General features: G+C 72.0%; 45 protein-coding genes. 12 read left to right on the top strand and 33 right to left on the bottom strand.

Annotation, left to right across the window (positions count from 1 at the left end):
- From VF592_RS08385 to VF592_RS08310, 16 genes are all read right to left on the bottom strand, one after another.
- Positions 1 to 359: non-contractile tail sheath protein (locus VF592_RS08385; RefSeq protein WP_422663735.1), on the bottom strand; the 359-nt coding region annotated here is incomplete at its 3' end.
- Between the two features lie 275 nt (positions 360 to 634).
- Positions 635 to 1,213, bottom strand: coding sequence for a tail tape measure protein (locus VF592_RS08380; RefSeq protein WP_331005165.1), 579 nt, complete (start codon positions 1,211 to 1,213; stop codon positions 635 to 637).
- Positions 1,206 to 1,355, bottom strand: a complete 150-nt coding sequence (locus VF592_RS08375) for a phage tail assembly chaperone (RefSeq protein WP_331005164.1) — start codon at positions 1,353 to 1,355, stop codon at positions 1,206 to 1,208. The genes VF592_RS08380 and VF592_RS08375 overlap by 8 nt, the downstream gene beginning before the upstream one ends.
- A 188-nt stretch (positions 1,356 to 1,543) precedes the next feature.
- Positions 1,544 to 1,855 (bottom strand): gene transfer agent family protein, encoded by a 312-nt coding sequence (locus VF592_RS08370; RefSeq protein WP_331005163.1) that lies wholly within the window; start codon positions 1,853 to 1,855, stop codon positions 1,544 to 1,546.
- Positions 1,852 to 2,259 carry a phage major tail protein, TP901-1 family gene (locus VF592_RS08365; protein WP_331005162.1) on the bottom strand — a complete coding sequence of 136 codons (408 nt, stop codon included), beginning with the start codon at positions 2,257 to 2,259 and terminating at the stop codon, positions 1,852 to 1,854. Before VF592_RS08365 ends, VF592_RS08370 begins: the two co-directional genes overlap by 4 nt.
- A complete protein-coding gene (gene gp17 / locus VF592_RS08360) occupies positions 2,259 to 2,657 on the bottom strand; it encodes a tail completion protein gp17 (protein ID WP_331005161.1) in 399 nt (132 codons plus the stop codon). The genes VF592_RS08365 and gp17 overlap by 1 nt, the downstream gene beginning before the upstream one ends.
- A complete protein-coding gene (locus tag VF592_RS08355; RefSeq protein ID WP_331005160.1) occupies positions 2,654 to 2,845 on the bottom strand; it encodes a hypothetical protein in 192 nt (63 codons plus the stop codon). The genes gp17 and VF592_RS08355 overlap by 4 nt, the downstream gene beginning before the upstream one ends.
- Positions 2,842 to 3,387: a head-tail connector protein gene (locus tag VF592_RS08350; RefSeq protein ID WP_331005159.1), complete on the bottom strand. Its 546-nt coding sequence runs from the start codon at positions 3,385 to 3,387 to the stop codon at positions 2,842 to 2,844. Before VF592_RS08350 ends, VF592_RS08355 begins: the two co-directional genes overlap by 4 nt.
- 113 nt (positions 3,388 to 3,500) lie before the next feature.
- Entirely contained in the window at positions 3,501 to 4,511 is a 1,011-nt protein-coding gene (locus VF592_RS08345) for a phage major capsid protein (protein WP_331005158.1), read from the bottom strand.
- Between the two features lie 141 nt (positions 4,512 to 4,652).
- Entirely contained in the window at positions 4,653 to 5,018 is a 366-nt protein-coding gene (locus tag VF592_RS08340) for an HK97 family phage prohead protease (protein ID WP_331005157.1), read from the bottom strand.
- Positions 5,019 to 5,089: 71 nt separating this feature from the next.
- On the bottom strand, positions 5,090 to 5,395 hold the full coding sequence (locus VF592_RS08335; protein WP_331005156.1) for a DUF6127 family protein: 306 nt from the start codon (positions 5,393 to 5,395) through the stop codon (positions 5,090 to 5,092).
- A complete protein-coding gene (locus VF592_RS08330) occupies positions 5,392 to 6,486 on the bottom strand; it encodes a phage portal protein (protein WP_331005155.1) in 1,095 nt (364 codons plus the stop codon). Before VF592_RS08330 ends, VF592_RS08335 begins: the two co-directional genes overlap by 4 nt.
- Positions 6,487 to 6,509: 23 nt before the next feature.
- On the bottom strand, positions 6,510 to 7,802 hold the full coding sequence (locus VF592_RS08325; protein WP_414714179.1) for a DNA-packaging protein: 1,293 nt from the start codon (positions 7,800 to 7,802) through the stop codon (positions 6,510 to 6,512).
- An 80-nt stretch (positions 7,803 to 7,882) separates the two neighbouring features.
- Entirely contained in the window at positions 7,883 to 8,401 is a 519-nt protein-coding gene (locus tag VF592_RS08320) for a hypothetical protein (RefSeq protein WP_331005153.1), read from the bottom strand.
- A 223-nt stretch (positions 8,402 to 8,624) separates the two neighbouring features.
- Positions 8,625 to 10,283 carry a sulfatase-like hydrolase/transferase gene (locus VF592_RS08315; protein WP_331005152.1) on the bottom strand — a complete coding sequence of 553 codons (1,659 nt, stop codon included), beginning with the start codon at positions 10,281 to 10,283 and terminating at the stop codon, positions 8,625 to 8,627.
- Between the two features lie 61 nt (positions 10,284 to 10,344).
- On the bottom strand, positions 10,345 to 11,346 hold the full coding sequence (locus tag VF592_RS08310; protein ID WP_331005151.1) for a glycosyltransferase: 1,002 nt from the start codon (positions 11,344 to 11,346) through the stop codon (positions 10,345 to 10,347).
- A 124-nt stretch (positions 11,347 to 11,470) separates the two neighbouring features.
- Between VF592_RS08310 and VF592_RS08305 the strand changes: the two genes are divergently transcribed.
- From VF592_RS08305 to VF592_RS08295, 3 genes are read left to right on the top strand one after another with little or no spacing between them, the layout of a single operon-like run.
- A complete protein-coding gene (locus VF592_RS08305; protein ID WP_331005150.1) occupies positions 11,471 to 13,186 on the top strand; it encodes an ATP-grasp domain-containing protein in 1,716 nt (571 codons plus the stop codon).
- Positions 13,183 to 14,178 (top strand): polysaccharide deacetylase family protein, encoded by a 996-nt coding sequence (locus VF592_RS08300; protein ID WP_331005149.1) that lies wholly within the window; start codon positions 13,183 to 13,185, stop codon positions 14,176 to 14,178. Before VF592_RS08305 ends, VF592_RS08300 begins: the two co-directional genes overlap by 4 nt.
- The gene (locus VF592_RS08295) at positions 14,175 to 15,662 is read left to right on the top strand and encodes an oligosaccharide flippase family protein (protein WP_331005148.1); all 1,488 of its coding nucleotides are present in this window, start codon (positions 14,175 to 14,177) and stop codon (positions 15,660 to 15,662) included. Before VF592_RS08300 ends, VF592_RS08295 begins: the two co-directional genes overlap by 4 nt.
- A 28-nt stretch (positions 15,663 to 15,690) precedes the next feature.
- Here the strand turns inward: VF592_RS08295 and VF592_RS08290 are convergent, their stop codons facing one another.
- Genes VF592_RS08290 through VF592_RS08270 form a run of 5 tightly spaced genes read right to left on the bottom strand, consistent with a single transcriptional unit; the run spans position 15,691 to position 20,331 of the window.
- Complete coding sequence (locus VF592_RS08290; RefSeq protein WP_331005147.1) at positions 15,691 to 16,500, bottom strand: hydrolase 1, exosortase A system-associated; 810 nt, start codon at positions 16,498 to 16,500, stop codon at positions 15,691 to 15,693.
- Complete coding sequence (locus tag VF592_RS08285) at positions 16,488 to 17,177, bottom strand: hypothetical protein (protein ID WP_331005146.1); 690 nt, start codon at positions 17,175 to 17,177, stop codon at positions 16,488 to 16,490. Before VF592_RS08285 ends, VF592_RS08290 begins: the two co-directional genes overlap by 13 nt.
- Positions 17,170 to 18,234, bottom strand: a complete 1,065-nt coding sequence (locus VF592_RS08280; protein WP_331005145.1) for a GNAT family N-acetyltransferase — start codon at positions 18,232 to 18,234, stop codon at positions 17,170 to 17,172. The genes VF592_RS08285 and VF592_RS08280 overlap by 8 nt, the downstream gene beginning before the upstream one ends.
- 10 nt (positions 18,235 to 18,244) lie before the next feature.
- Positions 18,245 to 19,102 carry a transcriptional regulator gene (locus VF592_RS08275; RefSeq protein ID WP_331005144.1) on the bottom strand — a complete coding sequence of 286 codons (858 nt, stop codon included), beginning with the start codon at positions 19,100 to 19,102 and terminating at the stop codon, positions 18,245 to 18,247.
- Entirely contained in the window at positions 19,099 to 20,331 is a 1,233-nt protein-coding gene (locus VF592_RS08270) for a GNAT family N-acetyltransferase (protein ID WP_331005143.1), read from the bottom strand. The genes VF592_RS08275 and VF592_RS08270 overlap by 4 nt, the downstream gene beginning before the upstream one ends.
- Before the next feature lie 133 nt (positions 20,332 to 20,464).
- On the opposite strand from VF592_RS08270, the gene VF592_RS08265 reads away from it, so the two are divergent.
- Positions 20,465 to 21,352: a DMT family transporter gene (locus VF592_RS08265; RefSeq protein ID WP_331005142.1), complete on the top strand. Its 888-nt coding sequence runs from the start codon at positions 20,465 to 20,467 to the stop codon at positions 21,350 to 21,352.
- Here VF592_RS08265 and VF592_RS08260 read toward each other — a convergent pair.
- Both VF592_RS08260 and VF592_RS08255 read right to left on the bottom strand, forming a co-directional pair.
- Entirely contained in the window at positions 21,333 to 21,914 is a 582-nt protein-coding gene (locus VF592_RS08260; protein ID WP_331005141.1) for a hypothetical protein, read from the bottom strand. The genes VF592_RS08265 and VF592_RS08260 overlap by 20 nt on opposite strands.
- A 100-nt stretch (positions 21,915 to 22,014) precedes the next feature.
- Positions 22,015 to 25,074: a M10 family metallopeptidase gene (locus tag VF592_RS08255; RefSeq protein ID WP_331005140.1), complete on the bottom strand. Its 3,060-nt coding sequence runs from the start codon at positions 25,072 to 25,074 to the stop codon at positions 22,015 to 22,017.
- A 197-nt stretch (positions 25,075 to 25,271) separates the two neighbouring features.
- On the opposite strand from VF592_RS08255, the gene VF592_RS08250 reads away from it, so the two are divergent.
- Complete coding sequence (locus VF592_RS08250; RefSeq protein WP_331005139.1) at positions 25,272 to 26,375, top strand: transcriptional regulator; 1,104 nt, start codon at positions 25,272 to 25,274, stop codon at positions 26,373 to 26,375.
- Here the strand turns inward: VF592_RS08250 and VF592_RS08245 are convergent.
- From VF592_RS08245 to VF592_RS08225, 5 genes are all read right to left on the bottom strand, one after another.
- On the bottom strand, positions 26,372 to 26,920 hold the full coding sequence (locus VF592_RS08245; protein WP_331005138.1) for a hypothetical protein: 549 nt from the start codon (positions 26,918 to 26,920) through the stop codon (positions 26,372 to 26,374). The genes VF592_RS08250 and VF592_RS08245 overlap by 4 nt on opposite strands.
- Before the next feature lie 137 nt (positions 26,921 to 27,057).
- A complete protein-coding gene (locus VF592_RS08240; RefSeq protein ID WP_331005137.1) occupies positions 27,058 to 29,523 on the bottom strand; it encodes a TonB-dependent receptor in 2,466 nt (821 codons plus the stop codon).
- 113 nt (positions 29,524 to 29,636) lie between these two features.
- Entirely contained in the window at positions 29,637 to 30,200 is a 564-nt protein-coding gene (locus VF592_RS08235) for a DUF1190 domain-containing protein (RefSeq protein WP_331005136.1), read from the bottom strand.
- A 10-nt stretch (positions 30,201 to 30,210) separates the two neighbouring features.
- Positions 30,211 to 30,639, bottom strand: a complete 429-nt coding sequence (locus VF592_RS08230) for a DUF350 domain-containing protein (protein ID WP_331005135.1) — start codon at positions 30,637 to 30,639, stop codon at positions 30,211 to 30,213.
- 10 nt (positions 30,640 to 30,649) lie between these two features.
- The gene (locus VF592_RS08225; RefSeq protein WP_331005134.1) at positions 30,650 to 31,288 is read right to left on the bottom strand and encodes a DUF2491 family protein; all 639 of its coding nucleotides are present in this window, start codon (positions 31,286 to 31,288) and stop codon (positions 30,650 to 30,652) included.
- A 100-nt stretch (positions 31,289 to 31,388) separates the two neighbouring features.
- Here VF592_RS08225 and VF592_RS08220 point away from each other — a divergent pair, with 100 nt between their 5' ends.
- From VF592_RS08220 to VF592_RS08210, 3 genes are read left to right on the top strand one after another with little or no spacing between them, the layout of a single operon-like run.
- The gene (locus tag VF592_RS08220; protein WP_331005133.1) at positions 31,389 to 31,853 is read left to right on the top strand and encodes a YjfI family protein; all 465 of its coding nucleotides are present in this window, start codon (positions 31,389 to 31,391) and stop codon (positions 31,851 to 31,853) included.
- 5 nt (positions 31,854 to 31,858) lie between these two features.
- Positions 31,859 to 32,587 carry a PspA/IM30 family protein gene (locus VF592_RS08215; protein WP_331005132.1) on the top strand — a complete coding sequence of 243 codons (729 nt, stop codon included), beginning with the start codon at positions 31,859 to 31,861 and terminating at the stop codon, positions 32,585 to 32,587.
- Between the two features lie 4 nt (positions 32,588 to 32,591).
- The gene (locus VF592_RS08210; RefSeq protein ID WP_331005131.1) at positions 32,592 to 33,755 is read left to right on the top strand and encodes a glutathionylspermidine synthase family protein; all 1,164 of its coding nucleotides are present in this window, start codon (positions 32,592 to 32,594) and stop codon (positions 33,753 to 33,755) included.
- Between the two features lie 203 nt (positions 33,756 to 33,958).
- On the opposite strand, the gene VF592_RS08205 is transcribed toward VF592_RS08210, so the two are convergent.
- Positions 33,959 to 36,502, bottom strand: a complete 2,544-nt coding sequence (locus tag VF592_RS08205) for an ATP-binding protein (protein WP_331005130.1) — start codon at positions 36,500 to 36,502, stop codon at positions 33,959 to 33,961.
- Positions 36,503 to 36,615: 113 nt separating this feature from the next.
- On the opposite strand from VF592_RS08205, the gene VF592_RS08200 reads away from it, so the two are divergent.
- Positions 36,616 to 36,987 carry a response regulator gene (locus tag VF592_RS08200; protein WP_331005129.1) on the top strand — a complete coding sequence of 124 codons (372 nt, stop codon included), beginning with the start codon at positions 36,616 to 36,618 and terminating at the stop codon, positions 36,985 to 36,987.
- A gap of 12 nt (positions 36,988 to 36,999) precedes the next feature.
- On the opposite strand, the gene VF592_RS08195 is transcribed toward VF592_RS08200, so the two are convergent.
- The 4 genes from VF592_RS08195 to dapF form a co-directional block, all read right to left on the bottom strand.
- Complete coding sequence (locus tag VF592_RS08195) at positions 37,000 to 37,395, bottom strand: response regulator transcription factor (RefSeq protein ID WP_331005128.1); 396 nt, start codon at positions 37,393 to 37,395, stop codon at positions 37,000 to 37,002.
- Positions 37,396 to 37,501: 106 nt separating this feature from the next.
- Complete coding sequence (locus tag VF592_RS08190) at positions 37,502 to 38,332, bottom strand: oxygenase MpaB family protein (protein ID WP_331005127.1); 831 nt, start codon at positions 38,330 to 38,332, stop codon at positions 37,502 to 37,504.
- Positions 38,333 to 38,369: 37 nt separating this feature from the next.
- Complete coding sequence (locus VF592_RS08185; RefSeq protein ID WP_331005126.1) at positions 38,370 to 38,507, bottom strand: hypothetical protein; 138 nt, start codon at positions 38,505 to 38,507, stop codon at positions 38,370 to 38,372.
- 26 nt (positions 38,508 to 38,533) lie between these two features.
- On the bottom strand, positions 38,534 to 39,490 hold the full coding sequence (gene dapF / locus VF592_RS08180; protein WP_331005125.1) for a diaminopimelate epimerase: 957 nt from the start codon (positions 39,488 to 39,490) through the stop codon (positions 38,534 to 38,536).
- 108 nt (positions 39,491 to 39,598) lie between these two features.
- Between dapF and VF592_RS08175 the strand changes: the two genes are divergently transcribed.
- The 3 genes from VF592_RS08175 (at position 39,599) to VF592_RS08165 (ending at position 45,766) form a co-directional block, all read left to right on the top strand.
- Complete coding sequence (locus tag VF592_RS08175) at positions 39,599 to 40,357, top strand: hypothetical protein (RefSeq protein WP_331005124.1); 759 nt, start codon at positions 39,599 to 39,601, stop codon at positions 40,355 to 40,357.
- A gap of 78 nt (positions 40,358 to 40,435) precedes the next feature.
- On the top strand, positions 40,436 to 43,912 hold the full coding sequence (locus VF592_RS08170; protein WP_331005123.1) for a calcium-binding protein: 3,477 nt from the start codon (positions 40,436 to 40,438) through the stop codon (positions 43,910 to 43,912).
- Positions 43,913 to 44,137: 225 nt separating this feature from the next.
- On the top strand, positions 44,138 to 45,766 hold the full coding sequence (locus VF592_RS08165) for a hypothetical protein (protein WP_331005122.1): 1,629 nt from the start codon (positions 44,138 to 44,140) through the stop codon (positions 45,764 to 45,766).
- Positions 45,767 to 45,799 lie beyond the last annotated feature (33 nt).

Genomic DNA, 45,799 nt, shown 5'->3' with positions numbered 1-45,799 from the left:
GCGGTGAACGCCTCGCCGTCCGCCTCCCGACCCTCGATCGTGAGCACCGCGCCGTCGACCGCGTCGAGCGGCACGACCCCGCCCGAGCGCCAGCGGAACGACAGCCGGCACTGGCGGAAGTCGCGCGCGGTCTCATAGGCGAGCAGCGGATGGTCCCACCGGTCCTCCGCCTCCCAGATCAGCCCCGCCAGATCGTCCCGGCGATAAAATGCCAGATCGACCCGCAGCGCGTCGGGCGCGGGCGTCGTCGCCGCCGCCATCATCGGCCGGGGAAAATTCACCGTCCAGAACCGCGGATCGAACCGCGAGATCACATCCGCGCGCTGCACCGTCCGTTCGGTCGCGAGCCAATAGGCCATCGCTCGTCCTCCTGTTCGTGGGGAAGGCTTCGGATCGGTTCACGCGAAGGCGCGGAGGCGCGGAGAAGAAAGGAACGCCGGCCGACAAAGCCCGCCGCGCCAGCGGCTTTGACAGGATCGGTGCTCGCGCAAGCCTGCCGCCAGCGCGACGAGGATCGCCGCATCCGCCGAACACACCCCCTCCGCGCCTCCGCGCCTCCGCGTGAACTACCTTCTTCGCGTCTTCGCGGCTTCGCGAGAACCACCCTGCCTTCTTCGCCTTCGAGAACCAGTCTTCACTCTTCCCGCAAAGCCGCCCGCACCGCTCGCGCCACCTGCCGCCCCGAGCGCGTCAGCGCCTCGGGCGCCCCCACCGACCCCGCATTGACCGTGATCGCCACCCGCACCTCGCGCGACCCGCCGCCGCCGTTCGCCACCACGCGCCCGCTCGCCGACGGCACGAACAGCTCCGGCCCCCGCTCGCCGACGACGTAAGCCCGCCCCGGCGACACCGGCCCGCCCGTCGATCGCCCCGGCGCCCCGCCGCCCGCGCCCGCGACCAGGCTCCCGAACAGCGCCGCCAGCCCTCCGCCGGCGCCGCCGCTCCCGCCGCCCAGCAACGCGCCCAGCCCGTCGCGCACGCTCGCCGCCGCGATCTCGGCCAGCGTCGACAGCGCGACCCGCTTCAGGTCCTCGAACCCCAGCCTGCCCGTCCGGATCGCGCGGCCCAGCGCCCCCTCCACCGCGCGCCCGGCGCGCTCCGCCCCCGCCTCCAGCGGTCCGTCCAGCGCCCCGCGCATCGCCTGCACGTCGCGCCCGAACGCGGCCGTGTCCGCGCGCACGCGGATCACCAGCCGGTCGATCTCCTCATCCATCGGGATACCTTTCCTTGAGCGCGGCCATCACCCCCGCCTCGGGCGGAAGCGCCGCGTCGTCCCCACCCGCCAGCGCCAGGACGACCGCCGCCAGTTCCGCCGGCGTCGCCCGCCAGAAGGCGTCGGGCGACCAGCCCAGCACCGCCCCCGAAAACCCCGCCAGGCGCGTGGCGGACTCGACAAACTCCCCTCCCTGGAAAGGGAGGGGTCGGGGGTGGGTGGACGTGAAAACGTCGCCGAATACGCTTCCGGCGCTCTCCCGGCCGAGCGCATTCCGTCCACCCACCCCCTGCCCCTCCCTGTCCAGGGAGGGGTGAGGCATCGGCGCCCTCACCGCCCCGCCAATATCTGCCGCAGCAGCACGCGCAGCACCGGCGTCGCCGCCGCCAGCCCCGCCGCCGCGATCGCCTCGCCCAGCGCCTCGCGCGTCAACCCCTCGGGCGGGTCGGCCAGGCAATGCCAGAACAAGGCGACCAGCTCGCCCAGCCCCAGCTTCCCGTCCGCCGCCCGCTCCACCAGCGCGAAAAGCGGCCCCAGCTCCCCTTCCGCCGCCACCAGCGCCCCGAAACTGGGCCGCAGCACCAGCGCGCACCCGTTCACCCGCAGCGCGGCCTCGCCGCGCGCCCCGTTCGCGGCGGTCACGACGCCACCACCGCGCCCGAGCTCTCCAGGCTCACCGCGTAAGCCCGCTCCCCGTTGAAATCGCCGGAATAATCGAGCCGCGTGACCAGGAAGCGCCCCGTCATCACCTCGCCCCCCTCGAAGGTCAGGCGGTAATCGTCGATCGCCCCCGACAGCGCGTTGCCCTTGACCCGCGCCTCCGCCGCCGACCCGGTGAACACCCCCGCGGCGGACACCGACACCGACCGGACCCCCGCGCCCGACAGCAATTGCCGCCAGCCGCCCGAATCCTTGCTCGTCACCACCACCGCCTCGCCGTTGACCGACATCTGCGTGGTCCGCATCCCCGCCACCGTGGAAAAGCCGGGCGTCGCCGCCCCGTCCCCCACCTTCAACAGGAACGCGCTACCCTTCTCGACCGCCATCACGAATCCTCCCGCCACATCCGCACCACAATCTCGACGCTTCCCACCCAGCGCTCCGCCCCGCTCCGCGCCACCCGGCTCCGCACCACGCGCGTGTCGGCGATCCGCCAGCCCTCGCCCAGCACGACCGGCAGCGCCGTCACCGCCGCCTCCACGTCGCCCAGCAGCCCGCGCAACCGCACCGGCCGCTCGCCCGCATCCCAGATCACCACCGCCAAGCGCGCCTCGTGCCCCGCCCAGCTCTTGGTTCCCCAGTCGCCCAGCACCGCCTCTTCGACGACCAGATGGGGCAGCGTGCCGCGCACCGGCGGCGCGTCGAACACCGCCACCCCGGCCAGCGCCGGATGCTCCCGGAGCGTCGCCACGACCGCCGCCGCCAGCACCGCGCGCGCACTCATCGGAACACCGACCCGGGGTCGCGGAGTACCCGCTCCCCCACGATCCGCGCCCGCAACCTCCGCCCGCTCAGCACCAGCTCGCCCCCGTCGCGTTCCACGCTCACCCCCGGCACCGCGCCCAGCACCGCCGCCAGCGCCGCCGCGCGCGTCTCCACGGCCCGCGCCGCCGCCCGCTCGACCGCGCTCACGACTTCACCCCCGCCAGCTTCATCCGCCGATAGGGCCGCCATAGCGCGCTCACCGCGGCCGGCGGCGCCGTGTCGCGCCCCCGTGCGTCGAACAGATGCGCGATCAGCATCACCACCCCATGCGCGATCCCGGCGGGCAGCCCCTCCCAGTCCGCCGCCAGCCCCGCGCGGTAACTCACCGCCACCCGCGCCGCCGCGCCCGGCGCGGTCACCCGCACCCGGCCCCGCCCGCCCGCGTCGACCTCGACCGCATAGGCCCCGGCCGGCAGCACGAACGGCGCCCCCGCCACCGGCAACCCCGTCATCCCCTCGACCGCCGTCACGGGTTCGCGCAGCAGCGGCGTCCACGCCCCCGACGCCGCGACGACATCCTCGAACGCGCGTTCGACGAGGCTCGCGCCCGTGAACTGTTCCCCCAGCGCGAACGCCGCCCGCGCCAGCGCGCCGAGCATCGCATCCTCCTGCCCGCCCGCGATCCGCAGATACTCCCGCGCCGCCCCCACCGCCCCGTCCACCGCCCCCTGCGGCACGGGCGCGCTCACGCTCCGCTCCCCATTATCATCCCGGCTCTCCCAACCTGCTCCCCTCCCTGGACAGGGAGGGGCTGGGGGTGGGTGGACGCGACCACGCCGGCACCCACCCGTCGCTCATCGCCTCAGGCGGTCGCCACCTTCATGAGTTTTATGGCCTCCGAATTGACCACCGCGCCCCCGACCCGCTTGGTCGCGTAGAACCCTACGAACGGCTTGTTCGAATAAGGATCGCGCAGGATCGCGGTCTCGGTCCGCTCCGCCACCAGATAGCCCGCGCGGAAATTGCCGAACGCGATCGGCAGCGTGTTCGCCGCGACATCGGGCATGTCCTCCGCCTCGACCACCGGATAACCCAGCAGGGTCGCGGGCTGTCCCGCCGCCAGGCTCGGCGACCAGACGAACGCGCCGTCCGACGTCTTGAACTTGCGGATGCGCGCCAGCGTCGCCGCGTTCATCACGAAACACGCCCCCTGGCGGTACGGCGCCCGCAGCGACTGGACCAGGTCGATCAGCCTTTCCTGCGGATTGCTCCCGAAATCGGCCGCCGCCCCGCTCGCCAGATATTGCAGCGTCCCGAACGCCCGCGCCGCGTCGCCCGTGGGGGCGACCGGATAGGTCAGGAACCCCTTGGGCCGGTTGACCCCCGTGCCGCCGACGAACGCCGCGCCCTCTGCCTTGGCGAATTCGGCCGCGATCTCGCCCGCCAGCCACTGCTCGACATCGAACGCCGCATCGTCGAGCATCGCCTGGCTCGCCGACGGATTGGCGTAGAGTTCCCCCATGGGCGGCGCGATCTCGGTGAACACCGGCGTCGCCGTCTCGGGCCGCGGCCCCGTCTCGCTCGCCCAGCCCGACGGCGTGCCCCCCGTCGTCACCAGCTTGCGATAGCCGGCGGTCCCGACCTTCACCACATTGGCGATCGACCGGATCGGCGACGCCGCCTTCAGCACGGCGTCGATCGCCGCGTCGATCTCGCGCGGCACCGCGAAGCCGCCCGCGTCCCCCGTCACCCCGGTGAACGCCTTCATCTCCACGGTCGTCCCCGCCCGGACGAACCCGGCGAACGCCGCCCCGCCGGTCGTCCCCTCGCGCGCACCTTCCAGCACCGGCCGCGCCATCACCAGATCGCTCATATCCACTCTCCTCCAGAAACGAAAAAAGGCGCTAAGCCGAAGCCCGCGCCCGTCAGAATTCTCCTCCCCCGCCAGGGGAAGGGGGACCGCGCAGCGGTGGAGGGGGAGGACTCCCGCCCTTTTGCCCCTCCGCCACGCCGCCTACCCGTCCCCCACCCACGCCACCCGCGCGAGCGGCTGCATCGGCACCTCGACCAGGCTCACCTCCACCAACTCGACCGCCAGCAGCTCGCGCCACACCCCCTGTCGCGCCCGGAGCGCGCGGTATCCCACCGACAACCCTGCCACCGCCCCCGACCGCACCAGCGCCGCCAGCGCGCCGCCGACCGATCCCGCGACGTGCAGGCCCCGCTCGTCCTCCGCGACGGCATCGATCCTGCCGACAGGGTTTCCGCCATGCCCCCACAGCAACGGCACCGGCGCCACCGCCCCGAACGCCCCCCGCCGGATCACGTCCCCCACCCGGTCCACCCGATCGAACACCGCCGCGTAGCCCGCGAACGACACCTCCCCTCCCTGGATTCCAGGGAAGGGCCGGGGGTGGGTGGACGGGATGCGCCCTACAACCGAACCACCCCTCACTTCACCCACTCCCCGCCCCACCGCACCGCGATCCCCGCCAGCACCACCGTCGACGCCACCCTGACGACCCAGCCCCACAGCGCCTGCCAGGCCGACTTCTTCGCCGCCCGCCACGCCCCCAGCAGCTCGCGCAGCTCCGCCAGGTCCCGCCCCGCCGACGCGTCCGCCAGCCCCAGCCGCGTCAGCGCCCGCGTCGCCGCCACCTCGCCCGCCTCCTCGACGATCGCGCGCAGCGTGGCCGGATCAACCCCGCGCGCAGCCGCCTGGCCCAGCAGTTGCGCCAGCACATTGTCCGCGCTCATGGCCGCACCAACTCGCGCTTCTCGTCGTCGGACAGCCAGTCGGCCGCCGTCACCGATTTCCACAGCATCGCCCGCTCCTCCGCCAGCGCGGGCACCCGGTCCAGATCGACGACCAACGACGCATCCGCCCACCACCCGCGCAGGCCCTCCGCGATCCCCGCCAGCACCGCCCCCGCCAGCGGCAGGATGCTCAGGCGCCACAAGGCGCGGTTCGCCTCGCGGTAATTGGCATAGGTCGCGTCGCCCGGCAGGCCGAGCAGCATCGGCGGCACGCCGAAGGCCAGCGCGATCTCGCGCGCCGCCGCCGCCTTGGTGCCCACGAAATCCATGTCGGCCGGCGACAAGGACAGCGCTTGCCATTTCAGCCCGCCTTCCAGCAGCATCGGCCGCCCGGCATTGGCCGCGCCCTGGAACGCGCCCTCCATCTCCTCCTTCAACCGCGCCCATTGCTCGGGCGACAGCACCGATCCGTCGCCGGGATCGAACACCAGCGCGCCCGACGGCCGCGCGGCATTGTCCAGCAGCGCCTTGTGCCAGCGCGCGGCCGCGTCGTGGATCGCCACCGCCCCCGCCGCGGCGGGCAGGCATCCCAGCCCATAATGGTCGTCGACCGGGTTGAAGCTCTTCAGATGGATCAGCTCGGGCCTGACCGGATCGGCCGAAAAGCGCGTGACTTGGCTACCCACCTGATAGCGATACGCCGCCGGCCACCCGCTCGCGTCCAGCTCGACCCGCACCCGCTCGGGGCGCAGCGCGAACAGCTCGTCCACGCCCCCTTCCGCGTCGCGCAGCACCGCCAGATAGGCGTTGCCGTGGAGCAGCAACTGCGCCGCCACCCCCTCCAGCAGCGGCCGTCCCGCCTGCCGCGCCCCGACCAGCGCCGCCAGCGCCGGCTCGGACGCTTCCACCGGCGCCGACGCCACGCCCTCCGCCACCAGCTTCACCGCCCGCTGCGCCACCGCGTTCAGGCAATAACCCTCGCGCACCTGCGCCTCATATGTGCGCGGCCACTCCCCCAGGGCCACGCCCGACCCACGCCCCAGCACCGGACGCGACTCGTCGCGCCCGGCCTTGCGACCGAACCATTTCATACCCATTCTCCCGAATGCCTGCGCTAAAGCGTCCTGATCCCCGCCACCGCGCGCCGGCCGCCCAGCAGCGCCGTCAGCGCCCATACGCACGCGTCCGCCCGGTCGGGCGACCGCCCCGGCCCCTCATAGCCGCCGCCGACCCGCAGGCCGCACAATTCGTCCTCCAGCGCCGGAAAGCGTCCCGCATGGGACACCCGTCCGGATTCGTAGAGCGTCATCACCGGCTCGGCGCGCGCCACCTTGCCGCGGCTGGCATGGACCAGCTTGACGGGCAGCGCCTTGTCGGCGGCGCGCAGCACGCTCATGACCATCTCGCCACCCTGGTTCTTCTCCGCCACCACCCGGTCCGCGCCCCAGCGTTCGGCGCAGGCGGCGACCCGGTCGGCCCAGCCTTCCGGCGTCAGCCCGGCCACGCTCGCATCCTCCAGCACATATCCGCGGTCGTCCCGGCCCAGTCCCACGCACACGATCCCGCAGGCGTCGCCCCCGGCGCTCGCGGGCGGGTCGACGCCCACCACCACGCGCGCCAGTTCGGGATGGGCGTCGACCCGGCACCGCTCGAGGAGCGCGCGCGACCAGAGCGCGCCCTCGGCGTCCTCGATCAGCTCGCCGTCCAGCTCCTGCCGGCCCTTGACCGTGCCCCCGTAACTATCCTCCATCGCCTCGACGAAGGAATGGGGCAGATAGGGATTGTCGCGCGTCCGCCCGGTCGTCTCGACGGTGCGCGGATCGGTCATCACCTTGCGCATCAGCTTGTTGGGCCGGGGGGTCGTCGTCACCACCGCGCGCGGATGGTCGCCCAACCTCAGCCCCAGCATCAGATTGTCCCATGCCGCCTCGCCGTACCGCCATTTGGCGATCTCGTCGCACCAGGCGGCATGATGCTGCGATCCGCGCAGGCTTTCGGGCGCCTCCGCCGAATAGATATGCGCCTCCGCGCCCGATTCGAACACCAATACGCCCTCGCCGCGCTTCCACCGCCAGACCTCGCCATGCTGCTGGCAGGACAGCAGCCCGCTTTCGCCCTCCACCATCACCCGCCGCGCCTCGCCCGTCGTCGCCCCGACCAGCGCGATCCGCGCATTGGGGGTGTCGCGCGCGACCTGGCTGATCCACTCCGCCCCCGCCCGCGTCTTGCCGAAACCGCGCCCCGCCCGGATCAGCCAGATGCGCCAGTCGCCCTGCTCGACCGAGACGGTCTGCCCCGGCAGCGCCCACACCACCCAGCTCTCCACCAGCGTGCGCAGCACCGGTTCGCCCAGCCGCTTGATCACCGCGGGCCAGAATACCGGCGAATAGCCCGCCAGCTCCACCATCAGCACCAGCGCACCCGGCGTCGGCACGGCCGGCTGGACCTTCTTTCGCGCACGCGGACGCCGGGCCCGCCTGGCCGCCGTCACGCGCCGGCCTTGACGCGCCTGGCGAGCAGGACGAGCTGGCGCATCAGCGCCGCCTCCACCTCGGCCATCGGCACATGCTTGGTGCGGGTCGACCGTCCGTACCCACCCCGGTTCGCCGCGCGCGCCGCGCCGTCGCGCCGCCCCAGCAGCCGGAGCGCCAGGTCGCGGTCGATCGGCTCGCGCCCGTCCCCGGCATCGGTCTCCCGCAGCGCTTCGGCCATCAGCTCGGCCTCCAGCCGCGCATAGCCCGTCGCCATCGCCGCTTCCCAGGCCGCCCCGAACTCGGCGTCGCGGTGCCGCAGGCGGTAGAAGGTCCCCTCGGTCACACCCGCCGCCCCCGCCGACCGCCGGACGTTGCAGCTCCGCGCCAGCTCGTCCAGGAACGCCGCCCGCTTCGCGTCGGTCAGCCGCGATCCGCATTTCGCCCGCCGCTGCAGCGCGCGACTGGCCGCGCCCACCACCTCGTCGGCGACCACCGATCCGGCCCCGACCCCATCCGCCCCGATCCCGTCCATCACCGCCCTCCCCAACGCGAAAAGGCCGGAAACGCGGCCGGGGCCTGGCACCCCGCCCGCGTTTCCGGCCTTTTCGATATTCCCCGATCGCCCCGCGTCGATCCCGCCCCGAACCCGTGCCGCGCCCCGACTCGCAATTCTTCAGCGTTCCCGTTATGTACTCAAACAGCGTGACGCTGTCAAGCCGGAAATCACGCCCGGCGCACGGGCGGACGGCCCTCCCTCATCGGGCCGGGGGCTGCCTTATGCCGGCCCAGATCGGCTCGCGGCCCAGGCGCGCGTTGAACGTCGTGTTGAACGTGCCGGGATCGGTCGACCGATCGGCCAGCGACGGCCCGTATAGCGGCCCCACCGCCCCGGGATCATAGCCCATGAGCGCCAGCAGCGTGGGAAACACCCCGTAATGGCTCACCCGGTCGACATTGCCCGCATGGTGCCGGGACCAGTCCAGCGTCCGCAGGCCGGCGCCCTCGATCACGACCAGCGGCACCATGCCTTCTTCGGGCCTCGGTGCAACGTTGCAATGCGTATTGACCCCCCGGCGCCCGCGCTCGTGCAGATCCTGCCCGTGATCGGAGGTATAGATCATCGTCGCGCGGGACGCGTCCGCGCGGGACAGCAGCCGGTCGAAGAACGCGCCCACATTCCACAGGAGCGTGTTCCGGTATGAATTGCGGTAAAGCGTCCACTCCCCGGCCGCGCCGCCGAACCCGGCGCGGCTGCCCGTGTCGCCCACGTTCCGGAAACGCCCCCGGGGAAGGGCCGGGCGATACCGCATCAGCCGATCGGGATATTTGTCGTGCACCGGGAAATGCGCGCCGATCTTGTTGACGAAGATGAACTGCGCCACGCCGTCGTTCAGCAGCGCGGCCAGCCGGTCGGCCACCGCCATGTCGCGGTCCCGCACCGCCACCCGGTCGAACTGGACCAGCATGTCGATCTCGCGCACCTCGTCGGCGGTCATCAGGTTCTGAAGCTGGCCGCCCGTCCGCTGACCATCGATATAGACCGTCCGGAACCCGGCCTTGCGGGCATAGGCCCAGATCGACGGCATGGTCGCGTTGATCCGGCGATACGCGTCCCTCGTCCCGCCGAAGCGCAGGTCGACATTGCTCCCGACGCTGCAGTTCGTGATGGCCGCCGCCACGCCGTAATTCACCACGGTCACGCCCGGCCGCGCGTCCTTCAGGCCCGACCTGACGCCGCTCGGCCGGTTGATGTCGAGATAGGTCGCGAGCACGCTTTCATCGACGATCAGGACGACGTCGCGTGCAGGCGGAACCGCGGCGGGGACAAGGGTCACCGCCTGGCGGGGACCCACATTGCCCGTCGCGCTGTCGTACCCGTACAAGGCGGAGAAGGCGAGCGGGACGAAGGGGCCGGGCAAGCCGCGCTCGCCCTCTCCGCCGCGGGCGAACAGGATGCCGGCAAGGCCCAGCACCCCCAGCACGGGGGCCGCGAGCGCGATCCTCGCGACCCGGTCCGACACGCGGCGCGGCGGCAGGGCGATGCCCGCGAAGAGCAGCGCCGGCCCGACCAGCGCCCCCAGCATCAGGCCGCCATGTTGCGCCACCGCGTCGTCGGCGAACCCCATGGAGTTCAGGAGGTTGATGAAGGCGTCGTAGTTCAGGTGATCGCCCATGATACGTTCGGACGCGTCGAACACGAACCCCGAAACGCCCAGCACCAGGGCGCAGCCGATCCTGAGCACCGCCCCCCGGATATGACCGGCGAGCACCAGGCTCAGCGCGAGCGCCGCGTACAGGCCCGCATAGACGACGAGCGAAGGCGACGCCCCCAGCGAGGCGATCCGCTCGACGATGGCGCCGCCGCCCGTCGCGAGCGACGCCGCCACCAGCAGCTCCTTCACCGGAAATTTCACCCCAGCCCTCAACCCCTGCCCTTCGCTGTATCGACTATGCATCGGTCGCGCGCGACCGATCCTAAGGCCGCCCGGCCGTCGCGGCCCTGATCGTGTAGATCGCCGCCCTCGCCGCCAGCATGGGGGAAAGGCTGTCCAGCACGGCCCCGCGCGCGAAATGGGCGGCCGCCGCGTAGTTCCCGACCTGGGCGAGCTCGTTCGCCAGCTTCTGGACCGTCCAGTTGCGGTGCCGGCGGCCCGCGGCGCGCACCTGCGCGTTCCGGGCGAACAGCATCGCCTTGTCCACCACGCGAAGCTGCTGAAGCCGCTTCGCGATCGGACCGAGCGCGGTGGTCATGTTCGCGGTTCCGGTCGGGTCGGGGATATTGTGCCGGGACACGATCGCCGGATTGTGGAGCATGGGCCCGTTCGCGGCGTCCACCAGGCGCAGATAGACGTCGCGGTCGCATTCCCAGCGGATCGACTCGTCCATGCCGCCGACCGCTTCCCAAAGGCCGCGGCGCACGATCAGGCAGTTGAGATGGCAGAAACCGTCCAGCGCGACGAGCTGGTCGAGCGTCGGCCGCCCCGTTCCGTCCGCGTCGGCATCGCCGGCGCGCAGGCGACCGGCGAGCTGCCACAGCCAGAGCGCGTCGGCCACCGGCACGCCGTCGCGAAAGGCCCGCTGATGGGCCATGTACAGATCGGCGTCCGGCACCCGCGCGATCGCGCGCGCCGCGCGCGCGAGATGCCCGTCGTCGGTCCACAAATCGTCGTCGTCGAGGATCGCCAGATACTCGCCGGTCGCCTGCGCCGCGGCGACGTTCAGCGCATAGCTCTGCCCATGGCCGTTGGGCCGTCGCACGAGCCGATGGTGCTGGAACCTGGGCCCGAGCCGGTCGCGCGCGGGCTTGAGCGCCCGTTCATAGGCGTCGTGGTGCTCCGGCGCGCTGCCATCGTCCACCACCACGACCTCCACGTCCCCGATCGTCCGGGACAGCGTTTGGGACAGGACGGAGGCGAGCGCCTGGTCGAACAGGTCGGGCCGGTCGCGGGTCGCGAGAAGGACGGAGAACCGCGTCACTCGGGTCGACCTACCGTACGATTCTTAAGGAGATGCATACCCGGTCCGATCTACATGGCCCATATACGGGTCGGAGTAACCATTTTGCCGTTTCCAGGCGCTTCCAGAAAACGGCCATATTAGCGTGCGCGCACTCGTTATCGGTGATGATACCCGTTCGTTCCTGGCGATCGTCCGCTCGCTCGGGCGCCAGGGATGGGTTGTCGATGCGGCGCCGTTCGACTTCTCCTCCCCGGCCCTGTCCTCCCGCTATCTGCGGCGCGTCCACCGGGTCGACGCCTATTCGATCTCGGCCGAGCGCTGGGTGGACCGGCTCCGATCCCTGGTCGCGCAGGAGCATTACGACCTGATCATCCCCTGCGACGACCGCGCGCTGATCCCGCTGGCGCATCACGCGCAGGCCTTCGCGACCCGCCTCGCCGTGCCCAATGCCGAGGCGGTCGCCATCTTCTTCGACAAGGTGGAGACGCGCGGGCTGGCGGCATCGCTCGGCGTGTCCGTCGCCCGCGGCAAGGCCCTGGACGACGGCGATACCGCCGACGGCCTCGTCCGCGACTTCGGGCTGCCGCTCGCGCTCAAGCCGCGCTCTTCCTATGTTCTCGGCCAGGCCGGCGCCAGGTCGACGGTGCGGATCGTCCGCACGGCCGCGACGCTCCAGACGTTCCTCGGCGACCTCCGCCGGCCGACTGGCTGGCTGGTGGAAAGCTTCTTCCACGGCGAGGGCTGCGGGATATCGGTGCTCGCCGACCGGGGCGAGGTCGTCATGGCGTTCCAGCACCGCCGTCTGGCCGAATCGTCGGAAAGCGGCGGCAGCTCCGTCCGCATGGGCGAACCCGTCGACCAGGCCCTGATGAAGCATGTCGAGGCGATGGCGCGCGCCACCGGACTCCACGGCGTGGCGATGTTCGAGTTCCGCCGCGACCGGGACAGCCGCCACGCCATCCTGCTCGAGGTGAATTGCCGCTTCTGGGGCTCCCTGCCGCTGGCGGTCGCATCGGGCGCCGATTTTCCGGCCGCCGCCGCCCGGTTGCATGTCCAAGATCGGTCGTCGCCCCGCCCCGGCGCCTATCGACCCGATATCGTCAGACGCGATCTCGGCGGGGAATATAATCGCATCGTGACCGCCGCGTCCGGCCGGGGCTCGCCCGCCGCCAAGCTGATCGCCGCCGCCGCCGGTTTCGCCCGGCTCGCCCCCGCCCTCGTCTCGGGTCGCGGCTTCGACAGCCACGCGCCCGACGACCCGGCGCCCTTTCGCCGCGATCGCGGGCAGCTCGCCCGCCACATGACGATGGCGTTCGCCAAGCGCCTGACCCCGCCCGCGCTTCGGCGCGTCCGCGGCCGCGCCGCGCTGCGCCGGCTCCGCCGGCATGTCGAGGGTGGGAATCGGAAACTCGTCATCCTCTGCCACGGCAATATCTGCCGCAGCCCCTTCGCCGAACATCGCCTGCGCGATAAGGCCCGTCTGGCGGGCCTCCGGCTCGACATCCTGTCGGCCGGCAGCATCGAGGTCGAGGGACGGCGCTCGCCGGGCGACGCGGTGACGGTCGCGCGTCGGTTCGGCGTCGACCTGTCCGGGCACCGCTCACGCGTCGTCGACGGTGAAACCGCCCGGCGGGCCGCCGCGGTGGTCGTGTTCGACGACCGCAATGTGGATGAACTGCGCAGACTCGGCCTGGACGATGGGGTGGACCTCCTGCGCCTTCCCGACCTTGTCGGGCGGCGCGAGATCGAGGATCCCTATGGCCGCGGGCCGGCGGGGTTCGACCGGGTCTATGCCGACATCGACCGGGCGCTCGACCGCCTCGTGCTGGCGCTGGCGCCCGGTGGAGAGACGCGGTGACCGGTCGCCACCCCGCCCCGCAGCCCGCCCCCCAGCTCGCTATCGTCGTCGATACGGAGGAGGAGTTCGACTGGACGAAGCCCTTTTCCCGAAGCGAACGGTCGACGCGCAGCATCCCGGCGCAGGCGCTGGCGCACGAGATCTTCGATCCGCTGGGCGTGGTGCCGACCTATGTCGTCGACCATCCGGTCGCGACCGACCGCCACGCCGTCGACTTCCTGCGCGACCTGCAGCGGGGCGGTCGCGCCGAGATCGGCGCCCATCTCCACCCCTGGGTCTCGCCGCCGCACGACGAGGCGGTGACCCGCCGCAATTCCTATCAATGCAACCTCCCGCCCGACCTCGAACGCGCCAAGATCGCTCGCCTGACCGACGCGGTCGCCCGCTCGTTCGGACGCCCGACCGTGTTCAAGGCGGGCCGCTACGGCTTCGGTCCCCACACCGCGGCGGTGATCGCCGAGCTCGGCTACGCGGTCGATTGCAGCTACGTGCCCTGGACCAGCTTCGCCGACGATGGCGGGCCCGATTACCGGGGCACGCCCGACCAGCCATTCTGGCTCGACCGCGACCGCGCGCTGCTGGAGGTGCCGCTGACCAGCGGTTTCTTCGGCCGGCTCGACCGCGCCGGGCCGCGCCTCCACCGTCTGCTCGACGATCCGGGGGCCCGCCGCCTGCGCCTCCCCGGGCTGCTCGCCCGCAGCGGCCTTCTCGCCCGGTCGCGCCTCACGCCCGAGGGTGTGCCGGCCGCCGAGCAATGCCGGCTGCTCGACGCCATGGTCGGGTCGGGGCGGCGCTTCTTCACCATGACCTATCACTCGCCCAGCCTGGGGGTCGGCAACACCCCCTATGTCCGCGACGCCGCCGGGCTGTCGACGTTCCTCCGCGGTATCGACCGGGTGCTCCGCCATTTCCGTGACCAGCTGGGCGGCGAGTTCACCACGCTCACCCGCTACCGCCGCTCCCTGCTCCCGGCCGATGCGGGGCCGGCGTGACGCTCGACCGCGCCACCCTTTACCGGTCGGCGGTGCTCGCCGTGTCCATGCAATGGGGGATGCGCGCGATCGGCCTTGTCTCGGTCGTGGTGCTCGCGCGGCTGCTGAGCCCCGGCGATTTCGGCGTGGTGGCGGTGGCGATGTCGGCGGCGGCGTTCGTGGAGCTGTTCGGCTGGATCGGGCTGCGCCAGGCGCTGCTGCGCATCCCCGATCCCGACCGCGCGCATTACGACACCGCCTGGACGATCCAGTTCGTCCTGTTCATGGCGCTGGGCGTGGCGATGATCGCGATCGCGCCGCTCGCCGCCCGCTTCTACGAACAGCCCGCGGTGACGGGCATCCTGTGCTTCCTGTCGCTGCGCATGGTGGCGCTCGCCGTCGCGAATATCGGCATCGTCGATTTCGAGCGCGACATGACGCTGGGGCGCGACATGGCGGTGCGCCTGGGCGCGCGCGTCGCCGCGCTGGTCGTCACCCTGGTCGCGGCAGGCCTGCTGCGCGACTACCGCGCGCTGGTCATCGGCATGGTGGCGCAATCGGCGTTCTGGGCGGCCGGCACCTATCTCGCCCATCCCTACCGGCCCCGGTTCGGGCTGTCGCGCCGTTCGGAGATATTGGGCGTGTCGCTCTGGATGTTCATCAGCACCTTCGCCGAATGGGTGCAGGGGCAGATCGAGCGGATCCTGCTGGGCCGCATCGCCTCGCCGACCGACACGGGGCTTTATTCGGTCTCCAAGGACCTTTCCAACATCTTCACCCAGGAGATCGCGACGGCGCTGAACCGGGTGACCTTTCCCGTGTTCGCGCAGGGCCGGTCGGAGGGCGCGGCCGGCTTCGCGCTCCTGCTCGGCGCCTATGCCGCGATCGTGGCGCCGCTGGGCGCGGGGCTGATCGCGACCGCGCCGGACACGATCGCGGTCCTGCTGGGACCCAAATGGCTGCCCGCGGCGCCGCTGATGCGGATCATCGCCCTTTATACCAGCATCCAGGCGATCTCGCTGATGGCGGCGTCGGTGCTGCAGGCGTCCGGTCAGGCCCGCCGCTCGGCCGTGCTGAACATCGTCGGCGCGGCGCTGTCGGTGGTCGTGGTCGGCGCCGCCGCCTTTCTGCTCCGGGAGCCGGTAGCCGTCGCGCTCGCCGCCTTGGCGGTCAGCGCCGTCATGATGGTCGCCGGCGTCGTCGCCCTGGCGGCGTGCGGGCGGACGGGCGTGGTCGGGCTCGCCGCCAACCTTCTTCGTCCCGTGCTCGCGGCGACCGCCATGGCGGTCGCGCTGCTGCGGCTGCTGCGCGTCGACACGGGGTCCCCGCTCGTCGACCTGGTCGTCCAGGTCGCGGCGGGCGGGGCGATCTACGCCGCCGCGCTGGCCGCCCTGTGGCTGGGCTCCGGTCGCCCGCCCGGCCTGGAGCGCGAGGTGGCCGGGCTGGTCCGGCGGATCGTCGCGGGCCGGCGGCGAGGGCCCGCCGGCCGATCGGCGGGGCGGTGACGGTGGCGCACCCCGGTCGCAGGCCGCTCTAGCGGCGGGCGACCTCGCGCTCGAGCGCGTCGATGCAGAAGGCGGCGAGGCGCCGGTGGTCGCCGCCGGACGCGAAGCTGTGCGAGCAGCTGTCGACGCGGACCAGCCGGGTGTCCGGGCGGGCGCGCACCCGGGCGAAGCACGGCCGCTTCCATTCCTGCTCGAAAGCGATCGCGGTGGCGTCCCTGGCGGCCAGGATCACCGACAGCGGCGCCCGGCCGCGCTCCAGGCTGGCGGCGACGGCGGCGGCCAGATGCGCGTCGCGCGGTCTCGTCAGGCTGCGCACGCCGCGAAGCAGCTTGGCGATGTCGACCTTCCCGGTCAGGACCCGCCGCCATCCGTCCACCGAGCAGAGGCGCTGCCGGTAACGCCGCGCGACGGCGGCCGGGGGCGGCAGGTCGGCCTCGGCCTCGACCAGCCAGGGGTTCGCCAGCGCCAGGGCGTCGATGCGGGCGGACGCGTGGTCGAGCGCGAGCGCGGTCGCCCCGTCGCACAATCCGAAGCCCACCAGCCCGCGCAGGTCGGGACGCAGCGCGCGGAACCTCGCGGCGGCGGCGGCGATGTCGGGGCCGCTGCCGCGAAATCCCCCATCGACCCCGTCGCTGTCGCCCACGCCGCGACGGTCGAAACGGAACACCGGAAAGCCCGCGCCGGCGACGACGGCGGCAAGACGGGCCATGCCGCTATGCGCCCCCGCGCGCAGCTCGGTTCCCCCGGTCACCATCAGCAGCCCGGCCGTCCGCTCGCCATGATCGTAGGTCGCGCCGAGCGCGACGCCCGCGCAGGGGAAGGAGGTCAGCGTGCGCAAGACGATACCCAGTCCGCGATGTCGGCGGAAAGCCGCTCGGCAAGGTCGGCATCGGTGCCCGGCTCGGCCCGCCGCCAGAGCGGCATGCCCGATCGCTCCGCCGCTTGGGTGCGCAGCGGGCCGGCGACTGCGGCCGGCGCGGCGGCGCGCATCGCGTCCAGGAACGCCGGCCCGAAGGCATAGCCCGCCAGCGAGACGACGCCGTCCTCGTCCTCGGGCGCACCGCCTTCGCGGTGGGCGATGCGATGCGCCCGCTCCAGGGGGCGTATCAGCGCGCGTCCCTCGACGGGCGCGAACCGCCAGCGGCTCGCCGCCGCGCAGGCGCCGTCGAGCAGGCAGCCGCCGCGCAGCGACACGACATGCGGCGGCGATCCGTCCGCGGCCCGCCACGCCTCCGCCGCCGCCGCCGCCGCGTCGTGCCACGCCCCCCAGGCGACATCGCGAAGCGGGGTCAGGCTCTCGCCGCACCCCGGCAGGTCCGGGATCGCGCAAGCATGGCCGCGTCCGGCCAGGCGCCGGGCCATGTCGACCGCCAGCGCCCGCATCAGGTTCATCTCGTTGAGCAGCGGTGCCAGGATCAGCACGCGCGTGCCCGCATCGGGGCCGTGGAGCAGCATCCACTCGCCGCCCGCCCCGACCGGATAATGGCGGAACCGCAGCCCGTCGGCGTCAGCCATGGCGAACGCTCCTGGCCAGCGCCGACGCGGTCGCGCCCGCCGCCTCCGCCAGGCCGCCCAGCTTGCGCGTGTTGAACAGCGACAAGCGCCGGAGCACCCGCCGCTCGGTCATCCAGTCGGCCTTGTAACCCTCGTCGCCATTGCCGTAATCGATCACCCGCGGCCGATCCCGCTCGATCACGTGCCGGAACATCGCGTGGCTCAGCAGCGTCCCCGGCGAGCAGGCGCGCTCGGTTTCGAGATATGCCAGCTTGTGGATCACGGCGATGCCGCCCTCGACCGTCCAGAACTGCCCGGCGACGGGCCGGTCGCCGCGAAAGGCCAGCCCCAGCCGCAGCGTTCCCGCCGCCCCCTCGATCCGGGCCAGGGCGCGCAGAAAGGCCGGCGAGCCTTCGGCGGGTTTCCAGCTGCTGGCGTACACCTGCTCATAGGCCGCCCAGGCGGCCTCGTCGAAATGGTCCAGGACCCGGGTGGTCAGGTCGCTCGTCTTCAGGCGACGGCGCACCGTGTTGCGCAGCCTTGACGGCCGCTCCGCCCAATATTCGTCGAACCCGCACCCCTCGACCGACGCCACCCAGTTCGCCGTCTCCTCCCGCTCGACGGCCCACCAGCCCGCCGGCTGAAAGGCTTCGCGCAACAGCGCCGCGGCCGCGCCCTCCAGCGGCGCCAGGTCGATCCGGTTGAGCGCGCGCAGACCATGGGCCAGCGCGCGCAGCAGGCGCGATCGCGTCGCCTCGGACATGCCGGGCGTGAATATCGGCGCCACGGCCAGCGTGTACCAGCCGGCGAAGGCGCAGGCCCGCCCCAGACCCTGGTCGTGCAGGAACAGCCACGCGCCGTCGTCGCCCAGCCGCGCGCGCGCCGCCACCAGCCTGGCCGCCGGCAGGACATGCTCCCTGGTCAGGCGCAGCCAGTCCAACCGATCGTACAGCGACGGTTGGGCCGCGCGGTCGAGCGCGCCGCCGGCATCCCGCGCGGCTTCGTCCAGATCGCCGAACAGCGCGAACTCGACGGCGAACGCGGCCGGCGCCGGGGACCTTTTCTCTATCGTCGGCATGGCGCGATCGTCAGGTCGGGTCCAGGGCGCGCTTCGCCCTGCTGATCGCGCGATAGGCCAGGGACTTGGCGTGGTTCTGCCGGGGAAAGCGACCCGGCGCCTTGGGCGTGATCCCGACCCGGCGCGTCAGGTGGTTGAACCCATGCGCATAGGCCTCGCGAAAGCTCCATTCGGAGCGCCAGGTCACCGAAAAGGAGACGGAGGGCTCCGGGCCGTTCCGCACCCAATGCGGTGCCTTGACGGGCACGTGGATCGCCCGTCCCGGCGTCAGGCGATGCGCCACGCCCCGGTCGGCGAAGCCGTCGGAATAAGGCAGGTTGCGGTGGCCGCCCATGTGGAACCGTTCATGGCGTTCCAGCCCGGCCAGCTCCTCGTCCCCCGCCGGGAACACCGTCATCGTCTTGGTGCCCCGCATCTGCAGCAGGATGTTGTGCTCGGGGTCGAAGTGGAAGGGCGTCACCGCGTCGGGCGACGAGACGAAGATGAACCCTTCGCGCTTCAGCATCGCCCCGGTGCGGGGCACGACCAGCGGCTCGATCTCGTCGAGCACCGCGTCGAGCAGCGCGCGATAGTCCGGGTCCTGTTCGACGGACTTCAGGACCATCCACGACCCGTTATCCTCGATGGAGCGGATCGTGTCGGCCACCGACAGCCCATTCGCGCGCACCGCGTCCGGATCGACCCCGATCGGCAGGTCGCCCAGGTTCCGCTCGACGGAAGCGCCCGGCAACCGGCCCGCCAGCCGCACCAGCGCGTCGAGCTCGAACAGCGGATGGCCGGCGAGCCGGTGCGTGACCGGGCCGGCCGTCTCCGGGTAAAAGCGCGCGAACGCGGCTCGCCCCTCCCCATCGAACATCTGATCCGTCATCGGGGCGACCTTTCCGCAGATGGGATGGGCCGCGACCGCGATCGCAGGCGCGCGGCGAGCTTCTCGGCGGTCCGCGCCACGCGGAACACGCCGCGCCGCCGCCACCCGGCGATCGGCACGCTGACGCGCACCACCGGTCGGCGCTCGGCCCATAGGCTGTTAATCATGGGATGGTCCTCGACCGCGCAGCTGTCCGTCCAGGCGATGTCGGGACGGTCCAGGACGGCGTAATTCTCGAGCGCGACCAGAACGCCCGGCGAATATCTCGCGAACGCCTCGTCATAGGCGATCTTGAACGAGAAGGAACCCGGCGCGGCGAACAGGTTCACCAGCATCGCGATCGGCCGGGCATCGACGTCCAGGCGGATCATCTCCAGCCGCCCCGCCGCGTGCGCGCCCGCCACGACGTCGCGGAAGAAGCGGCCCGTCCCGGCCTCCGACGCCAGCGCCGATCCGGACCGCCCCTTCCAGCCCGACGCTTCCAGCGACAGAAACCGGTCGCACCAGATTCCGAGGTCGGCGCCCGGCGCCAGCCTGTGGACCGCGACCGGGCCCAGCTCGGCCAGTCGCGACCGCAGCCGCCGGAGCTCCTTGCGCTTCTTGGCGCGGACGGTGGCCTCGTAATAGGCCTGGGGCGACAGGTCGCTCCGGAGCAGCGCGCGCTCGGTCCGGTGGACGATGTCGCACGGGCGGCCCAGCTGCGCCGCCGCCTGCGCCAGTCCCCGATGCGTGGGTCCTCCCTCGACCAGCCCCGTCACATGCAGCAGGCCGCGTGCCCAGGCGGCGTCGTCCAGCACGCCCAGGATCGCTCGCCAGGCGCTCGCTTCATGGCCCGCGCGGACCATCGAGCTGCCCAGGAAGCAGTGGTGATGCGTCCAGCTCGCCACATGGCGCAGCGGCATCCGCCCGTAACGGGGCGCCAGGACGAACGGGAACGACCCGATCAGGCGCGGCGCACCGGTTCCGCCGCTCCAGGCCAGGATCGCGCGGGCATCCGCGCCTTGCGGCAGATGGGCGGCGGCCGCCTGGACGAACCAGCGCTCGGCGAACACATTGGGCTCGGCCGCCGCCGCGCCCAGCCCGTCCCACGCCCGGTCGTCGCCCGTCCGGTCGCCCGACAGCGAACGGATGCTGGTCCGGGGCGATTGCGCGCCGATGTCGCGGACGAGCACCCCCGGCGTCGGCGCAAGCCCGACGGACGCTCCCCCTTCGACCGACCCGTGCTGCATGACAGTGAAAAAACATTCCCTGCGTTCTGGGCGATACGGGTACGACCCGCGCGTTGAGGAATCCTTACACCGGGAACGGCGTCGCGGCGATCCACGCTTGCCTCGCGCCGCCCCTGCGCGCCAAGGGACCCCCGTGCGCCCCCGCGACTTCGCCCTGCTCGTGCTGATCTGTCTCGTCTGGGGATTGAGCAACGTCGTCAGCAAGGTGGTGGTCGACGATTGGGGCGTGCCCCCGCTCTTCTTCGCCGCGATCCGCTTCGCCGTGGTGCTCGCGGCGACCTTGCCCTGGCTGCGCCCGGTGCCGCGCCCGCTCTGGCGGATCGCGCTGATCGGGCTGTGCATGGGCGCGGGCAATTTCGGCCTGCTGTTCCTCGGCCTGCGGACCGCCTCGCCCTCGTCGGTGGCGGTGGTGATCCAGCTCGGCGTCCCCTTCACCACCCTCCTGTCGGTATTGCTGCTGGGCGAGCGGATCGGCTGGCGGCGCGCGCTCGGCATCGCGCTGACGCTGGCGGGGGCGCTGCTCGTCCTGTGGCGTCCGGGTGGCGTCGCCTTGTCCGCCGGGCTGTGGTTCGTCGTCGGAGCCGCGCTGGCGGGGTCGCTGGGGGCGGTGCTCATGAAGCAGATGGATTCGGTCGCGCCGCTCGGCTTCCAGGCTTGGGTGGGGCTGTCCTCGCTCCCGCCGCTGCTGCTCGGCACGCTGCTCGTCGAGCGCGGGCAATGGGCCAGCGCCGCGGCGGCGGGCTGGCCTTTCGTCGCGGCGCTGCTGTTCGCGGCCCTGGTCGTGTCGGTCTTCGCGCACACCGCCTATTACGGCCTGATCGCGCGCTACGAGGCCAATTTGCTGGCGCCGCTCACGCTGATGACGCCCCTGTTCATGATCGGCTTCGGGGTGCTGCTCAGCGGCGACCGGCTCGATGCGCGCACGGTCGCGGGGGCGGGGCTGGCGCTCACCGGCGTGCTCGTCGTCGCCCGCCGCCGCCAGCCCGCCACCCCCCTCCTCCTCAACCGCGAACAGGCCTGACCGCGGCCCGGCGGAACAGCCAGGCCGACCCCAGCCACAGCCCGCCGAACGGGACCGTGGCCAGCACCGCCTCGTAGACGCCCGCCGCGCCCGCCGAGCCCAGCCCGAACAGCGGCGCGGCCACGCCCACCAGCGCCTGCGCCACCGCAGCGGCCGTCATCGCCCGCACCATCCCCGCCGCCCGGAACCGCCCGGCGACCGCGCCGACGACCCCGACCCCGATCACGCCCGCGAACAGCAGATTGGCCGGATTGGCCTCGCCGCCCAGCATGCCGACCGCCAGATTGACCCAGATCAGCAGGAATCCCGTCGCCACCGCCATCGCCGCACCCGCGCGGTAATATCGGTCGCTGCTGATCCGCGCCGCCAGCTCGATCCCCGCGCCCGCCACCGCCAGCATCGCGCCGATCGCGACGAAGTCGGCCGCGTCCCAGTTCACCTCGGCGGTGAACCGCATCGCCACCAGCGGCAACAGCAGCAGGAACGCGGCGAAGCCCCATCCCGCGACCCGCCACCGGCTCCATCCTCCTGCGCCCGCGCCGTTATCGATCCTTGTCGTCACAGTCCTGCTCCCTTGCCCGTCGAGCCTCCGACCTATCCGCCTCGTCCCCGGCCGGCATGAGCAAAGGGTGAGGTTTCGCTGAACGATGGCCTTTTCGCGCCTAGAGCAGGAAATCCTCCCGGCCGAGCTGCGCCAGCGTGATCCCGCGCAACAGGATGTCATGGGTCGCGTCCAAGGCGATCAGCACGTCGGTCCGCCCGTCTAGCGCGGTGATCTGGCGGGCATGGGCCGCGTCCAGCGGATCGATCCCGCCCCAGCCCGCGCCGCGCAGGTCCAGCTTGTCGGCCAGCGGATCGAAATCCGTGATCGCCAGGTGCCGGCCCGCCGCGCCGAACGCGAAGACGTCCGCCCCCGCCGTGCCCGCCGCCCGCTGCACCCGCCCCGCGCTGCCGGGGTCGAAGCTCAATGTCGATCGCGCCGCGTCCAGCGTGAACCCGTCGCGGAACAGGTCGCGCCAGGCCGCCTGTTCGCCCGCTCCCGCCTCGCGCCCGAACAGCTCGGCATACAGCCCCGACAGCGCCGCCGTCGTGAACCCGCGCCCCAGCCCGTCGTCCAGCACCGCCTCGCGCACGGCGTCGATCGTCGCCCCGGCGCGCACCTGCCCGCCCCAAAAGGCCAGCTCGTCCGCCGACGCCGCGCGCCCGCCATAGTCGCGGTACACCGTGCCGATCGCGCCCGCGACGGCGGCCCCGGACCCCGGATCGGCGACCAGCGCCGCCCGCACCCCCGCGAAATCGGTGCCGGCCGCGACCTGCGCCGACCAAAAGGCGATCTCCCCCGCCGCCGGGGCGCGGCCCAGATAGTCCTGGTAAAGGTCGCGCACGGTGGCGGCGGTGTGCGCCTGCCCCGCCGCGTCGCCCAGCAGCGCGGCGCGCACCCCGGCGAATTCGGTGCCCGCCGTCACCTGCGCCGACCAGAAGGCGATCTCCCCCGCCGCCGGGGCCCGGCCCAGATACTCGTCGTACAAGGCGACGATCCGGGCGGCGCTGTTGGCCTGCCCGGCCGCGTCGCCCAGCAGCACCGCGCGGATCGACTGATAGTCGGTGCCCAGCCGGACCTGCCCGGCCCAGAAGGCGACTTCGCCCACCGCCGGGGCGCGTCCCAGATAATCCAGGTACAGTCCCGCGATGCGCGCGGCGGTGAACGCCTGGGCCGACGGATCGTTGACCAGCGCCGACCGTAGTTGGGCGAAGTCGACGCCGGCGCGGACCTGCGCGTCCCAATAGCCGATCTCGTCCGCGCCGGCCGCCCGGCCCAGATAGGCGCGGTACAGCCCGCCCACGGTCGCGGCGGTGTTGGCCTGGCCCAGCGGGTCGGCCAGGATCGCCGCCTTCAGCCCCGCCAGATCGGTGCGCCCCCCGGCGATCTCCGCGCTCCAAAAGGCCAGCTCGCCCCCGTTCGCGTCGCGTCCGCCCCAGCTCAGATAGATCGCCCCGACCGGCGCCGCCCCGGCCAGCGACAGCGTCAGCGTGCCGAACAACAGCTGCTCCACCCCGATCAGCGTGTCGCGCCCGTCGGGACCGGCCACCGTCACGACGCCGCCCGCGCCGAACGCCACGCGGCTGTCGGCTGCCGCGCCGCCGAAGACGGCGGTGTCCATATCCGCGCCGCCGTCGATCCGGTCGTCGCCCGCGCCCCCGTCGAGCAGGTCGGCGCCGCGCCCGCCGTTCAGCACGTCGTCGCCGCCCTGCCCGCGCAGGCTGTCGGCCGCCGCGTCGCCCGTCAGCGCGTCGCTCGCCGCGGTGCCGGTCTGCGGCCCGCCGCCGCCGTCGATGTCGCCGCGCGCGACCGCCTGGCGCACGAACAAGCGGAACTGGCCGTCGAGCGTGGTGACGTAACTGCCCCCGAACCCGCCCTCGACCCGCACCCGGCCCGCCGCGAAGGCCGACAGGTCGATCACGTCGACCCCCACCTGATAGTCCTCGATCTGGTCGGTCGCGGTCGCGGTCGATGTCGCCGCCGACTCGAACCAGAACCGATCCGCGCCCGCGCCGCCGAACAGGAAGCTGAACCCCGACCCCGCATACAGCACGTCGTCGCCCGCCCCGGCATAGAGCGTCGCGCGCGACCCGCCCGCGCGCACCACGTCGTTCCCGCCCGCCGTGCTCAGCGTAACCGATCGGAACGCGCCGTCGTCCGTCAGCTCGTCACGCCCGCCGCCGGTGGTCACCGACAGCTCCTCCACCCCCGTGGCGATCTGCGACAGCGCCGCCACGCGCCCGACCGCGTCGGTGAAGCTGATCGTGGCGCGGTCGATGCCCTCGCCGCCATCGATCCGCGTGCCCGCCAGCGCGCCGGATAGGAGGAGCTGGAACTCGTCGTCGCCCGCGCCGCCGAACAGGCTGTCGCCCTCGTCGCCGAACAGCCGGTCGTCGCCGCCCAGGCCCTGGATGACGTTGTTCGCCCCGCCCACGCCCGTCAGGCTGTCGGCCGCGGCGGTGCCGTCCTGCATCAGCCGCATCGTCGCCGCGTCCCAGGACCAGGCGCCGACATGCGATCCCTTGCGCGTCGCGTCGCCGTACAGATGCTGCATCGCCGCCAGGTCGAGCGTGCCGAGCACGATGCCCGGCGTCGGCCCGAAATTATAGCTCATCACCGTGTTGACGAAGTTATCCGCTTCCGGGGTCAGCCGGACCTCGCCCTCATGGGGATGCTTCAGCCCCAGCGCGTGGCCGATCTCGTGGAGCAGGATGTGCGTGTCGGCGACATATCGGTGGTCGATGAAGACGTCGCTCGCCACCTCGCTCGCCAAGCCGTTGCCCGGATAATAGGCGAAGCCGGCCGCGCCGGGCCGCATGATCGCCATGTCGAACGACAGGAAATTGATGTCCCCCTGCCCGACCGCCACCTCGAAGAAGACGATGCCGGACGCGTCGGAGAATAATTTGATCGCCTGGCGTACCGCCTGCTTGCCGGCTTCCGAATAGGGAAGAAAGGTTGCCAGTTGCCGGTCGGTATAGACCCCCGCCAGATAGGCGGGTACCGCGTCGGTGAACGAGAAGCTCACAAACGCGCTCTTGCCCACCAGCCCCGACAAGGTGACGCCCGACAGCAGCGCCGTATAGTCGCTCACCAGGGTTCCGGCCGCGCCGGTCGCGGGCACGGTGCCGCTTGTTCGCGTCTCGAACGCGGCGGACGCGGGAAGATCAGCTGAACGCATAGGAAATCTCCGCCCCTCGTCGATATTTCCACCGTTGATCGGACAATACCGATGATCTTCCGGTCACCTCAAGTGGTAAACGGCCCGTTATACGGGATTCCCGGTCGGGGTCGCCCGCCCGGTCGTCGGGGCTTTCGCCCGGCCCGCTTGACCGGCATGGACCGCTCTCCAGCCCGTCAGGACCGACCCGCCCCGCGATGAACCCCGTCCGCTTCCGCTTCGGCGACTTCCTGCTCGACCTGCGCGACCGGCGGCTCACCCGCGGCGACGCGCCCGTCGAACTCAACGCGCGCTATCTCGACGCGCTCGCGCTGCTGGTGGGCGACGCGGGCAGGCTCGTCACCAAGGACCGCTTCATGGCGGAGGTCTGGCGCGGCGTTCCCGTCACCGACGAGGCGCTGACCCAATGCGTCAAGATGCTGCGCCGCCGGCTCGGCGACAGCGCGTCGGCCCCGCGCTTCATCGAAACCGTGCCCAAGCACGGCTATCGCTTCATCGCGCCCGTCACGCCGGTCGACGAAGCTCGGACCACGGAGGATGCGGAAACGCCGCCCGCCCTTCCCCGCCACGCCGCGACGACCCCGCCCGGGCCATGGAGGACGGCCGCCCTTTCCGCATCGGCCGGAACGCTGGGCGCCGGGGTGGCGGGGCTGGTCGGCGGGCTGGTCTATGGTTTCGCGGGGGCGGCGCGGGCGGCGGAGCCGGGCATGGGCGCGGCGTCGGTGCTCCTCGTCCTGACGGGGGTCACGCTGCTCACCGCGCTGGCCGGGGGCGGGGGTGTGGCGTTCGGGATCGCCGCGGCCGGCCTGCTGCCCGGCCGCGCGGGGCGGTGGAGCGTCGCGGGCGGCGCGCTCGGCGGGATGGCGGTGGGCGCGGTCGTCGAGCTGCTCGGCCTCGACGCCTTTGATCTGCTCACCGGCCGCACGCCCGGCGACATCACCGGCGCGCTGGAAGGCGCGCTGCTCGGCGGCGCGGTCGGGGTCGGCCCCTGGCTGGCGGGGCGGTTCCCCGGCGCCGGCGCGATCCGGCGCGGCATCGCCGCCGCCGCGCTGGCGGGCGCCGCCGCCGGGGTGGTCGTTCCGCGCCTGGGCGGGCGGCTGATGGGCGGCAGCCTCGATCGCCTCGCCGACGGCTTTCCCGCCTCGCGGCTGCGTCTCGACCGCATCGGCGCGCTGTTCGGGGAAACGGGGTTCGGCCCGCTCACCCTGACCGTCACGGGCGCGCTGGAAGGCGCGTTGTTCGGCGCGTGCGTCACCGCCGCCCTGCTTCTCGCGCGGCGCGGGCTCGACGGGCGGGCCTAGCGCCGCCTGCGGGCCGCCCGGCGGAACAGCCAGGCCGACCACAGCCACAGGGCCGCGAGGAACAGCGTGATCGGCCCGGTGAAGCCCAGCCCGGTTGCCAGCGCGACCCCGAACGCCGCCACCTGCGCGATCGCGGTCGCCGTCATCGCGCGCGCCATGCCGGCCGGCTGGCCCCGCGCCAGCGCTGCGCCGATCCCCGCGGCCGCGAACACCCCGACATGGACCAGGTTGGCGGGATCGTCCTCCGACCCGATGATCCCGACCGCCAGGATCATCCAGCCCTGGAGCAGCAGGGCCGCGAGCGCGAGACCGGCCGCCGCCCGGCGGGCCCACCGGTCGGGCACCCGCGCGGCCAGCTCGCCGACGCCGCCCATCCCGACTAGCAGCGCCGCGAGAAAGACGAAATCGGCGGCATCGTGCGCAAGTCCGTGGGGAAGCCGCATCGCGACGACCGGCACCACCATCGACACTCCCGCCCCGGCCCAGAGCGCCAGCCTGATACGGCGCCCCGGAACCGGGCCGCTTCCCCGCACGCCTGTCGTCATCGTCCGTCCCCATCCGCGATACGGTAGGTACGACTAGCCCGGTCACACCCCGCGCGGCATGAGCGAAACATGAGGAATCGCCGCCGATCGACGATCCCGCGCCGGGCCCGCGCCGGGCGGGATGGCGGCGGTTGCCGCTAGAAGCGCCGGCTCACCGTCACGCCGTATGTGCGCGGATCGCCCGGCTGGCCGACCACCAGCCCGGTATTGCCCGATTGCAGCGCCAGCACCTCGTAATAATCCCGGTCGAACGCGTTGCGCAGCCAGCCGAAGATGTTCCACTCGCGCTCGACGCGCAGCCCCAGGCGGAAATTGGAGATCGCATAGCCCCCCACCTCGGTATAGGCCGAGCGCGACGGGTTGGACGAGAAGCCCGACCGATAGCTGCCGTCATAGCCCGCATAGACATTGGCGTCGGTGCCCCCGATCACCACCGGCAGGTTATACTCCGCGCCGTAGGAGAAGGCCCAGCGCGACACGCCGGGCAGGCGCTGGCCGGAAATGTCGCAATTGGCCGGGCTGAACCCGCCCGGCGTCCCCGCCGGGCTCGCGGGATTGGCCGCGCTCGCCGCCGCGCCGCCCGCCAGCTCGGGCGGGCAGGGCGCGTCGACGAAGCGCACATATTTGGCGTCGGTATAGGCGGCATTGCCATAGACGTTCAGCCGCTCGGTCGGGCGGAACGCGGAGTCGATCTCGACGCCTTGCGTGCGCACCTTGCCCGCATTGGCCAGATAGCCGCGCAGCACGCCCAATTGCCCGTTGGTCACCGTCGCCTGATAATCGGCGATGTCGGTCCGGAACGCCGCGAAGTTGAGCGTCACCCGCCGGTCGGCGAACTGTGTCTTCAGCCCCAGCTCGAAATGGTCCACCGTCTCGGGCCGGACGGTGGTGGCGCTCAGGATCGGCTCGTTGGCGGCGTCCAGCGGCAGCCCCGCCAGGTTGATCCCCCCCGATTTGTAGGAGCGCGCATAGGTCGCATAGCCATGGATATCATCGGAGAAGTCATAGGACGCGGTCACGTCGCCCGACAGGTTCCAGTCGTCGAACGCGGGCCGGTAGCTTTGCGGCGCCAGCACCCCGCACTGGTCGCGCACGACCGAGCTCCCCGCCTGCGCCGCCGCCGTGCACTGGAGCGTGCCGCCGGCACCATTGGTCACCAGCGACAGATAGGACCCGTCCTTCTTGTCGTAGTTCAGCCTGAGCCCCGGCGCGATCGCCAGCCGGTCGGTGACGTGCCAGGTCAGCTTGCCGAACAGCGCCGCGCTCGTGTTGGTGAAACCGATGGTATTGCGCGACGTCAGCCCGTTCAGCACCGCCGGGTTGCACGCATTGGCGGTGCTCGTCGCCGTGCATCCGCCGGCCGGCGGGTTGAGCAGGAACCGGCTCGCCGCCGATCCCTGGACCTGCAGCCCCTGCGTGTCGATCGTCTGGTGGAAGTAGAACAGCCCCGCGACGTAATCGACCGCGTTCCGCCCGTTCGACCCAAAACGCAGCTCCTGCGACCATTGCTCCTGCTGCGACGGATTGGCCGAAACGGTGGTGATCGGCAGCCCCAGGAAATCGCGGTCGTTGGACGGCTTCCAGTCCCAGAAACGGTACGCGCTGACCGAGGTCAGCGTCGCCGGCCCAAGGTCCCAATTCGCCAGCAGCGACACGCCCCTCAATTCCTGCCTGGCCTGGAGCGGGGTGTCGAGATCGGTCACCCGGTCGAACGCGTTGGTCGAGGGCGGGGCATAGCCGAAGGCGGCGGCGAGCGCGGCATATTGGCGCGACAGCGGCCGCTGCGTCGTCCCCGTGCGCGCATAGATCTGCGCGCAGCATTCCGGGTCCTGCTTGTTGTAATCGGCCGACAGCGTCAGGTCGACGCCGCCCCCCGCCTGGACGAACAACGCCCCGCGCACGCTCTTATTGTCCTGCGCGTTGACCCACTCGCCGGTGGTGAAATTATAGATCGTCCCCCGCCGCGACGTCAGCGACGCCGACAGCCGGAGCGCCGCGACATCGGCGATCAGCGGCCCCGACGCCGACGCCTTGGCCTGGACGAATTGGTAATTGCCCCCGGTCAGCTCGACCCGCGCCTCGGGGGTGAAGCTCGGCCGCCGCGTGGTGATGTTGATCGCGCCCGCGGTGGTGTTCTTGCCGTACAGCGTGCCCTGCGGCCCGCGCAGCACCTCGATCCGCTCCGTATCGGTGAAGTCGAAGGTCGCCGATGCGATGCGGCTGTAATAGACTTGGTCGACATAGATGCCGACGCCCTGCTCGATCCCGTCATTGGTCAGCCCGAACGGGGCGCCCAGCCCGCGGATGTTCGCCGCCGAATTGCGCGGATTGGTGGAATAGAATTGCAGGGAGGGCTGGATCTGCGTCAGCCGCCCGACATTGTACGTCCCCGTCTCGGCCAGCGCCGACTCGCCGATCACCGAGATCGCGATCGGCACCTGCTGCGCCGATTCCGCCCGCCGCCGCGCGGTGACCACCACCTCGCCCGATCCCACCGGCCCCACCCGGTCGCCTGCGGGCGCGGGCGCGGGGGGCGGCGCCTCCGCCTGGGGCTCGGCGGGAGCCGCCACCTGGGCGAGCAACAAGGCGGTAAGAAGCGACATGGGGCGTCTCCGTTCGCCCCCAATCTCCACCAATCCGGTATGCGTTCAACTCACGCCTGCTTAGCCCGGCCCAAGCTGCGCTTTACCGCGGCACCAGGTCGCGGGACCCGGCCTCAGCCGCCCCGTCCGCCGCCGAAGCCCCCGCCAAAGCCCCCGCGCGAGATCACCGCGCTGCGCGACTGGACGCGCGCGGGCGCGCGGGCATTGGGGTTGAACACGTCCGATCCCACCCGCGTGCGCCCCGTCACGTAATCGCGCCCGATCCGCGCGCCGCCCGGCCCCAGGAACCCGCCATTGCGGTCGCGGTAGAGCGGCGCCCCGCGATAGCCGTATCCGCCCCCGCCGTTGAGCAACTGCCCGACCATGAACCCGGTCAGCAGCGGGGTGAAAAAGCTCCCGCTGCCGCTGCCGCGCGGCACGCATTGGCCGACGCCATGCTGTTCCTCGCAGGTCCTGCTGTCCTCGAAGCGCGGTGCCTCGCGGTCGTTGGCCGCCTGCGCCTGGGCATAGGCGGCCTCGCACTGGTCGGCGGGCACGGCGCCCGCGCTGCGGCATTCGGCGACGCTGGAATAGCTCATCGCGTCGACCGGCGGGCTGGACGGCCCGTCGCACGCCGACAGCGACAGCCCGCCGCCCGCCATCAGGGTCGTCAGGACGACCGATTGGGATCGCTTCACCAGCCCCTCCTCACGCGCTCATCGCGGCGGCGTTGAGCAGCCCCACGCACAGCGAGATGCTCGCCATATAGACCGCCGCCGCCAGCTCGCCGCGCACGATGCGGTCGCCGAAATCGCGCATCACCACCCGGCGCACGACGGTGAAGGCGACGATCTGGATCACCCCCGCCAGCAGCGCCCAGACCGCGAATTCAACGAGGCTGACCGTATGCTCCAGCGCGGAGGCGAGCGGGAGGACATAGCCCAGCAGCGCCGCGCCCAGCGTGATCGCGGCCGCGACATTGCCTTCCCGGATCAGCGTGCGCTCATGATAGGGCGTCGCCGCCTGGTAGATCAGCTTGAACGCGACGGTGAACAGCCCCGCCGCGACGAAGGCGATCAGGAACGCCGCCGCGCCCCGCCCGACAATCTCTCCGAACCCGTATCCATAGCTCATCATCTATACCCCCTCAGGCCCGGAACTCGCCCAGTTCCAGTGCCATGCCTAGCATGATTTCGAACGAAACCTCACCCGCCTCGTTCTCCTGGTCGATCGCCAGCAACAGCTCGCGGCCCTCCCCTTCCACGTCGCGCGCGAACAGCATGGAGGTCTGGTATATGCGCCGGTCGACGATCCCGTCGCGGTCGTCGTGCAGCTCCTCCCAAAAGGTCACCGGCTCCTGCCGCGCCGCCTCGTCGCCGAACCAGGCCCGGCGGTATTCGGGCAACCCCTCGTCGGTGAAGCTGCGCGCCGTCAGCCGCTCGCGCCAGGCGGGCCGCTCGAAGGGGCGCGACGGATAGCTGCTCCGCCACGGCGCGAAGATCGTCACGTCGGTCAGCTCGCGCCCCGCCCGGTCGTTGGCCACCGCCTGGAACATCACGTCGTCGTCCGTGTAGAAACGGTGGATGAAACCCCCCTCGCCCAGCTCGACCAGCCCCTGGGCCACGATCTGCATCGTGTCGCCGTCGAAGGGAAAATGCAGCGCCCCCCCGAAGCGCCGCCACGCCAGCGGGTCGAGGATGATCGTCCGCCCGATCGTGACGTTGCGCACCTCGGGCAGCGCGTTATCGGTCGGGGCCGCGCGGCGGCCGAACAGCAGATCGAACATGGGGGCCCGTATAGAGCGGCCGACGCGGCGCGGGAAGCGATTGGCGCGAGCGTCCGCGACGCCTATGTGCGAAGCCGCATCACGGGAGCTCGACCGCCGCATGACCGACACCGCCTGGACCATCCGCACGCTGAAGGCCGCGCTCGACGACCACGCCGCCGTCCGCACCGGCGAGCTCTCCACACGGGTCGTCGGAGAGACTGGGGAGGGCGCCGACCCCGTCCTCCTCGCCACCATGCACCGCCACGGCGACCTCGAAGCGTTCGTCAACGTGTCGGAGGCGCAGATCGCCGCCTCGGTCCTGCTCTGGCCCTGCGACGAACAGCCCGACCGCGCGGCCTTCAACGAATTCCTGCTGAAAGCGCAAAAGCTAGTGCCGCTGTCGAACTTCGGCATCGCGACCGTCGACGGGCGCGATTATTACGAGCTGTTCGGCGAGCTCGCCACCACCTCTCCGCTGTCCGACATCGTCGGCGAGCTCCGCGCGCTGGCCGACAACGCGATCGAGGCCGCGACCGACCTGCGCGACAATTTCGCTCCCACTACCAACGCCCCCGGAGTCTGACTGTCATGGCCATCTGGAGCAAGCTCTTCACCCTCGGCCGCGCCGGCGCCAACGAGGCCGCGACCTCGGTCGTCGACGCCAACGCGCTGCGCATCCTCGACCAGGAGATACGCGACGCCGACCGCGCGCAGGGCAAGGCGCGCGACGACCTCGCCGGCCTCGTCGCCCGCCGCCGCATCCTCGAGACGGAGGTGGAGAGCTTCCGCGCCCAGGCCGCGAAATACGAGGCGTCGGCGCGCATCGCGGTGGGCAAGGGCGACATGGACCTCGCCCGCCAGGTCGCGCAGCGCATCGCCGACCTCGAACGCGACATCGCGATGAAGGCGCCGCAAGTGGCCGACATGCGCGCCGCCGAGGACCAGATCCACCAGGCGGTGGCCGGCACCGACCGCAAGATCGAACAGCTCCGCCGCGAGGTCGAGGTCGTCAAGGTCAACGAATCGGTCCAGAAAGCGCAGGCCAGCGTCGCCGCGGGCGGCGCGGGCTCCTCGATCGGCTCGGCCGCCGAAAGCCTGGCGCGCATCCGCGAGCGCCAGATGATCCGCGGCGAGAAGATCCGCGCCGCGGGCGAGCTGGAGGATCGCCGCACCGGCGCCGATCTCGACGAGAAACTGCGCCTGGCGGGCATCCTGCCGGGCCAGTCCTCCGCCGACGACGTGCTCGCCAGGCTCTCCGCCCCCAAACCGGCGCTCCAGCTCGAACGCCGCGACGACACCCCCGCGAACGAGGGCTGATCCGATGCGCCGCGTCCCCCTGACCCCGCGCGCCGATTGGCGGGCCAAGGCGGACGCGATCGGCTTCGTCTATCACGACACCGGCGGCCGCCCCTATTGGGACGAGAGCGCCGCCTATGTCTTCACCCTGGCCCAGATCGACGACCAGCTCGAACCCGCCGCCGCCGAGCTCCACGCCATGTGCCTGGCGCTCGTCGACGAGGTCGTCCGCGACGCGGCGCTGCTCACCCGCCTCGCCATCCCGGCCGCGCATCACGCGCTCGTCGCGGAAAGCTGGCGCACCAACCAGCCCAGCCTCTATGGCCGCTTCGACCTCGCCTATGACGGCGCCGGCCCACCCAAGCTCTACGAATATAACGCCGACACCCCGACCTCGGTGTTCGAGGCCGCGACCTTCCAATGGCTGTGGCTCGAGGAACTGATCGCCGGCGGCGCGCTCCCCTCCGGCGCCGACCAGTTTAACAGCCTGTTCGACAAGCTCCGCGCCCGCTTCGCCCAGCTCTTTCCCCAAGGCGGCTTCGTCCACTTCGCCGCCGAGGCGAGCGCGATCGAGGACCGCCAGACGGTGCGCTTCTTCGAGGATCTGGCGACCCAGGCGGGGATCGACCCCAAATTCGTCGACCTCCACGACATCGGCCTCAACGCCGAGGGCCGCTTCGTCGACGCCGAGAATTTCGAGCTCCAGGCCGCGTTCAAGCTCCATCCCTGGGAGCATATGTTCCGCGAACCCTATGCCGCCCACCTCGCCGGCGCGCGGGTCCGCTGGATCGAGCCCGCCTGGAAGGCGATCCTGTCGAACAAGGGCCTGCTCCCCCTGCTCTGGCAGCGCCACCGCGACCACCCCAACCTCCTGCCCGCCTTTTTCGACGACGACCCCGAAGCCGCGACGCTGGGCGACAGCTATGTCCGCAAACCCCTCTTCTCCCGCGAAGGCGCCAACGTCGCGGTCGTGGAAGCGGGCGTCGCCGCGCCCGTCCTCGACGGCGGCTACGGCGCCGAAGGCCAGGTCCGCCAGGCCCTCCACCCCGCCCCCCGGTTCGACGGCCGCCACGCGGTGATCGGCGCCTGGATCGTCGGCGACGAACCCGCGGGCATCGGCGTGAGGGAAGACGAGGAATTGGTGACGCGGGATCTGGCGAGGTTCGTACCGCATTACATAAGCGAATAAGGCGCGCGCCCCGCGCGCCGGTGCCGCAGGCACATGAGCGAACGGCCGGCGTCGCCCAGCGACGACCGACGACACGGGATTTACGGCCATAGCGAGGCGCGCGCGCCGCGCGCCGGTGGCGCAGCCACGCGCAGGCCCGGCCGGCGTCGCGCAGCGACGTTCGACGACACGGGATTTACTCCCGTGTCCGGCCACCCAACCCCTCACGCCGCCGCGCGCAGCTCCAGCACCGCGTCGCGGACCCGGTCGCCGCCCTCGTCTCCCGACCAGCCCGCCAGCGCGTCCTCCAGCCGTCTCGCCATTTCCCCCAGCTCGGCTTCCCCGAACATCGCGGCGGTGCCCGACAGCTTGTGCAGCATGTCCGCCGCCGCCTCCACGACGGCGTGGTCGGGCCGGTCGGTGGCGACCAGCCGGTCGAGCGCCCGCATCGTCTCCGTCTTGCGCGCGTCATACCGGTCGCGCAGCCTGGGGCTGATGAGGCCGCGGGGCGCCGGCTCCGCCGGCTTCGCGGCCACGAAACGGGTCAGGATCGCGGTGAGGTCGGCGACCCGGACGGGCTTGGCCAAGTGCGCCTGCATCCCGGCGGCCAGGCAGGCGCGGATATCCTCCTCATAGGCGTTGGCCGTCAGCGCGACGATCGGCAGCGTATCCGCCCCGTGCCCGGCCAGCCGCAACCGGCGCGTCGCTTCCAGCCCGTCCATTTCGGGCATCTGCATGTCCATCAGCACCAGGTCATAGGGCCGCCCGGCGCGCGCGGCTGCCTCGACCATCGCGACCGCCTGCACGCCGTCGGCCGCGATCGCGGGCGCCATGCCGGCGCGTTCGGCCATGGCGGTGATCAGCACCTGGTTGATGTCGTGATCCTCGGCGATCAGGACGCGCGGTGCGCGGCCCGGAAGCTCGGCCGCGGCGGTCCGCCCGCCCGTCGACGGCGTCGCGGGCGCGCATTCCTCGGCCGGGCGGAGCGGCAGGATCAGGCTGAACGTCGATCCGGCGCCGACGACGCTGCGCACCGAGATCGAACCGCCCATCAGTCGCGCCAGATCGCCGCTGATCGTGAGGCCCAGGCCGCTGCCGCCATATCGGCCCGCGGTGGACTCGTCCGCCTGCGCGAATTGTTCGAAGATCGCGTTCAACCGCTCGGGCGCGATGCCGATGCCGGTGTCGACGATGTCCAGCCGCAGCCGCCCGCCCGGCTCCCCGTCCGCCTCCTCGACCGAGCCATGGACCGTGACCCGGCCCTGTTCGGTGAATTTCAGCGCGTTGCCGATCAGGTTCAGCAGGATCTGCCGCAGCCGCAGCGGATCGCCGCACAGCCTGTTCGGAACGCCCTCGTGGATCACCGTGGCAAGCTCGACGGCCTTGGCCTGGGCGGCGGGCGCCATCAGGTCGGCGCAGCGGCGGACGATGTGGCGGAGATCGACCGGCTGCTCCGCGAGCTGCATCCTGCCCGATTCGATCCGCGACACGTCGAGGATGTCGTTCAGCAGCCGCATCATCGACCGCCCCGATTCGGCGATCAGCTCCAGCTGGCGACGCTGCTCCGCGTTCAGCTCCCCGGACAGGAGCAGTTCGGTGAAGCCCAGCACGCCGTTCATCGGCGTGCGGATCTCGTGGCTCATATTGGCGAGAAAGGCGGATTTGGCGCGCGCGGCGCTTTCGGCGGCGTCGCGCGCGTCCACCAGCTCGGTTTCCAGGATCTTGCGTCGACCGATGTCGCGGATGGCCGAGATCACGCCGCCTTCCGGGCTCCCCGGCGCGCGCCATGGTTTCATGTGCGACTCCAGCCAGCGCCAGCCGTCCCGCTTGTGCCGGAAGCGATATTCGACGGTGACCGCGCGCTCGGCGCCCGTGATGATGGCGATGTGCGCGGCATGGACCACCGCGTGATCGTCGGGATGGATGAATTCGGCGCAGGCGCGTCCGGTCAGTTCCTCTGGCGTGAAACCGGAAAGCTCGTGGCAGGACGGCGAGACATAGGTGACGTCGCCGGCATCGTCCGTGCGGAGCACCACGTCCGTCGCATTGTCCGCGAGCAACCGATATCGGCGCTCGCTCGTCCTGACCGCCTCGGTGGCCCGCCACGCGGCCGCCCGCGCCCGCAGCATCGCCGTGATCGCCCCGCCGATGATGAGCAGCAGCACCAGGGTCAGCCCCAGGCCGATCCGCGTGAGCCACGCCGTCCGCGCCATCGTCTCGGCATTCCTGATTTCGCGCGCCGCGAGCAGCTTGCGCTCCTCCGCCTTGATCCGGTCGAGGATCACACTCGCATCCTCGACCGCTTCGCGCTCGCGTCCGGTGCGGACCGCCGCCATCGCGCCGGCCCAGTCCGCCGCCCGGACGCGGTTCACCACGTCCAGGGACACCGCCGCAAAGGCTTTCACCCGGCGGTCGAGCTCGGCCAGGCGTTCCCGTTGAACCGGGTTGTCGCGCATGAGGTCGCGCACGTGCCGCGAGCCCCGGGCATAGTCGCTCAAGCCCTGGCGAAAGGTCGCCAGCGACTTGGGATGCCGGGTCAGCACATAACCGCGCTCGCCGCGCAGGGCCTTGTTCAGCGCCGTGTCCATCTGTTCGGCGCTGATCAGCACGTCCAGCGTGTGGGCCCGCCACCACTGCGCCTGTGCCTGCTGCGCCTGCGTCACCGCCGAGCTACGGATCGTCCCCAGCACCAGGGCGATGAGCGCGACGAAGCCTGCGCCGAAGATGAACCAGGCGCGCGAGCGGGACAGGAATGAATTGGGAGCCACGGCCCATGGTTACCGCGCAATGGTGAAGACTCTCTGTCCGACACCGCATATCGACGCGGTCTATCGGCGCGAACGGACCGGTGTCATAGGCAGGGATCACCGGGAGAAAGGCCTTGGCGCGCATCATCTATGTTGAAGACGACGACCTGATGGGCAGCGTCGTGAAAGACATCCTGACCGCGGCCGGCCACGCGGTGGACGTCGTTTCCCACGGAACGCTCGGGCTTCAGACGATCGCGTCCGACCGGCCGGACCTGGTGATCCTCGACATCGCGCTGCCGGGCATGAGCGGGATCGACGTGGCCAGGAACCTGCGGCAACTCCCGGCGACCCGCCTGGTGCCGATCCTGATGCTCACCGCCTCGCGCAGCGAGTCGGTGTCCCGCGAAGCGCTGGACGCCGGCGCCGACGACGTCATGATCAAGCTGGTATCCTATACCGGGCTCGTCTCGAAGGTGGAACGGATGCTCGGCGCGGCCGACTAGATCGGCCGGCCTTCAGCGCGGCTTGGACGCGCCGCCCTTGTGGCGCTTCGCGAGCAGCTCGTCGACGCGGAACAGCAATTCCTCCGGGTCGAACGGCTTTTTCACGTAATCGCCCGCGCCCTCGTACATCGCCAGCTCGACGTCGCGCTCGCTCTGCCGCCCCGTCAGCATCAGCACCGGTATCTCGCACAGCGCGGCCGAGTTGCGCATCTCGCGCAGCACCAGCAACCCGCTCAGGTCGGGCATGTTGCAGTCCAGGATCACCAGGTCCGGGCGCCTGGCCTTGATGACGCTCAGCGCGTCCTTGCCGTTGGTCAGCAGGCCGACGCCGTGCCCGCCCGCCAGCAGCGCGTCGCGCGCGATCTCCCCGACGATCTCGTCGTCATCGGCTATGATGATCCGGGCCATGTCGACCTCCCTTTCCCGTGTCGCGAACGCCTGGCCATGCGTTCTCCGCGATGCGCGTTCGCCGGGCCCCATGCCCGGCTTGTCCATCTCGGGATAGTGCCGACCTTCACCCTCGCCGCGTCATCGCCCAGCGCAGCACGCCCCCGACGCCCAGCGCGCCCATCCGCACGCCGATCGCTCCCGGAAACGGCACGGACAGCCCGTGCATCCGCCGCGCCCAGCCCGGCAGCAGGTCCACCCCCGCGCGCAGCATCACCGCGTTGGCGGGCGCGGTCGCCAGGCTGGGGGAGGGTTGGGCGAGCATCAGCCGCGACACCGCGCGCGTCCGCGCATCGGCCCTGAGCGCGGGCCGCACCCGCGCGAAATAGGCGGCCAGCGCCCCGCGCGACTCCGGCACGTCCGCCGCCCCCAGCATCCGCGCCAGCTGCGCCTGTTCGCGCAGGTACCGGTCCTGCTCCGCGCCGGGAAACCACGGGTCGCGGTAGCGCAGATGCGCGCGCAGGAACGCGTCCACCTCGGCCGCGTGCACCCAGGTCAAGAGCGCGGGGTCGTCCGCGGCATAGGGCGTCCCGTCGGGCAGGTGCCCGCGCACCCGGCCATGCACCCGCCTGACCCGCGCGACCGCCGCCGCGACCTGGTCGGTCGACCCGTATGTCGCCACCCCCACGAACCGCGCGGTGCGCTTCAGCCGCCCCGCCATGTCCCGCCGGAACCCCGAATGGTCCCACACCCCCGCCAGCGCGGCGGGGTGGAGCATCTGCATCAGCAACGCCGACACGCCCCCGATAACCATGCTGGAAAAGTCGCCATGAACGACCCAGCTCGCCGATCCCGGCCCGAACAGCCCGTGATCGCCGTCCGGCCGCGCCGCCGCGACCTCGCCGGATCCCAGCAGCGCGTCGACGCGCCGCGCGATCCCGCGCCGGACAGCGATCATCGCGCGGAGACCGCGCCGCGATCAGGCCCGGCGGCGGCTATTTGTGCCCGCCATGGCCGGCATTCTGATGGTTGTCCTTGCTGGGCGTGTTGTCCGAATTGTCCTGCTTCTTGTTGCCGCCGATATCGTCCTTGCCGTTCTTGGCGAAATCGCCCTTCTTCTTGTGGTCGGTCACGTTGCGTCTCCCTTGGTCGGATCGGCTCAACGCCCTTGGGGCCCTCCCGGGTCCCCGCGCGCCGCCGCCCAGGCCGCCACCTCCGCGTCGAAGCGCGCCGTCACCCCCAGATCCCCCGCGCGCCCGGTCGCCAGGTCGACCGCGACCACGCCCGCCCATTCGTTGGTCGCGTTGCCCGACAAGGTCACCATCCCGTCCGCCTCGGCCCGCGCGCGCACCGGCCCGCCCCGGTTCCACACGGTGATCGCCGTCCCGAACGCCACCCGCCCCGTCAGCCCCGCCGCGACGACCGCGCTCGCCACCGCGCTCCCGCACGCATCGGTCAGCCCCGCCCCGCGCTCGTGCGTCCGCACGAACAGCCCGTCCGCGCGCCGCGCGACGAACGACACATTGGCCCGGTTCGGCAGCCAGGCCGGCGCCGCCTCGCAGATCAACCCCACCCGCACCAGCTCGGCCTCGTCCACCCCGTCCACGAACGCGATCAGATGCGGGTTGGGCATCGTCACCGCCGTGAAGCGCAGATGGGGCGACAGCGGCGCGACCACCGCGTCGATCACCCGTTCCGTCCCCAGCCGCATCGGCCAGTCGCGCACGTCCAGCCCCGCCGGCCCCGCCCGCTCCTCGACGGTGTACACCCCCGGCGCCAGCGCCCGGTCGACCGCCACCTCGGCCAGGCTGGTGCGCAGCCGCACCCGCGCCCGCGTCAGCCCCAACGCCTCCAGCCCCGCCCGCGCGACGCAGCGCAATCCGTTGAGGCACGTCTCCGCCTCCGACCCGTCGGGGTTGAACATCCGCATCCCGAACGCCGCCTCCGCGTCCCCGTCGGTCAGCAGCAGCAACCCGTCGCCCCCGACCGGCCCCGCCCGGTCGCTCAGCGCGCGCGCCACGACCGCCCAGTCGCGGTCGCCCACCCCCGATCCGCGCGCATCGACCAGCGGAAAGTCGTTCCCCGCCCCGTGGCATTTGGTGAAGGCGATCCTCATGCTCCGACCATAAGCACCCGGCCCCCGGCCCGCAAACGCCCGAAACGACGCTCCCCGCCGCCCCAGGCGCATTGCCGCGCCCCGGCGGCGCCTGTAGGCGAGCCCCCGATGCACCCGGCCTCCGCCTATAGCCACCGACTGGGCTGGCGGGAGCGGCTGCCCTCGCTCCTGCTCGCGCTCGCCGCCGCCCTGCTGATCGTGCTGGCGCTGCTGCGGCTGGGGCTGCTGCCCAGCCAGCCCGCCGAACCGCCGTCCGACCTCAACAGCTTCAACGTCGCGCCCGACGACCGCGCCGCCGGCACCCCCGACACGCCCGCCGCCGCCGCGGCCCGGCGTCGCGCGACCGGCGCCGCGCCGCCCACCCCGCGCCCGCCCGTCCCGCCGCCCCCCGTCCCCAAGCCGGTCGTCCCGCCGCCGCCCTTCGCCCCCGGAGTCCTCGTCCTCGACCCCGGCCAGTTCGCGGCCGCCGATATCGGCAGGCTCCCCTCCAGCGGCAGGGGCGATGCCACCGGCGACGGCGCCACCGGCGGCGACGGCGCGTCGGTCTACGGTCCGGGCGAGGGTCCCGGCGGCGAGCGCCTGTTCAACGCCGAATGGTTTCGCGAACCCAGCGATGCCGAACTCGCCGGCTACCTCCCCCCGAACGGCGCCCCGCCCGGCAGCTGGGCGACGATCGCCTGCCGCACCGCCGAACGCTACGAGGTCGAGAATTGCCGCTCGCTGGGCGAATCCCCCGCCGGATCGGGGCTCGCCCGCGCGATGCGTCAGGCCGCCTGGCAGTTCCGCGTCCGCCCGCCCCGCATCGGCGGCCGCCCCGTCATCGGCGCCTGGGTCCGCATCCGCATCAGCTTTGACAAGCGCGGCTGACGGCCGCCGGGGCGTTGACCGCGTCCCCCGCCTTTCCTAGCCAAGGGCGGGGACTTTTCTCGGGGGATCTACACGGACATGGCCGATATCAGCGGGGCCGCGCGCCTCACCAATGGTGCGCCGAACGAAGTGGTGCTGAGCGCGGACGGCAGGACGGTCTATGTCGCCGGCGCCGACGGGACGATATCGGCCTTCGCGACCGCCACGGGCGCCCTGACCGCGACGTGGAAGGTCGGCACAAGGCTGGGCGGCATGGACCTGACCGCCGATGGCCGCTACCTCGTCGTGACGGAGCGCGAGCCGGTCGGCTCCTCGCTCGATCAGAACGGCACGCGGTCCTACACCGTCACCGTGCACCGCGTGGACACGACGACCGGCGCGGTGGTGAATTATGATTTCAGGCCGACCGGCCTCGATTTCACCTTCTACGACGCCGCCGTGCTCGCCGACGGCAAGGTGTTGCTGAGCCAGAGCTTCTCCGGGTCGGGCTGGGTCAACCTCAAGCTACTGGACCTCGCGACCGGCGCCTATACGACGACCGCGCTCAGCGTCCGGCAGGACAGCGTGCTCTCGCTCGACACGGGCCGCACCCGCGTGCTGGTCGGCGAGGCCAACATCTCCAACGCCCAGCTCGACATCGTCGAACTCAGGGGGGACGGCACCCTGGCGACGATCGGGACCAACGGCTCTTCCGGCTTCAACGACGGCATCCAGGCGTTCAGCGGCAACGCGAACTTCGTCGCCGATTTCGTCTACGGCACGGGTCTGCTGCTGTTCGACGGCCAGCTCAAATTCGTCGAGAACCTGACCAACCGCTTTCCGCAGTGGCGAACCGACGAGGTGGGCGGGCTCGCCTTCGATGCGAAGGGGGAATTCCTTTACGTACTCGATCAGTCGGCGGAGGAAGTGGTCAAGCTGTCCACCGCGACGTGGCAGCGGGTCGGCGGCTATGCGCTCGATCCCGGCTACGCGTCCGATCGCGGGGGACGGTTCGGCAACGACCTGCTCGTGACGGCCGACGGCTATCTCGTCGTGTCCGGCGGCGCCGGTGTGCAACTGGTCGCGCCCGATGCGTTCCGCGCGACGGGCGTCCAGCTTGTCGGCACCGCGGGCGACGACCTGCTGGTCGGCTCGGGCGATGGCGACCAGCTCGTCGGCGGCGCGGGGGCCGACATCCTGCGCGGCGAAGGCGGCGACGACGTCCTCGCCTCCGCCGACGGCTTCATCGGATCGCGCCTCGGCGACGATCTCGGGCGCGAGGTCGACCAGCTCTTCGGCGGCGACGGCGCCGACCTGCTGGCGATCGGCTATGGCGACGGCGCCGATGGCGGGGGTGGCAACGACATGCTGCGCCTGTCGCTGGCGGGCGCGACGGGGGGCGTCGTCCTCGACACCGCGACCTTTTCGGGGGGACGCACGACCATTCTGGCCGGCGGCACCATCCGGAACGTCGAATCGCTCCAATATCTTCGCGGCAGCGCCTTTGGCGATACCGTCACCCTCGCCGTTCAGGCCGCGTCGGTCACGGTCGACGGCGCGGGCGGGGACGATGTCGTCACCGCGACCGGTGGCCCATTGGTCTTCAACGGCGGCGCGGGCGACGACCGGCTGATCGCCGGTTCGGGAACGGAGTCGTTCGACGGCGGCGACGGCATCGACACCGTCAATTACCGCGCGGCGACGACCGGCGTGTTCGTCCGGCTGGGCGCGACCGCCGGGGCCGCGGGCACCGGTCCGGGCGGCGACCGGCTCCTGTCGGTCGAAGCCGTGATCGGCTCGCGGTTCAACGACAGCATCGACGGCGGCGTCGGCGCGGAACGGCTGATCGGGGCCGGCGGAAACGATATCCTGCGCGGCAATGGCGGCAACGACCTGCTCGAAGGCGAGGATGGCAATGACGACCTGATGGGCGGCGCCGGGGACGACGCGCTCTACGGCGGCGAGGGCGAGGATAATCTGCGCGGCGACGACGGCCGGGATCTGCTGGACGGCGGCGCGGGCAATGACCGGCTTTCGCGCGGGGGCGTGGGCAGCGCCGTCATGCGCGGCGGCGATGGCGACGATCAATATCTCGGCGTGTCGGGCGGCGATCAGGTCATCGAGGCCATCGGCGGCGGCCGCGACTCGGTGGGGGCGAGCGGCGATTTCACCCTGGCGGCCGGGCAGGAAGTCGAGCGGCTCTTTCTGGTGAACGGGCCGGGCAACCTTTCGGGCAACGAGTTCGCGAACGACATCTTCGGCAACGAGTTCGCGAACCGGCTGGCGGGCGGTGCGGGCGACGACAGGCTTTACGGCAACAACGGCGACGACGTGCTGGCGGGCGATGCCGGCGACGACCTGATCGATGGCGGTGTCGGGTTCGATACGGCGACCTTCGGCGCGACGCTCGCGGGGAGCCTGGTCGGGTTCGGCGCCGACGGCGCCGTGATCGTCGACGGCCCGGACGGGCGCGATACCCTGCTGGGGGTCGAACGGCTCCAGTTCGTCGACGGAACGCTCGCGCCCGCCGCGGCCGCGGGGGTGGGAAGGGTCTATGCGGCCTGGGGCGGCCGCGACGCTTCGGGGAGCGAACTCGCCTATTGGACCGGCGAGATCGCGGGCGGACGGACGACGCTGGCGGGCGTCAAGGCGGCGATCCTGGCCGATCCGCTCGGCCAGGCGAACACCGCCGCCGTGGTGAGCGGGCTCTACGCCGAATATCTGGGCCGCGCGCCCGGCGCGGACGAACTGTCCTATTGGGACGGCCAGGTGCGTGGCGGGACCGATTTCGCCCAGGTCAGGGGCGTCATCGTCGCCGATCCGTCGGGCCAGGCCTTTGCCGCGGCGCGGATCGTCGCGCTCTACGACGACTATCTGGGACGCGCGCCCGGCGCGGGCGAGGTGACGTTCTGGACCAACGAGGTTCGGATCGGGACCGACTTCGCGGGGGTGCGCGCCGCGCTGGTCGACGATCCCTCGGGCCGGGCCCATGCCGCGGGAGCGATCGACACGGTGTACCGCGACTATGGCGGGCGGGCGGCGTCGGCCGAGGAGGTCGCCTTCTGGACCGGGCAGTTCCGCGCCGGGTCGACCGTCGCCGATGTGCGCGACGCGGTGCTCGACGACGGGCTCGGGCGCGGCTTCACCGCGGCGGCGCTTTCCGGGCTCTACCTCGAATTGTTCGGGCGCGACGCGGCGGCGGGCGAGCAGGCGGTCTGGCACGACTTCTTCCATGACGGCTTCACCCTCGATGCCGCGCGTTCGGCGCTCAGCTTCGACGGGGGCAGTGCCGGCCGCGTCCGGCTGGGCGTCGGGACGGCCGATGCGGACGTCTTCGCCTTTGCGGCGGGCGACCGGCATCTGGCGATCGGCGGGTTCGACCCGTTTCTCGACCGCATCGACCTGCGCGGGCTCGGCCTGGCGTCGGGCACCGACCCGCTCGACGCCGCCCATGCGCGCGAGATCGCCACGCTCGACGGCGGCACCGACGTGCTCATCACGCTCGACGGCACCCATGACATCCTGATCCGCGGGGTCGCGCTGGGCCAACTCGGGGCCGCCGACTTCCTGCTATAGGCACGTCCCCGGCGTCGCACGGCGCCGGTCGGGCCCGGCCCGGCGCGGGCGCCCGGATTGGCTTCCGCCTGGTCTCGACGGACCCGGCCGGGTGTATTGGCGCAGGCAACAGGGCGATCGATCGGCGGCGACCGGGATGCGGGGTCGACCGTTTCCGGTCGTGATCGACATCAAGGCGGGGGGCGCCTAGCCTGTTCGCCGTTGGTGAACGGGAGGGGGCTCGGAATGCGCTGGATCGCCTTGCTTGTCGTCGTCGCGCCGGTCGCCACCCCCGCCATTGCCGCCGACCCCATCCGCTACACCGTGACCGTCGAGGATGGAGGCTCCGCACCGTCACTCCTCGTCGAGATCGCCTTTGCCGGCGACCGGGACGGTTCGACGACGATCGAACTTCCCTCGAAATGGGCGGGCAGCGAGGCGCTGCATACGCATCTGACCGAACTGGCCGTGACCGGCGGGAAATTGCTCGGCGCCGCCGACCCCGCGCGGCGCGTGGTGCGGCATCGGTCCGGCGCTCCCCTTCTGCTCCGCTACCGCGTCCGCGATGCCCAGGCCGGTCTTCCCGAAGCGCGCAGCTATGAAAAGGCTCGGCCGGTCGTCGAGCGCGACTGGTTCTACGCCCATGGCGAAGGGATATTCGCGATCCCGCAGGGTCGGGAGCGATCACCCGCGCGCTTCCGCTGGGGCCGCCGGCCCAGGGGCTGGCGGGTGGCGAGCGACCTCGACGTCGCGGACCCCGCCATCCTCACGGCCAATGACGCCGCCGGCGCGATCCTGATCGGCGGCACCGCGCTGCGCGTCACCGACCGGCAGGTCGGCGGCCGGCGGGTATTGCTCGCCGCGCTCGGCCGCTGGGCGTTCACCGACGCCGAACTCGCCGATCGCCTCGCCAGGCTGATCGCGACGGAGAATGCGATGCTCTCCGCCCCGGCCCGGCCCTATGTCGTCACGCTCGCTCCGCTCACCGGCGCCGAAACGGGGGCGCTCAGCTATGGCGGATCGGGGCGCACCGCCGGGTTCGCGCTCGCCTCCACCGCCAATGTGCCGCTCGGCGACCTCACCCGGCTCCTGGCGCATGAATATGCGCATCGCTGGTTCGGGGAAGGCGAGGGCTGGGGCCCGTTCGCCGACGGCGCGGCCGATTATTGGTTCACCGAAGGGTTCAACGACTGGTTCGCGAGCCGCGCCATGGTCCGCTCGGGCCTGTGGACGGTCGCCGACTGGCGCGCGGCGACCGATATGATGCTGCTCCGCCATGCCGCCTCGACCGCGCGCGGGCTGGACGATGCGCAGCTGTCCGCGCAATTCTGGACCAATCCCGATGCGATGCAGGTGCAATATGATCGCGGGAACCTCACCGCGACGTTGCTCGACGATGCGCTGTCGCGGCGCGGCCGCGCGCTGCTCGCGACCCTTGCGGGCATGGGCGCCCGGTCCGGCGAGGGCGGGGTGGCACGTCTGGACCGCCTCGTCGGCGCCGGTCTGCTCGCGCGGGCGCGGGCGGACGCAGCCGCCGCCCTGCTTCCGCCCGCCACCTTCGGGGCCTGCGGGACGCTGCGGACCGCCGTCCAGCCCGCTTATGATCGCGGGTTCACGACGACCGCCGACAATGTCGTGGCGACGGTCCGCGCGGGCGGTCCGGCCTGGGCCGCGGGCGTGCGCCCCGGCCTGCGCTTCAAGCGCCGCACCGTCGTGAACCCGGGCGACGCGGCCAGACCCTATGCGGCGGAATTCCTCGACGGGAATGTCCTGCGCCGCCTTTCCTGGCTGCCGGAAGGCGAGAAGCGGGTGACCTTTCAGACGCTGGCCGGGAGCGCGGTCGACGAGTCGGCCTGTGCGGCGCTGATTGGATGAACCGCGCGGGATGAGGGCCGCCCCCCCCCCGCC

The sequence above is a fragment of the Sphingomonas sp. genome (assembly GCF_036388435.1).
Classification (GTDB): Bacteria; Pseudomonadota; Alphaproteobacteria; order Sphingomonadales; family Sphingomonadaceae; genus Sphingomonas.
This window is presented reverse-complemented; position numbering and strand designations above follow the sequence as displayed.

What these genes read in the sequence shown, in the direction of transcription:
- VF592_RS08175 (WP_331005124.1), top strand. Translation starts at nt 39,599, where the DNA reads ATGCACCCGGCCTCCGCCTATAGCCACCGACTGGGCTGGCGGGAGCGG.
- VF592_RS08365 (WP_331005162.1), bottom strand. Translation starts at nt 2,259, where the DNA reads ATGGCGGTCGAGAAGGGTAGCGCGTTCCTGTTGAAGGTGGGGGACGGG.
- VF592_RS08190 (WP_331005127.1), bottom strand. Translation starts at nt 38,332, where the DNA reads ATGATCGCTGTCCGGCGCGGGATCGCGCGGCGCGTCGACGCGCTGCTG.
- VF592_RS08330 (WP_331005155.1), bottom strand. Translation starts at nt 6,486, where the DNA reads ATGAAATGGTTCGGTCGCAAGGCCGGGCGCGACGAGTCGCGTCCGGTG.
- VF592_RS08320 (WP_331005153.1), bottom strand. Translation starts at nt 8,401, where the DNA reads ATGGACGGGATCGGGGCGGATGGGGTCGGGGCCGGATCGGTGGTCGCC.
- VF592_RS08285 (WP_331005146.1), bottom strand. Translation starts at nt 17,177, where the DNA reads ATGGCTGACGCCGACGGGCTGCGGTTCCGCCATTATCCGGTCGGGGCG.
- VF592_RS08325 (WP_414714179.1), bottom strand. Translation starts at nt 7,802, where the DNA reads ATGGTGGAGCTGGCGGGCTATTCGCCGGTATTCTGGCCCGCGGTGATC.
- VF592_RS08345 (WP_331005158.1), bottom strand. Translation starts at nt 4,511, where the DNA reads ATGAGCGATCTGGTGATGGCGCGGCCGGTGCTGGAAGGTGCGCGCGAG.
- VF592_RS08215 (WP_331005132.1), top strand. Translation starts at nt 31,859, where the DNA reads ATGGCCATCTGGAGCAAGCTCTTCACCCTCGGCCGCGCCGGCGCCAAC.
- VF592_RS08275 (WP_331005144.1), bottom strand. Translation starts at nt 19,102, where the DNA reads ATGACGGATCAGATGTTCGATGGGGAGGGGCGAGCCGCGTTCGCGCGC.
- VF592_RS08380 (WP_331005165.1), bottom strand. Translation starts at nt 1,213, where the DNA reads ATGGATGAGGAGATCGACCGGCTGGTGATCCGCGTGCGCGCGGACACG.
- VF592_RS08245 (WP_331005138.1), bottom strand. Translation starts at nt 26,920, where the DNA reads ATGACGACAGGCGTGCGGGGAAGCGGCCCGGTTCCGGGGCGCCGTATC.
- VF592_RS08210 (WP_331005131.1), top strand. Translation starts at nt 32,592, where the DNA reads ATGCGCCGCGTCCCCCTGACCCCGCGCGCCGATTGGCGGGCCAAGGCG.
- VF592_RS08170 (WP_331005123.1), top strand. Translation starts at nt 40,436, where the DNA reads ATGGCCGATATCAGCGGGGCCGCGCGCCTCACCAATGGTGCGCCGAAC.
- VF592_RS08250 (WP_331005139.1), top strand. Translation starts at nt 25,272, where the DNA reads ATGAACCCCGTCCGCTTCCGCTTCGGCGACTTCCTGCTCGACCTGCGC.
- VF592_RS08195 (WP_331005128.1), bottom strand. Translation starts at nt 37,395, where the DNA reads ATGGCCCGGATCATCATAGCCGATGACGACGAGATCGTCGGGGAGATC.
- VF592_RS08270 (WP_331005143.1), bottom strand. Translation starts at nt 20,331, where the DNA reads ATGCAGCACGGGTCGGTCGAAGGGGGAGCGTCCGTCGGGCTTGCGCCG.
- VF592_RS08280 (WP_331005145.1), bottom strand. Translation starts at nt 18,234, where the DNA reads ATGCCGACGATAGAGAAAAGGTCCCCGGCGCCGGCCGCGTTCGCCGTC.
- gp17 (WP_331005161.1), bottom strand. Translation starts at nt 2,657, where the DNA reads ATGAGTGCGCGCGCGGTGCTGGCGGCGGCGGTCGTGGCGACGCTCCGG.
- VF592_RS08220 (WP_331005133.1), top strand. Translation starts at nt 31,389, where the DNA reads ATGACCGACACCGCCTGGACCATCCGCACGCTGAAGGCCGCGCTCGAC.
- VF592_RS08240 (WP_331005137.1), bottom strand. Translation starts at nt 29,523, where the DNA reads ATGTCGCTTCTTACCGCCTTGTTGCTCGCCCAGGTGGCGGCTCCCGCC.
- dapF (WP_331005125.1), bottom strand. Translation starts at nt 39,490, where the DNA reads ATGAGGATCGCCTTCACCAAATGCCACGGGGCGGGGAACGACTTTCCG.
- VF592_RS08225 (WP_331005134.1), bottom strand. Translation starts at nt 31,288, where the DNA reads ATGTTCGATCTGCTGTTCGGCCGCCGCGCGGCCCCGACCGATAACGCG.
- VF592_RS08255 (WP_331005140.1), bottom strand. Translation starts at nt 25,074, where the DNA reads ATGCGTTCAGCTGATCTTCCCGCGTCCGCCGCGTTCGAGACGCGAACA.
- VF592_RS08335 (WP_331005156.1), bottom strand. Translation starts at nt 5,395, where the DNA reads ATGAGCGCGGACAATGTGCTGGCGCAACTGCTGGGCCAGGCGGCTGCG.
- VF592_RS08165 (WP_331005122.1), top strand. Translation starts at nt 44,138, where the DNA reads ATGCGCTGGATCGCCTTGCTTGTCGTCGTCGCGCCGGTCGCCACCCCC.
- VF592_RS08230 (WP_331005135.1), bottom strand. Translation starts at nt 30,639, where the DNA reads ATGATGAGCTATGGATACGGGTTCGGAGAGATTGTCGGGCGGGGCGCG.